Raw genomic sequence first — 56,462 nt, 5'->3', positions numbered from 1 at the left:
GAGCCGAACTCGGCACCACCGGTGGAGAACTGGATGATGCCGTCGGACTCGGCGTCCGCGAAACCCTTGAGGGCGGCGTTGACGGTCTCTGACGAGGTGCAGTTGATGGCCGGGAAGGCGAAACCGCTTTCCTTGGCCTTGTCGAGCATGTCCCGGTAGACGGCGGGGGTGGCGATAGGCATGGAGGTCCTCCCTAGGTGTCCTCTATTTGACGCATGGCTGCACCCCAGTATGCCCGTTTCGGCGTCAGCGGGTGGTGTCGGGTGTGTCTCCGCTGACCTTCGCGGCCGCCTCCATGAGCATCCAGCCTGACAGCTGCACCGACAGGTCCCGCTCCGGCACCCCCAGATCGGCCCCGGCACCGGTGGCGATGGTGGAGCCGATCCGGTTGCCCGACTGCGGCAGGGCGGCGTCGTCCATCCAGGAGGATCCGAACAGCGGCAGGCCGTCGACCTCCAGACGGTGGTGCCACACTGAGTCGGCGGACTGCATCACCAGCCGCTTCGCCAGCTGACGGGTCGCCCGGCTAAGCCGGTCGTCACTGGGCAGGTCGGTGACGACCAGGGCGAGGTATCGGGCGAGGATGCCCTTGAACAGGCCTCCGTCTCCACCACCGTTGCCGTTGCCGCCCCGGCCCGTCCCCAGGCCGATGACGCCGTCCGGCGACGCCAGGTGTGAGGCCACGGCCTGCACCAACTGGTGGACGCGGGTGATGTGCTCGGTGCCGACCTCACTCACCGCGTGCTGTGGAATCCCCGCCTCGCGGCGCTGCGTCCGGGCGAGTTCGACAAGTGCCCCGAGAACGACGCCCTGGTTGTAGGTGTGGACCTGGGTGACAGGGTCCTCACCGTGCACACGCAGCCGCACCCCGTCCATGACCAGACCGTCGGTGTTGATCAGGCGAGGGTAGATCCACTCCACCAGCTGTGCGGCAAGGTCGGTCCGCCCGGTACGGGCGGCGAGGATCGCGACGGGTCCGTTGGTCGGGACATTGAAGAAGTTCTCGTCAACCTTCCACGGCAGGGCGCCCGTCAGCGGGTCGACGCCCTCGATGATCGACGCCTCGAGCCCCGGCAGGTACCGCACGGTCCCGTACTTCGGCAGGTCCTGGGCCCGGTGCATGGCCAGGGCGAGCCAGGTGCGGTCATCGTAGAACTCGTTGTAGGGCAGCGGCCGACGGTTGCGGATCCGCATTCCCCGGATGGTGCGGCGGATGGCTCGCAGGCGGAGCCCGGTGTCGCGGCGGGTCGCGGCGTCCACCTGGCAGTCGATGAAGTGGGCCTGCCACCAGTAGTGCCAGTGGTAGAAGAACTTGTCGCGGGTCGACGGCGGCCACGCGATGACGCCGAGGGTGGTCTTCGGGATCCCCCAGAGCCGGGACCCGTGCCGCTCGAAGACGGCCTGCTCGGCCAGATCTGCGCGGTGGTCCCAGAGTTCGTCCATGAGTCCGTTTCTACCAGGCATTTTCCAGGCTCGCGTGCTGCCTGATCCAGGCGTGCATCGCGATGCCCGCGGCCACGCCCGCGTTGATCGACCGGGTCGAGCCGAACTGGGCGATGCTCACCGTCATCGAGGCCCCTGCCTGCGCTTCGGCCGTGACACCCGGACCTTCCTGCCCGAACAGCAGCAGGCAACGCTCCGGGAGCTCCGCGGTCTCCAGGGGCACCGATCCGGGGGTGTTGTCCACGGCCACGACAACGAGGTCGTGCGCGGCCGCGTAATCCATGACCGAGTCCGTGTCCGGATGGTGCTCGAGGTGCTGGTAGCGGTCGGTGACCATCGCTCCTCGCCGGTTCCACCGCTTCCGGCCGACGATGTGGACGGTGTCCACGGCGAAGGCGTTGGCGGTGCGCACGACAGTGCCGATGTTCGAGTCGTTCTCGAAGTTCTCGATGGCGATGTGCAGGGCATGCCGACGCGCGTCGATGTCGGCGATGATCGCCTCGGTGCGCCACCAGCGGTAGGCGTCCACGACATTGCGGCGGTCACCGTCATCGAGCAGGTCCGGGTCGTACTCCTCACCGGTGGGGCGTGGGACGCCCGGATTCTCGGCCTCCCAGGGGCCCACCCCGACCGGGTGCGGGAACCACTCGGTGGGGCCGTTGCCCTCAGTCACGGGTGAGACCCTCGACGATCAGCAGCTGTGCGGCGACATAGGTCGCCATGACCAGACTGTCGACCAGCCCGTCGAGCACGCGGACCAGAGGCTTCTCCCCGGTGAGGAAAGCCTGTCGGGCGAGGATCAGTCCGTCGGAGAGGACGAAGAGGTTGCCGCCGAGCCCCAGTGGGGTGGTCTCTCCCTCATCCGCGGCGAGCACCGAAGTTCCCGCGAGCAGGGAACCGTAGCCGACGGCGGCGGGCAGGGCGGCCGGGGCGCCGGTCGCCGCAGTGACGACGCCGGACGCCAGCACCGGTGCACGCAGGGCGACCGTGTTCTTCCTCGGCCGGTGTCCGGCGTGCCACAGCTCGGCGATGTAGGACACCTGGTTGAGCGCGAAGGCCGCCGAGCCGCGGTTGAGGTTGCGGGCGCGGACCCGGGAATCGTCGCTGCGACCGTCCGCACCCATGAGGATGATGTCGCCGACCCAGCCCCCGGTCAGGCCTGCGACCACGGTCGTGGTCGCCTTCCGCTGACCTCGCGCCAGCACGGTGCCGGCGAGCAACGGCATCAGGGTGGGCTTGACGATGCGGGTGAGCCGGTCACCACGGCGTCCTGCCGCAGCGGCGACGACGGACACTGCCCCGGCGGCGAGATACGCGGTGCGCAGAGCACGGGCGGTGGACATAGGTGGTCTCCTCGGCAGACTCAGGCCAGGCCGAGATCGGACAGGCCGAGCAGGCTGCGGTACTCCACACCCTCGGCCTCGATGACGTCCCTGGCGCCGGTGGCCCGGTCGACGACAGTGGCCACACCGACGACGGTCGCGCCGGCCGCCCGCACCGCGGCGACGGCGGTGAGCGGCGAGTTGCCGGTGGTGGTCGTGTCCTCGACGACGAGGACGCGGCGGCCCTCGATGTCCGGCCCCTCGATACGGCGTTGCATGCCGTGCTTCTTGGCCTCCTTGCGCACCACGAAGGCGTCCACCCCGTCACCGGAGTGCATGACCGAGGTGGCCACCGGGTCCGCACCCAGGGTCAGGCCACCGACGGCGACGTAGTCCCAGTCGGCGGTGAGCTCGCGGAGCAGTTCGCCGATGAGCTTCGCGGACTCGCGGTGCAGCGTCGCGCGACGCAGGTCCACGTAGTAGTCGGCCTCCTTGCCGGAGGAGAGAGTGACCTTCCCGCGGACGACGGAGAGTTCGGTGACCAGCTCAGCGAGCCGCTTCAGCTTCTCGGGGTTGACGGTGGGTGCGCTCATGGCAGGCTCCTTACGGTGACGTGTTCGACCACCGATAGTACGGGCCCCGACGGGCGCTCAGTTGTCGGGGTCCGTGACGTCCGGATCAACGACTTCAGGGTCGACGACGTCGTAATCGTCGGTGGAGTCGGCGGAATCACGGTCGGCACCGGCATGCCGCGCGTCCGGGCCGCGGTGGCGTCCCCGGGAGACAGTGCCGGTGGGACCGGTGGAGCTGGTGGAGGTGGAGCTGGTGGAGTCGGAGAAGATCGTCGCGGACGTCCCGGCCCGCACGATCCGGGGCCCGTCGTCGTCGGAGACATCGGCCGTGGGCTCCTCGCCCAGTGCCGGGATACTGGTCAGACCGTCTTCGGTGACGTCCTCAGGCCATGATCCGTCGAGGTCTGCCTCGCCGTAGACCTGCCCGCGGGACCGGGTCGGGAACTCCACCGGATCGGAGGGACGCTCTACCTTCGGGTGCGCGGGCTCTCCGGTCTCCTCCGGCTCAACGGCGTCCCCGGTCCCCGCCTCGGGTTCAGGCTCCGGAACAGCGGGGGCGTCGGGCACGGCACGCAGGTGCCCGGGGCGCGCGGTGGCGGTGTCTCCGTCAGCGTCGTCCGCGGCATCTGCGGCGGACGGATCGACCGGGATGAGTACCCCGGACGCCGGACGGGGACGCGTCGGATCGGCGACGGAGATATCGAGGGTGGCGGTGGTCACCAGGGGCGGGAGTACCCGGGCAGCGGAGCCCAGCGCCGCCAGGTGCGGCAGAAGTGCGTCCCAGCGGTCCGCGTCGGTACGACGGGCACACCGGGCCACCACCCACGCCCCGGAGAAGGCGACGTCGGAGACCACTCCGGACAGCGCGGCGAGTGCCTCGTCGACACGGCTGTCGAGCATCCGTCCGACTGCCCGCGTGTCCGAGGCGTAGACGGTGAAGGGCATCCGGTCGAGGTCGGCGTCATGCCGCATCCCGGCCGGCATCGCGGCAGCGGTGGTGACGTGGACATCGACCGGGGAGTACGCACCCCGGCGCAACGCCAGGAGGGTTGACCCGGCAACATCGGCGATGTGTACCTGGTGACCGTCGAGGAACCCGGAAACCAGGTCCCGGGCCGCAGGCCCCTGGTCGGTCGCGGAGATCTCGCGGATCAGGCTGACCGGCCATTCCGCGGTGAGGAAGGCATCCTCCCGGGTGTACTCGAAGCCGTGGGCGGTGGCCCAGTGCCGCCGCCCCCGACGACCGGTGAAGCCGGACGACCCCGGGGCAGGAACCGCTTCCGGCTCAGGTGTCCCGCCCGTGGCTGCGTCCTCCCCGGACTGTTCTTCCTGGTCGGACGCCGGTTCCCGGTCACTCCCCTGCTTCGACCCGGAGGCAGTGGCATTGACAGGGGCAGCGGCCGACGGCCAGGCGGACGGGCGTGCCCGGTCAGCTGACGGCGTCCCGGCCTCGTGACGGCCCTGTTCCCGATGTTCCCCCGGTGCCGCCGGTCGCGAGGCACGCAGGAACAGGCCCGCGGCCACGAGAAGCAGCACGAGCCCGAGAACGAGGGCGACAACAGCGAAAGACATCAGGGCACAGTGTATGAGACCTAGACGTTGTCTGCGGCGTAGGCCTCATGGTCGAGGAGGTCGTCGGCTGCGGGAACCACAGTGACGGTGACCTCGTAGAGCCAGCCGGCACCGTAGGGGTCCTCGTTGATGATGCCGGCGTTGTCGGCGATCTCCTCGTTGACGGCGGTGATCTCGCCGGAGACCGGGGCGTAGATGTCGGAGACCGACTTGGTGGACTCGACCTCGCCGAAGGGCTCGCCGGCCTCGATCTCGGTGCCGACCTCGGGCAGCTCGGCGAAGACGATCTCACCCAGGGCGTCGGCCGCGATGTGGGTGATGCCGACGCGCACGGTGTCACCGGCGTTGATGTCGGTCGAGTTCACCCACTCGTGCTCCTCGGAGTACAGGCGGTCGGTGGGAAGTGCAGTCATGGTTCTCTCCTCAGTGTGGTTGGGTGCAGTTTACTTTTCGCGGCTGTAGAACGGCAGCGCGACGACGGTGTACGGGAAGTCCTTGCCGCGGATGTCGACGATGACGGTCGACCCTTCGGCCGCTGATCCGCCCTCGGCTGCGGCTTCGGTGGTGACGTAGCCCATCGCGACCGGGTGGCCGAGCGTCGGCGAGAGCGCACCGGAGGTCACCTCACCGATCCGGTTGCCCTCGGCATCCCGGATCTCGTAACCGCCACGCGCGGCACGCTTACCCTCACCGGCCAGGCCGATGCGGATCTGCTTCGTGCCCTGCTCCTTGGCGGCGATGATGGCCTCACGCCCGACGAACTCGTCCTTGGACTTCGTCGCGGCGAGGATACCGAGACCGGCATCCACCGGGGTCAGGTCCAGGGACAGCTCGTTGCCGTAGAGCGGCATGCCGGCCTCCAGGCGCAGCGTGTCGCGGGCGGCGAGACCGCACGGCAGGACACCGTACCGCTCACCGGCGGCGAGGGCGGCACCCCAGATCTTCGCGGGTGCTTCACCGGGGACGCCGGTGGCGTCGTTGTCGACGAAGATCTCGAAGCCGTCCTCGCCGGTGTAGCCGGTGCGGGCGATGATCGCGGGGACGCCGGCGACGGTGCCCTGGAAAGCGGCGTAGTAGCCGAGACCGGCGACCGCGGCGGCCACGGAGTTGTCCTCGGACGATGCACCGGATGCCTCGGGAGCGTCGGTGACCTCCTCGACGATCTGCAGCATGACATCGGCGGCCTTCGGGCCCTGCACGGCGATGAGCGAGATGTCGGTGGTCTGGTCGACGAGGGTGACATTGAAGTCCCCGACCCGCTCGGTGAGTGCGGCGAAGACCGCCGGGGCGTTGCCGGCGTTGGGGATGACCAGGTACTCCTCGGGAGCGAGGACATAGGTGATGAGGTCGTCGATGATACCGCCGTCGTCGGTGCAGATCATCGAGTACTTCGCCTTGCCGACCTTCACCGCGGAGATGCGGGAGACCAGGGCGTGGTCCAGGAATGCGGCGGCGTCCGGACCGGTGACCCGGACCTCGCCCATGTGGGAGAGGTCGAAGAGGCCGACGGCCTCGCGCACGGCGCGGTGCTCCTCGAGCTCCTTGCCGTACTTCAGGGGCATGTCCCAGCCACCGAAGTCGGTGAACTTCGCACCGAGTTCGGCGTGGACGGGGTGGAGTGCGGTCTCGTTACTCATTGTTCTCGCTCTCTGAATCGGAGTCGGTGTCGGACTCGGTGTCGGACTCGGTGTCGGACTCGATGTCGAAGGCGTCCAGCGGCGGGCAGGAGCAGACCAGGTTGCGGTCGCCGTAGGCGTCGTCGATGCGGCGGGTCGCCGGGAAGTACTTGTCCCGGCGCAGCGTAGCGACCGGGAAGGCGGCCTTGGTACGGGAGAAGTGACCACCGGAGACGGCGTCCTCGAAATCGTCGCGGACGACGGACTCCACGGTGAACGGCGCGTGGCGCAGGACCGAGTCCTCCACGGCGACGTCACCGGCGATGATCTCGTCGATTTCGGCGCGGATGGTCTTCATCGCGGTGATGAAGCGGTCCAGTTCGCCCTTGTCCTCGGACTCGGTCGGCTCGACCATGAGCGTCCCGGTGACCGGGAAGGCCAGGGTCGGGGCGTGGAAGCCGAAGTCCATGAGGCGCTTGGAGACGTCCGCGGCGGTCACGCCCGACTGCTTGGTCAGCTCCCGCAGGTCGAGGATGCACTCGTGGCCGACAAGACCGTTCTCACCGGTGTAGAGCGTGGGGACGGTGTCCGCGAGCTGCGCGGAGATGTAGTTCGCATTGACCAGCGCCATGCGGGACGCCTCAGTCAGCCCCTCGTCACCCATCATCGCGATGTAGGTCCAGGAGATCGGCAGGACGCCGGCGGAACCGTAGGTCGCCGCGGAGACCGGGCGTCCCTCCTGGACGCCGGGGGCGACCGTCGGGTCGTTCCACGGGTCGGTCGGCAGGAACGGGATGAGGTGCTCGGCGACACACACCGGGCCGACACCCGGGCCACCGCCACCGTGGGGGATGGTGAAGGTCTTGTGCAGGTTGAGGTGGCTGACGTCGCCGCCGAAGACACCCGGCTGTGCGAGACCGACCAGGGCGTTGAGGTTCGCACCGTCGATGTAGACCTGGCCGCCGGTGGCGTGGACCTTCTCGCAGACCTGGCCGACGTGCTCCTCGAAGACACCGTGGGTGGACGGGTAGGTGATCATGATGCCGGCGATCCGGTCGCTGTACTTCGCGATCTTCGCGTCGAGGTCGTCCAGGTCGATGGACCCGTCCCCGGCGTTCTTCACGGCGACCACACCCAGACCGGCGAGTGCGGCGGAGGCGGCGTTGGTGCCGTGGGCGGACGCCGGGATGAGCACCAGGGTGCGCTGGTCGTCGCCGTTGGCGAGGTGGTAGCGGCGGATCGCCAGCAGACCGGCGAACTCACCCTGCGAACCGGCGTTCGGCTGGACGGAGACCGCGGCGTAGCCGGTGATCTTCGCGAGCCGCTCCTCCAGGTCCTCGATGAGCTCGAGCCAGCCGGTGGCCTGCTCGGCGGGGACCAGCGGGTGGATGCCGGCGAACTCCGGCCAGGTGATCGGCTCCATGGAGATCGCGGCGTTGAGCTTCATGGTGCAGGAGCCCAGCGGGATCATCGTGCGGTCCAGAGCCAGGTCACGGTCGGCCAGGCGACGCATGTAGCGCATCATCTGGGTCTCGGAGGAGACCGAGTGGAAGACCGGGTGGGTGAGGATCTCATCGGTGCGCAGGATGCTGTCCTCACCACCGAGCGGTCCGTTCTCCGGCTCGAAAGCGGAGGTGTCGACCGTGGTATGGGCACCGGCGATGACGCGGACCAGGGCGGCGACGTCCTCGTCGGTGGTGGACTCACCCACGGAGACACCGACGTGGGTCTCGTCGACGAGGCGCAGGTTGAAGCCCTCGTCGCAGGCGGCGGCGACGACCGAGGCGGCATCGGTGACCTCGACGGTGACGGTGTCGAAGAAGAGGTCGGAGGCCAGGGTCAGGCCCTCACCGGTGAGACCGACGGCCAGGGCGACGGCGCGGCCGTGGAGCTCGGAAGCGATGGCGCGCAGGCCGGCCGGACCGTGCCAGACGGCGTAGAAGCTGGCGACGACGGCGAGCAGTGCCTGGGCGGTGCAGATGTTCGAGGTCGCCTTGTCACGGCGGATGTGCTGCTCACGGGTCTGCAGGGCGAGACGGTATGCCGGGGTGCCGTCGGCGTCGACGGAGACACCGACGATGCGGCCGGGCATCTTGCGCTGGTACTCGGCGCGGCAGGCCAGGAAGGCGGCGTGCGGGCCACCGAAGAACAGCGGGACGCCGAAGCGCTGGGCGGAGCCCACGGCGATGTCGGCACCGGCCTCGCCCGGAGACTGGACGAGGACCTGGGCCAGCAGGTCGGCGGCGACGGTGACGAGTCCGCCACGGTCGTGGACTGCGGCGATAACCTCGGGGAGGTCGGCGCGGAGTTCACCGGTGGTGGCCGGGTTGGAGATCACGGCGCCGACGATCACGGTGCCCTCTGCGTCCAGAGCCGCCACGGAGGCGGCGTCCACGGTGGTGATGACCACGGGGATGTCGGCGGCGGCGGCGCGGGCGAGGGTGATGTTGAGGCTGGAATCGTGCAGGGCCTCGTCCAGCAGGACGACGCCGCCCTTCTTCGCGGCCTTCGCGTTCTGGCGGGCCATCATCTGGGTGGCCTCGGCGACGGCGGTGGCCTCGTCGAGCAGGGATGCACCGGCGATCGGCAGGCCGGTGAGGTCCTCGACCATGGTCTGGAAGTTCAGCAGGGCCTCGAGACGGCCCTGGGAGATCTCCGGCTGGTACGGGGTGTAGGCGGTGTACCAGGCGGGGTTCTCGACGATGTTGCGGCGGATGACCGCCGGGGTGACCGTGTCGTAGTAGCCGGCGCCGATGAGCTGCTTCTTCAGCGTGTTCTTGCCGGCGAAGCCCTTGAGGGTCGCCAGGGCGTCCTGCTCGTCGAGGGCGGGGGCGAGGCCGATCGGGGCGGTCTGGGCGATGGACGCCGGGACCGCGGCGGCGGCGAGCGCTTCAGTGCTCTCGTAGCCGAGGGTGTCGAGGATGGCCTGGGTGTCGGTGGCGTTCGGGCCGATGTGCCGACGGAAATGGGGGGCTGCCATGTCTTCTTCTTCCTGCGCAGGGCTGAGCCCCGACGCACGGAGGGTGCTGTGGATGGTAGTCCTCCCCACTCTGTCGATGGTGCCTGAGAGCTTCAGCATGACCACGCTGGTGTGCTTTCGAGGGTGCCTTTCTCCTTCGGCGGCGGGTCACGGACGACGGTGACCTGCTCTTTCCAGAGTTGCCTCACCATGGCGGTACGGGTGCCTGAGAGTGTCTGACGGGGAGGTGTTTGCTCCTACGGCGGCCGGTTGGTGCCAGGTTTCCCTGACGCCAGAGCCGATCTCTCCCACCACGGTTACGAGCGGCGCATTCAGTTGTGGATCGCGCTTGAGTTCGTGCGGAGGTCAGTATAACCGGTGCGGTGACGTGGAACACGTCGAACGGCGGGACCTCCCCCCCGACCGGCTCCCTTTCTGACTCCCGTCCGCCCCTGTCCCGGAAAAGTGTTACCAGGAGACAGCACCTCATTTCGGCATTTCCCCAGGTCGCCAAAAGCAGGTCGCCAAAAGTACTACCGATGAAAACCGGTAACACTTTCTGACGCTCCACCGCAGTGACCGTCTGTCAGCCTCCGACCGCCACCACCGTCGCAACCACGGCTTCACCCCACCGGAGCCCGCGTGCAGGTAACAATGTAAGTATGACGAAACGACGCCTCCGCAACCCCTTCTCCCGCTTCAGCACTCCGGAGCTGCCCACCGTCGGCCCCGGAGACACCGCCCTTGTCACCGGAGCCACCTCCGGCATCGGCCGGGCCACGGCGACAGCTCTGGTGAAAGCCGGTTTCCGCGTCATCGGCACCTCGCGCAATCCGGGGTCCCTCCACTCGGTGGCGAACACCCCGGAGGAGGTCACCCTCGTCCCCCTCGACCTCTCCGACCCGGCGAGCATCGACCGGCTCCCGGGTGAGCTTGAGAAGATCAGGGCAGGCACAGTCTCTGTACTGGTCAACAATGCCGGCGAGTCCCAGAACGGCCCACTGGAGGAACTGCCGCATGACGCGATGACGCGTCTGTTCCAGATCAACGTCATCGGCCAGGTCGAGGTCACCCAGAAGCTCCTGCCCGCCATGCGTGACCAGGGCAGCGGCCGGATCGTCTTCGTCGGCTCGATGCTCGGCAGCTTCCCCCTGGCCCACCGCGGTTCCTACGGGGCCTCGAAGGCCGCGGTGAAGGCCTTCGGATTCTCCGCCCGACGGGAACTCCGCCCCTTCGGCATCGGAGTCTCCGTCATGGAACCCGGTGCGATCGACACCGGCATTTCCCAGCGCCGCACCGTCTACATCGACAAACAGGGCCCCTACTCCGACGAATTCGGCACCATGCTGAAGAACCTCAACGCCAACGAGGCCAAGGGCATCTCCGCCGACGAGGTCGCCGACGAGATCATGGAGGCGGTCACCGACCCCCGGCCGAAGCCGCTGTACGCCGCCGGTTCAAGCGCCGGTATCGCTTTTCCGGCGTCCCGCCTGCTCCCGCGGGACGCCATGCACGGGATCATCGCGAAGCGGCACGGCATCTGATTCCGTGTCGGCATCCGGACGGTCCCCGTTGAAGCGCCGGGAGTACAGCAGGTCGCGCCACGGAGAGCCGGACACGGCCAGCACCGCCGCCGCCATACCACCGGTGAACATGGATGCCCCGCTGATGACTGCGATCCACAACGGATTTCCCCCACCCGGCCCCTGTACCACCATGGTGACCAGCGCGCCGATGACACCGACCCAGCTGAAGGCGATGAACATCCGGTTGACGGGATGGCGCCGCGGACCGAAGTAGCCACGCTCGGTGCCCACCACACCGACCATGAACAGGAGCAGCTCGATGACGAAGAAGCCGTAGAACACGGCCGAGACATAGTCGGCGTCGAGTCGCTCGGCGACCCTGGTCATGGCGATGAGCATGAGGAAGGCCGCTGCAGTGGAGGTGAATCGGCGCAGCATGTCCCCAGTGTGCCACGTCTACAACTCGAAAAGAACGTCCCCCGGTTCGCAGGGCTCACCCGGCAGAAGACCGGTAGCCACGACGTTCTGCTGCATGGCGACGACCGGCACCAGCGGGTCGAAGCCGAGGCGCCCGAGCTGACGGGGCGCGTAGGTCGTGATCCGCTCCCCCACGGTCACCTGCTGCCCCTCGGTGGCGTGCGGGGAGAAGCCGGTGCCGTCGAGCATGTCGGTGTCGATGCCGAGCTGGGTGTACACCGCGGTGCCAGCCTCGGTGACGATGAGGAAGAAGTGCGGCATGAGGCGCCGCAGCTCCCCACTCACCGGGGCGACCACGGTGACATGTTCCACGTCGTAGTCCGGGATCACGGCCACGCCCGCCCCGAACGCACCGGAGGCGAACCGGGGGTCCGGGACCGACTCCAGTGGTGCCACGGTCCCGGACATCGGGGTGACGACCTGGAGTACGGGGCCGTCGGGGACGACTGCGGGGGTGTCTGCAGCGTCGTCTGCAACGGAGGTGGCGAAGGGTTCCATGGGGGACAGCATATGGTCTCCCCGATCAGTTCACCTGACAAACGGTCGGATTAACGGGTTTCACACACCGAGTGCCACCGGCAGATGCCGGTTGCCGGCCCACTGAGACCAGCCGCCGACGAAGTGGCGCGCCCCGGGCAGCCCGGCGTGCTCCATGAGAGCCAGGAACAGCGCCGAATCCACACCGGACCCCGAGTAGACGGCGACCTTCGACGGATCGACACCGTCCGGTCCACCGATCCCCCGGCGTGCCAGTCGCTCCGCCACGACCTCCGGATCAGCGACACCACCGGTCTCCAGGAGCAGCTCGACGGGGAAGTTCACCGCACCCGGGACGTGCCCGGCGCGACGGTCGTGGGGTTCGCGGCGTCCGATGAAACGTCCCTCGCCGCGGACGTCGACAAGCAGGTTGCCGGACGTGACCCAGTCGTCGAGTTCCTCGAGCTCGATGGTCGGCATTCCGCCGGTGGAGATCTCGAAGGTGCCGCGTCCGCGCAGGCATCCGATTCCGCCGGCGACGTCACCGCCGGCCGCCTCCCACGCGGGTGTTCCACCGGCGATGATCTTCACGTCGTCGACCCCCGCCCAGCGCAGCACCCACCAGGCACGTGCGGCCCAGAACATCCGGCCGGAATCGTAGATCCGCACCGGCACACCAGCTGAAATCCCCCAGTCGGTGACGAAGTGCTGGAGCATCGTCGGGTTGGGCAGAGGGTTGCGTCCGGTCTCCGGGGACGGAGTGCCGGCGAGCATGCGCAGGGGGTCACACCAGAAGGCACCGGGGATATGCTGCGAGACGTAGGCGTCCCAGGAAGCGTTGTCCTGCGGCGCCCAGTGTGAGTCGAGGATGATCATCCGGTCGCCGCGGGTGGTGGCGGCGAGAAGGTCGTCCGCCGAAAAGAAGGGGCTCATGCCCGCCATCTTAGGAGGACGGGGAAAGTTCTGCCGTCCGGGGACCGCAGGGGACTACTGAGGATGCCGAAACTCTCCGATACTCTGACGCCATGGACTTCGTCGATCCGTCAGTGAGGACGGTCTACTCGGTACTGGACCTGACCGGTGTGGTGCTTTACGGGATGATCGGCGCGACGATCGCACGCTCCCGCAACTTCGACTTCGTCGGCATCATCTTCCTGGCGATCATCACCGCCCTGGGCGGCGGTATGATCCGCGACCTGCTCATCGACAACGGACCACCGGCTGCAATGCAGGACATGAGGTATTTCGGCCTCGCACTCGTCGGCGCGGTGCTGGCGACGGCGATCCACATGAACTCGCGGGGATGGGAGATCTTCCGCGTCCACGGGGACGCCGTGGTCCTGGGCGTCTGGGCGGCGACCGGATCCTCGAAGGCGCTGGCCAACGGACTCCCGTGGTCCTCGGCACTGTTCCTCGGGGTGCTCACCGTCGTCGGCGGCGGCATGATCCGGGATGTGATGACCGGGTCGGTGCCGGAGATCTTCGGCGGGGCGACGCTCTACGCCACCCCGGCGGCACTGACCGCCACACTGATGGTGGGGATCTGGTCGGTCAACGAGTCCGGGGTGTCCGGGGAAGTCCCTGTGCTGTTCATCGGTATGATCGTCGCCCCGGCACTCGGCGCCGGGATGATGATCCTGTCCTACTGGCGGGGCTGGAAACTCCCCGGCACGCAGGACCTGTCCTGGGCCGCACAGCGCAAACTGCAGCGTCCGATGACGCTCGCCCGGGACATGGCGCGACGCCGCGGCCGGATGCGCCGGAAGAAGTAGTCCGGGGTCAGCCTCAGAGCCAGTCGCGCTCGCGGGCGATCCGCCACGCCTCAAAGCGGGTGGACGCCCCGGTCTTCCCCATCGCCGCGGAGAGGTAGTTCCGCGTCGTTCCGGACGCCAGGTGCACCTCCGCGGCGATCCGTTCGACCGATCCGCCGCGTCCCGCAGCTTCGAGGACCTCGGCCTCCCGCTCGGTCAGCGGGGATTCCCCGGCACCGATCGCCGCGGCCGCGAGGTCCGGGTCGAGGTAGCGGCGTCCGGCGTGGACGGTACGCACCCCGGCCGCGAACTCTGCGGCGGTGGAGGTCTTGCGGACGAACCCGGGCACTCCGGCGGCGAGCGCCTGCTTGAGCTGACGGGGACGGCCGTGACTGGTGACGATGAGCACGGCGGCACCTGCAGTACCGGCGGGCTTCTCCCCCAACCGCCGTGCGGTCTCCACCCCGTCGATCCCGCCGAGCTGCAGGTCCATGACCACCACATCGGCGGTGTGGCCCGCATCCCACCAGTCCAGCAGCTCCTCGCCGGATCCGAGCGTGGCGAGGACCTCCAGATCCTCCTCCAGCCCGAGGAGGGTGGACAGGGAACTGGCGACGAGCGCCTCGTCATCTACGACGACAACCGTGATGGTGTTCATTGGTCCGCTCCTCTCAGCGTGACAGTGAAGAGGCTACCGTCACGTTCAGCGACCAGTGACGCCCCCGACGGCTCCGCCCGGCGTCGGATCCCGGCCAGTCCTGAGAGCCGGTCGATGTCCACCGCTACCCCGTCGTTGGTGACCGTCACCGTGTCCGGGGCAAGGGTCAGCCGCACCCACGTGGCGTCCGAGTGCTTGACCACGTTAGTCGTCGCCTCGCGCACCAGCCAGGCGGCGATCTCACGCAGCGGGCCAGGAAGCGCTGTCGGATCCCCCTCGACCGTCAGGGTGATGCCCGCGGACTCCAGCAGTTCCCGGGAACCGGTGATCTCGGTGGAGAGGTTCACGGTGCGGTAGCCCTCGACCACGTCATGCATCTCGGTGACCGACGCACTCGCCAGCGACTGCAGTTCGGCGAGCTCGGCGTCCAACCGGTCATCCCCGCGGACGGCGAGTGCCCGGGCGAGTTCGGTCTTCACGGAGATCGCGGCGAGGCGCTGGCCGAGGGTGTCGTGGAGTTCCTGGGCGAAGCGGAGGCGTTCCTCGCTGACCTGCAGTGCACTCTCGGTGATCCGGGCACGGTCGAGCTGCTTGGCGATGTTCACTGTCCACACGGAGAGCAGTGTCGTCATGAGGAAGAACGGGATGAACAGGGCCATCCACCAGAGCTCGCCGAGAACGACCGCAGTCACCACAGTGGCGGCCACGGTGACGGGCCAGTGGTACGGCAGCCACGGCATCACCGCGAGCGGCATGATCAGCAGCGACACGACGATGAGCGGCAGACCACCGTCGGAGGTCCCGTCGGACCCCAGCAGCGTCAGCAGAAGCCCCGCCGACCAGCAGGACGCCCCGAGCACCGTCGCGGAGGGCAGCAGCCAGGGCACGTCGCGGCGAGGGGCGGTGGTGAACTCGGTGCGGAGTTCGAGGACGGCGACACCCGCGGTGATGAGCAGCAGGGACGCGACGCTGTCGACGGTGGTGAGCCAGGCAGGCGGGGTGACGTCACCGACGTCACTGTTGACCTCGCCGGGCACGAAGGCGACGACGACCACCATGTACAGGCCGAAGAACACGACCATCGCCTCGAGCGACAGCCGTGTGTAGACGGCGAGTTTCGCGCCGCCGTCGAGGTCACGCCACATCCGGAAGGGATTCACGGCACCCATTGTGTCAGTTCCTGTCAGCTCCGGACGTCCCACTTCACCCACTTCGCGCCTGCCCACAGGCAGATGACCGCCCAGGCGGCCAGCAGGATCATCATCGGCCAGGTCTCACCGAGGACGCCGGTGAAGTCCAGCGGGGCAGCACCGTCATCGGCGATGCGCTGGGTCATGGTGTTGCCGGCCCAGCCGTACTGGGAAAGGTCGAAGACCAGGGCGAACGGGGTGCGTTCGATGACGCTGTTGACGCTGTCGGGGAACATCTGGCGGATGCTGCCCATCGAGGCGAACATGAGGATCATCACGGGCAATGAGGTGATCTGCGCGGCCTCCGCGTTCTTCGTCATACCACTGGTGACCAGTGCCAGGCCGGTGCAGACGGCGAGTCCGAGCAGGACGGCGACGATGACCGGGAGCACATTCACCGGCCCCGGTGCACCGAGGAGGACGAGGGCCACGGCCATGACGACGGTGAACACGACCGTGAGGACAGCACCGGGGAAGGAGAAGGCTCCGAGGATCTCGGCGTCCCGGGCCTCTCCGGTACGCAGCCGTTTCATCACACCCTCATCGCGACGGGTCGTGGCCATCGACAGCACCGTGTAGAACTGCACGAACATCAGGGCGAAAACCAGGAAGTACTCCAGGGCGATGGCTGCGGCGTCCGCGATACCGGCATCATCGGTCGCCCTGGTGACGAAGAACATCACGAGACCGAAGCCGAGAGGGAAGACAGCGGCGTTGATGAGCAGGGTGCGGTTGCGCGCGAACTGGAGGGTCTCGGCGCGGGCGAGAGCCGTGGTCCGGGTTGCGGTGGTCATGATTGATTCCTTTTCGTGTGTCTGTCTACGCAGCCTGTGCATCCGCACCGGCGATACGGCGGAAGACGCGTTCGAGGCTGGCGGGGCGGGCGGTGAAGTGGTCGAAGGCGATGCCCTGGCCGGCGGCCCAGGCGAGGAGCCGGTGGGTGTCCTCCTGCAACCGGGTGGTCTGGATCTGCAGCCGGTTGCCGTCGCGGGTGACGAGCGCGCCGGGGAAGTCGGGGAGACTCTTCACCCCGTTGCCTGGCAGCGTGGCGGTGATCTCCGCACCTTCGGCGGCGACGAGTTCGTCCAGGCTGCCTTCGACGGCGATGCGTCCGGCGTGCATGATCGCGATGCGGTCGGCGAGCCGTTCGGCTTCCTCGAGGTAGTGGGTGGTGAGGACCATGGTGACACCGCGGGCCTTGAGTCCGGCGAGCAGATCCCAGGTCCGGGCGCGGGACTCGGGGTCCAGGCCGGTGGTGGGCTCGTCGAGGAAGATGACGCGGGGGTCGTTGAGCAGTGCGCAGGCCAGGTCGAGGCGGCGCTGCTCGCCGCCGGAGAGGGAGCCGACGCGGGTGGTGAGGCGGTGGTTCAGGTCAACCTCGGCGAGGACTTCGTCGGTCGGACGGGGGGTCGAGCAGGTGCCGGCCCACATGCGCATGGTCTCTGCGACGGTGAGTTCCTTGGGGAGTCCACCGTTCTGCAGCATGATGCCGAGGTCGGGACGGACGAGGTCACGGTCGTCCTGCGGATCGTGGCCGAAGATGGCGACGGTGCCGTCGGTCGCGGCCGCCAGCCCCTCGATGACTTCGAGCGAGGACGTCTTACCGGCGCCGTTGGTGCCGAGGAGACCGTAGACCTCACCACGGTGGACATCGAAGCTGATGCCGTCGACGGCGGTGTAGGCGTCCTTCTTCTTTCCGGCGGGGCGGTAGGTACGGGTCAGGTCGCGCACCCGGATGACGGGGGCGGTGGTGGTTGCTGTGCTCATGCCTCCGATCGTGCCGGGGACGCGTCGTCGCTGGTAGAGGCGTTTGTCACGGGTTGTCGCGCATCTGTCACCGGGTTCGTGTGACAGGTGTCATGTCGTTCCGGCGCCGGACGGGCGTGAGGCACAGCCTCCGAAACCGGACCGCCCATACGTCACGGCAGGACCTTGACCACCCCGGCGTCCTCCCAGGCGTCGCAGAGGGTGCCGATGTCCCCGGAGTCCACGTCCGGGCCGACGCCGACCGCGAGGACGTGGTTGCCGATCCGCTCGACCACGCAGCCGGAGACGATGAGCTGCCCGGCCAGACGCTCCCGCAGGCCCGGTTCCTCCCCCGGATGCTCGTCGTCGACCAGCAGGCGGATCGTGGTGCTGCCGCCGTGCAGGACCAGCTCGTCGACGATCAATCCGCCGCGGGATTCCGAGCAGGAGACGATGTCCCCGTGGGTGAGGTGCGTGGCGACGACCGGGACGGAGCGGATGACATAGTTCCCGCCGCCGATGTCCCAGGTCACCAGGCTTTCACTGGTGACGCCCGCGGGACGCCCGGGGGCGGCGTCCAGACAGGCGGTGACGGTACGGACAGAGTTGGTGTTGTGTGGTGGGAGTGGTGTCGACCGGAGGTGGTGCTTCGGCTGAGTCATGACGCACCAGCATAGGCTCCCCTTACCTGCGCCGACAGGGTCACCACCGGATCGTGACGTATCTCACTACCGGAGGCCCCTCCACAGACGGAAGTCCTCACCACCAGGGGAACGCCCGGAGAGCCCGGAGCGCACCTCAGGAGGTGAGGACTTCAGGACGAGGAGTGTCACTCCTCGTGGGCGACGGCCTCGATGACCAGGGAATCCACCCCGTCGGCGATGTGCGGGTCAACGTCGACCTGCACCGTGTCGCCGTCGCGGACCTCACCGGCGAGCAGCTTCTTCGCCAGTGCGTCCCCGATCGCCTTCTGGATCAGACGACGCAGCGGACGGGCACCGTAGGCCGGCTCGTAACCACGCTCGGCGAGCCATCCCTTCGCAGCCTCCGTGACCTGCAGGTCCAGACGACGGGCGGCCAGCCGCTCCGCGAGCTGCCGGACCTGGATCTCCACGATGGACTTCAGCTGTTCGGCAGACAGGGACTCGAAGATCACCACGTCGTCGAGACGGTTGATGAACTCCGGCTTGAAGGCGTGCTTCACCGCGTCCATCACCTGTTCGTCCGTGCCACCGGCACCCAGGTTCGAGGTCAGGATCAGGATCGTGTTGCGGAAATCCACGGTCCGGCCCTGGCCGTCGGTCAGGCGTCCTTCATCGAGAACCTGCAGCAGCACGTCGAAGACATCCGGGTGCGCCTTCTCGACCTCGTCGAACAGCACCACGGTGTACGGGCGACGCCGTACGGCCTCGGTGAGCTGTCCACCGGCGTCGTAGCCGACGTATCCGGGGGGAGCACCGACAAGTCGGGCCACGGAGTGCTTCTCGCCGTACTCGGACATGTCGATCCGGACCATGGCATGGTCGTCGTCGAAGAGGAACTCCGCCAGCGACTTCGCCAGCTCGGTCTTACCGACACCGGTCGGACCGAGGAAGAGGAAGGAACCGGTCGGACGGTCCGGGTCGGCGACACCCGCCCGGGAACGACGCACCGCGTCAGAGACAGCGGTGACGGCGTCCGTCTGACCGACGACACGACCACCGAGCACCTGCTCCATGGCGAGCAGCTTCTCGGTCTCACCCTGCAGCATCTTGCCGGCAGGGATGCCGGTCCAGGCGGCGACGACCTCGGCGATGGTGTCCGGGGTGACCTCCTCGGTGAGCATGCGCTCCTCCTCGGCCTTGGCGGCGGACGCCTCAGCCTCGGCGAGCTCCTTCTCCAGCTCCGGGATACGGCCGTAGCGCAGTTCGGCGACCCGGGCGTAGTCCCCGTCGCGCTCGGCGATCTCGGACTCGGTCTTCAGCGAGTCCAGTTCCTCCTTGAGGGAGCGGACCGCGTCGATGGAACCCTTCTCGTTCTCCCAGCGTGCGGTGAGTCCGGACAGCTTCTCACGCTCGTCCTCGAGTTCGGCGCGCAGCTTGACCAGACGGTCCTTGGACGCGTCATCGGTCTCCTGGCTCAGCGCCATCTCCTCGATCTCGAGGCGACGGACGATGCGCTCGGCGTCGTCGATCTCCTCGGGACGCGAGTCGATCTCCATGCGCAGCCGGGACCCGGCCTCGTCGACGAGGTCGATGGCCTTGTCCGGCAGGAAACGGCTGGTGATGTACCGGTCAGACAGCGATGCTGCAGCGACCAACGCGGAATCCTGGATCCGGACGCCGTGGTGGACCTCGTAGCGCTCCTTGAGGCCACGGAGGATGCCGACGGTGTCCTCCACCGTCGGCTCACCGACGTAGACCTGCTGGAAACGACGCTCCAGGGCGGCGTCCTTCTCGATGTACTTCCGGTACTCGTCGAGCGTGGTCGCACCGACCAGACGCAGCTCACCACGGGCGAGCAGCGGCTTGATCATGTTGCCGGCGTCCATCGCGGAATCACCGGTCGCACCGGCACCGACGATGGTGTGCAGCTCGTCGATGAAGGTGATGACCTCGCCCTCAGCCTCCTTGATCTCGTCGAGGACAGCCTTGAGGCGTTCCTCGAACTCGCCGCGGTACTTCGCACCGGCGACCATGGAGCCGAGGTCGAGGGAAATGAGCTTCTTGCCACGCAGCGACTCGGGCACGTCACCGGCGACGATGCGGCGGGCGAGGCCTTCGACGATGGCGGTCTTGCCGACGCCGGGCTCACCGATGAGGACCGGATTGTTCTTCGTGCGGCGGCTCAGCACCTGGACGACACGACGGATCTCCTGGTCACGACCGATGACCGGGTCGATCTTGCCCTCGCGCGCACGGGCGGTGAGGTCGGTGGAGTACTTCTCCAGGGCCTGGAACTGGCCTTCGGGCTCCTCGGTGGTGACCTTGCGGTTGCCGCGGACGGACTCGAAGGCGCCACGGACGGCCTCGAAGGTGGCGCCACGGTTCTGCAGTGCCTCGGCGGCGTCACCGGCGCCCTTGGCGATGCCGGCGAGCAGGACCTCGGTGGAGACATAGGTGTCACCGAGTTCAGCGGCGAGCTCCTGGGCCGCGGTCAAGGCGTTGAGTGCGTCCCGGTTGAAGTTCGGGTTGGCCAGGCCGTCACCGGCGGCGGTGGCGTAACCGGCGACGAGGTCGCGGGCGTCCTCGAGGACTCCGTCAGCGTCCACACCCGCGGCCTGGAGGACCGGGCGGGCGATGGAATCCTCCTGCTCGAGGATCGCGACCAGCAGGTGGGCCGGACGGATGTCCGGATTGCCCTTCGCCGAGGCAGACTGCAGTGCGGCCTGCATGGCCTCCTGGGTACGGGTGGTGGGGGTGAAACCGCTCATGTGACTCCCTCTCTGTCTCGACTGGACTCTGCTGCGCTAGTTTAGCGCCGCGCTGTCAACTCTGCGTTTCTGACTGTTCCAACGCGTCTTAGGTTGAGCCTGTTCCACTCAAGTGAGGGATATTGTGTGAAGTGTGTCACTTGTCCAGGTCGGGGAACGTCAGCGCCAGTGACGATGATCCACCGCCACCACCCCGCCATGTCGAATACCGCACCTCCCCCTTCACCGCCTGCCGGAAAGTGACCAGGTGATTTTCCTGAACCGGATGGACGGGGTGCGGTATCCCACATCCACCTCCCACATCCACCTCCCACATCCTCCAGACCCCGACTGACCGTCGGCGTCGGACTGCTGGTCATGGCGAAGCAGGACTGAGCTTCTGCGGCCGCTCCGCGAGAGCGTCCACCACCGCCTCGGCGACCCGCCGGTTCGCCGGGAAGACCCGGGTCCGCTGTCCGGGACGTCCGAATCCCTCCCGCACCGGGTCGGAGGTCGACGGCCCCACCAGGAACAACCTGCCCCGCACCACACCGTCCGCCCCGACTGCACGGTTGTCCCTGTCAACGACGAACACCGAATCCGCTGCACCGGACGCCCCGGTCCCGGCGACGAGTTCCCCGTCCGCCAACAGGCCACGCAGCACCGGATCCGTCACCGACGACACCGTGACCTGTGCCAACCGGGCATCCACCAGATGGTCGGTGGTGACCGGGGCGCCGCCGACCACGGGACTGTCGGCATGGAAACGCCCGTCGACACGCCGGAACCGGGTGTCCGGACCGAGGAACCGGACCAGCCCGGCGCGGTGCAACGCCAGCAGGTTGCCGAGCCGCTCCGGCGGCGGCCCGGAGCACACGTAGGAGAACGATCCCTCGACCTGCGCGACGAGTGACCGGTCCCCGTCTCCGAGCAGTCCCCCGGCGAGCAGCGAGTGCAGGACGACGTAGGACGCCACCAGCGTGCTGTACAGCACACCGTCCTGCGGATGCCGCCGGTCGGTCGCCCGACCGAGGTTCGTCGACACGACGTTCTCCACTTCGCGCTCCACGGCCTGGCGGCCAGGGAAGGCGAGGCCGTCGAGCGGGCGGTCGATGCGGTGAAGGTCCAGCGGCTCGTCGGTGACGGCCGCCCACTGGCTGCGCAGTTCGGCGTCCAGCAGTCGCTGCAGGTGACCGGGCACCAGTTGTCCGTCGGCTGTCCGCGGTACCCGGTCGAGGGTCTCCGGGACCAGGTGACGCAGTTCCACGGCCGGAGGTCCGTCGACGGGCTTCGACCGGTAGGGCACCCCGCGCCGCGACCCGACCCACAGCACCGGTTCCCGCCCGGAGGGGACGTAGGTCGGGACGGGTTCGCCGGCACGGCGGTCGAACCGGCCGCCGCGTCCTTCGGTGAGGATCTCCATGAGGTCGATGAAGGCGAGACCGAACCCGCGCACGAGCACGTCCTCCCCCGCCGGGATCGCGGAGAAGTCCTGGTCGACGGTGTAGCCGGGTGGGATGTGCCCCTCCCCGACCGTGCCTGCATCGCCAGGGTCGACGTCGAGGTGCCCCTGGGCCAGCAGCACCACGTCTGCCCGGAGTTCCGTGCCGTCCGCCAGGCGCACCTGCCGGATACCACCGTCCGACGGAGTGACGTACTCCGCCCGGGTGCGGTGTCCGGTGACAGTGACGCCGGGGTGTGCCGCAGGGTCGGTGAGTGCTGCGACAGCGCGGTCGAAGGCGTCACTCAGGTAGCCCGCGGCGTCCCTGCGGGGGACGAAGCGCCGTCCACCCGCCCACTCCGCGAGCCCGGGACCACCCACCGCCGCCGGGACACCGGGATCGCCGTCGGCGTAGACGGTGATCTCGTCGGAGGTGTTGTTCATCCACACCTCGGCCGGCTGGTCGGCGCGCCAGATGCGGCCGGGACCGGCCGGGTACGGGTCGATGACGTGGATGTCGGTCGGCGGAACGGTCGGGAGAGCAGCCGTCGCCAGAAGAATGCCTGTGGTACGCGGCCCGGCACCGACGATCACCAGTGTCCGGCTCATGCACTGACCTGGGCCGCGAGAGCGAGGAGACCGATGACGTCCGTGATGTGGCGGACCTCCCCTGCCACCCCGTCCGAGGTGTGGAAGCGGTCGCCGACGACGGTGACCGTCGGCAGTTCCCCCTGCGGGGGACGCGGCACGATGGACGGACCCTTGACCGACCACGGCTGCCCGACCGAGTCGGTGCCGGTGGCGTCAACGTAGTGGACCTTGTCCCGGTCGATGAAACGGTGGGTGACCTCGTCGCGGATCTCGGCGTCGGGTTCCCAGGAGGTCCACAGGGCACGGACGGCGGCGACGACATCGGGGACCTCACCCCACGCTGCGTCGACGGGGGCTGCGGGTCTGCGTCCGATGGCGTCGGCGGCGGCGTCCGAGGTCTGGGCGACGGGCGACCATCCGGCGCGCCCGGTGGCAGCGTAATCGAGGGTGGCGGTGGAGGTGGCGACGTGGAACGGTTCCGTGTGCGTCACCGGTACCTCGGGCACGATGCGCAGCCGGGTGGTCTGCGGGGCGAGCCAGGCGGCGAGGGTGACGGCGTTCTGTCCGGAGGTGTAGTCGTCGCCGAGAACGAGAAGGTAATCGTCGGCACCCCTGCCGGACGCCAGGTCAAGCGCGCGGGCGGTGGCGGACAGCGCGTCAAGGTCGAGCGCTGCAGTCGGGGAGACGTGGATGGCGGTGGTCATGCGGAAACCTCCTGGCTGGTGGGAACGGCGGTCGGGAAAGCACCCGGGACGTACGCGGGCAGATCGAGGTTGTCGCGCAATGTGGTGCGTCCGTGGCTGCCGGGATAGCCGGTCCGGTACACACCACGGTCCTGCAGTTCGGGGACGACCCGGTCGACGATCTCGTCGAGACCGCCGGGGGTGATGTGCGGGACGACGATGAAGCCGTCGGCGGCACGCTGCTGCGTCAGCTCGTCGAACCGAGCGGCGACCTGGGCCGGTGTGCCGATGAGGGTGCCGCCGCGGCCGGAGACCTCGGTGACGAGTTCACGGATGGAGAGGTTCTTCTCCTCCGCCAGCGCCCGCCAGCGCCGGGCGACCGCACCGTAGTCCTTCTCGTGGCGGACGCGGCCGCGGGTGATGTCGGCGTTGTCGAGGTCGGGACCGACCTCCGGCAGCGGGCCGTCGGGATCGTAGTCGGAGAGGTCCCGGCCCCACACCTGTTCGAGGAAGGCGATCGCGCCAGGCCCGTGGACCTGGGCGTGCCGGACCTCCCGGTACCGTTCCTGTGCCTCGGCCTCGGTGTCCCCCAGGACGACGGAGATGCCGGGGTAGATCCTCAGGGAATCGGGATGCCGCCCCACGGCCGCGAGTCGCCGGTCGATGTCGGTGCGGAAGGCCTTCCCGTCCTCCGCCTCGGAGTGGGCGGAGAAGATGACCTCGGCGTGACGGGCCGCGAAGTCGCGACCCTCCTCGGAGTCCCCGGCCTGGAAGATGACCGGCGAAATCTGCGGAGACTCCGGCACAGGGAAGATGCCGTGGACGTCGACAAAGTCGCTGTGCCAGTCGAAGGAACCGTCGCCGGTATGCCCTTCACTGCCGCTGTGGGACTCCCACAAGGTGCGGGCGAGGGAGACGACGTCGGCGGCGCGCCGGTAGCGGTCGGCACCGTCGAGGTAGCCACCGCGCCGGAAGTTCGCCCCGGTGAAGGCGTTGTGACTGGTGACGACATTCCACGCGGCACGGCCGGCGGAGACGCGGTCGAGCGTGGCGAGGGTGCGGGCGAGATCGTAGGGCTCGTTGAAGGTCGAGTTGAAGGTACCGGTCAGTCCGATGTGGGTGGTGACGGCGGCGAGGGCGGAGAGGACGGTGGCGGTCTCGGGGCGTCCGACGACGTCCTGGTCGAAGATCTGTCCCTTGTGTTCGCGCAGCCGCAGGCCCTCGGCGAGGAAGAGGAAGTCGAACAGCCCGCGTTCGGCGGTCCGGGCGAAGTGCTCGAAACCGGCGAACTCGATATGGGAGCCGGAGTCGGGGTCGGCCCACACGGTGGTGTTGTTGACGCCCGGGAAGTGGGCGGCGAGGTGGACCTGTCGTTTGTCGTTACTCATGGTGTGCTCCGATCAGGGAAGAGACGGTAGGGAGGGTGGGGACGGCGGCGAGGAGGCCGGTGGTGACATCGCTGCCGGGCCGGATGAACAGTTCCTCGGCAGGCCCGTGGTCGACGACCTGTCCGGACGCCATGACCGCGACCTCATCGGCGATGTCGCGCACCACGGCGAGGTCATGGCTGATGAAGAGGTAGGTCAGGCCGAGCTCGTCCTGCAGGTCGGTCAGCAGGTCGAGGATCCGGGCCTGCACCGAGACATCGAGGGCGGAGACGGGTTCGTCGAGGACGAGCAGCTCCGGTTCGACGGCCAGTGCCCGGGCGATGGCGACGCGCTGGCGTTGCCCGCCGGACAGTTCGGCGGGGCGGCGGTCGGCGGCATCCGACGGCAGGGCGACCTGGTCGAGGAGGTCGGCGACGCGTGCTGCACGGGAGGAGCGGTCGCCGATACCGAAGCCGACGAGGGGTTCGGCGACCGTCTCGGCGACGGTGAACCGGGGGTCGAGGGAGCCGGTGGGGTCCTGGTGGATCAGTCGGGCACGACGGGACAGGGCGACGGCGTCCCCGCCCCGTCGGCCACGGATACCCCGACCGTCGAGTCGACGGCCGAGGACCGTGGCCTCGCCGGCGTCGAAGGGTTCAATGCCCAGCAGGATGCGGGCGGTGGTGGACTTGCCGGAGCCGGACTCGCCGACGATGCCGAGGGTGCGGCCGGGGGCGAGGGTGAGGTCGACGCGATCGACGGCGGGCGCGGTGCCCCGCCGGAAGACCCGGGTCAGTCCACGGGCGGCGATGACCGGCTCCGCGCCCTCCACCGCCCGGATCGCCCGCTGCGCCGCCCGGCCGGGGACGGCGGCGACGAGGTCGCGGGTGTAGCCCTCCTGCGGATCGGTGAGCACGGCCTGCGCCGTGCCCTGTTCCACGATCCGACCGTCCTTGAGCACCACGATGCGGTCGGCACGGGCGTAGGCAACGCCGAGGTCGTGGGTGATCAGCAACAGTGCTGCCCCGGTCTCCCTGACGCGCTGTTCAAGCAGGTCGAGCACCTGTTTCTGCACGGTGACGTCGAGGGACGAGGTCGGTTCGTCGGCGATGACGAGCTCCGGTTCTCCGATGAGAGCCAGGGCGATGAGGACGCGCTGGCGTTGGCCGCCGGAGAGTTCACGGGGATGCCGACCGGCATGGAGGGCGGCGTCCAGTCCGACGGCGGTGAGTGCGTCGGCGACGCCGCGGTGTACCGCGGCACGACCGGTGGCACCGTTCTGCCGCACGGCCTCGGCGAGCTGACTGCCGATGGTGCGCACCGGGTTGAGGCCATCGCCGGTGTCCTGCGGGATGTAGCCGACACCGCCGCGGTACAGGCGGCGCCAGGTCGCGGGACCGGCTGCTGTCGTGTCCGTCCCGAGAATCCGGTGCTCCCCGGCGGTGACGGTGGGGCCTGCGCCGCAGAGTCCGACGGCCGCGCGGGCAGTGGTGGACTTGCCGGAGCCGGATTCGCCCACCAGGGCGACGATCTCCCCGGCCGCCAGGGAGAGGCCGAGGCCGTGGACGACGGTCCGGTCGCCGTAGGCGACAGTCAGGCCGACGAGATCGAGGACGCTGCCGCCGTGCGCCGGGTAGGGCGGGCGCGGACTGGCCGCGTCCGCACGGGTCGTGGTTGCTGTGGTGGTCATGATGTGCTCCTGGTGGTTGTGGTGGTGAGGGTGCGGGAGAGGTGGTTGACGGAGATGACGGTCGCGGCGATGACGAGGCCCGGGAGGGTGGTCAGCCACCAGGCGCTGGCGAGGTAGCTGCGCCCGTCGGCGACGAGCAGACCCCATTCGGGTGTCGGCGGGGGTGCGCCGAGGCCGAGGAAGCTCAGGGCGGAGACCGACAGGAGAGCGGTGCCGAACTCCAGTACCGCCAGTCCGGCGAGCGGGCTCACGGCGTGCGGCAGGATATGGCGGGCGAGGATGCGTCCGGTGCCGACACCTGAGAGCCGGGCAGCCTCGACGAAGGCGCTGGTGCGCCAGCGCAGCACCTCGGTGCGCGCCACCCGGACGAAGGTCGGCACGGAGGCGACACCGACGGCGACGGCGACCTTGCCGGGGCCGAAACCGAGTCCGGCGACGACGGCGATGGACAGCAGCAGACTGGGCACGGACTGCAGGACGTCGGTGAGGCGGGAGAGGAACGGGTCGAGGGCGCCACCGACATAGCCGGCGACGGTGCCGATGAGGCTGCCGGCGACGACGGCGACCGCGACGGCCAGCGCGGCGGTGACGACGGATTCACGGGTACCGTGGATGACCCGGGTCCACACGTCCCGACCCAGGTGGTCGGTGCCGAAGAGGTGGCTGAAACCCGGAGACTGCAACCGGTCCAGTGGCTTTCCGACGAGGGGGTCCGCGGAGGTGAACAGGCCGGGCGCCACGGCCCAGGCCAGGACGACGACGAGGACGAGTACGGCGAGGACAGTGCCGGGTCCGATGCGGCTGGGGCGGGTGCGGGTGGCGGGTGCGGGCCGGGTTCCGGCGGTCGCGGTGATGACAGTCATGCGGACACCGTCTCCTTCGTTTCGTCGGGGGCCCCGGGCTCAGCGGCGGCAGGGCGGGTGGTCCGGGTGCGGTCGTCCACCACCGGCAGCAGCAGGTCGGTGATGATGTTGACGACCACGAAGATCACCGCGGAAACGGTCACCACGCCCAGCACCACCGGGATGTCCTGCGAGGTCACGGACGTGACGAGGAGGCGGCCCAGTCCGTTGCGGGTGAAGACGGTCTCCACGACGACCGCGCCGCCGAGGAGTTGGCCGGTGAGGACACCGCCCACCGCGAGCAGCGGACCCAGGGACGCCCGTAGTGCGTGTGTGGTGAGCAGGCGTGGGGTTGTGTAACCGGCGGCGCGGAAAGTGGTGGTGAACTGCTGCCGCCAGCTGGAGGCGAGACTGCGCTGGAGGACCTGGCCGACGGTCGCGGCGACCGGAACGGCGAGTGTCACGGTGGGCAGAACGAGTCCGGCGGGCCCGGTGCCGCCCAGCGCCGGTACCCAGCCGAGGCGGAAGGAGAAGATCTGCAGCAGGAGCAGCCCGACCCAGAAAGTGGGGAGGGAGACGCCCAGCACCGGGAGCCCGGAGAGCGCGTCACCGACCCGGCGCAACCACGGTGACCGTGCGGTGGTCGCGGCGACGGCGACGAGGGCGGTCACCGTGCCGACGACCCCACCGAGGACGAGTGCGGCGACCGCCAGTCCGAGGGTGGTGGACAGGGTTTCCGCGAGAGAGGTGGCGACGGCGTCCCCGGTGAGGTACGAGGAGCCGAGGTCACCGGTGAGCAGGCCACCGAGGGCGGCGAGGTACTGGCCGGGCAGGGACCGGTCGAGGCCGTACTGTCGGCGCAGCTCATCGATCTGTTCCGGGGTGGCGTCCGACTGTCCGGAGCCGGAGAGCATGGTGGCGACCGGGTCACCGGGCAGGGCGTAGAGGATGAGGAAGGTGAGGGTCCAGGCGGCCCACACTATGATCACCCCGTAGAGGACGCGTTGCAGGATGTACATCTATGCTCCTTCGCTCAGCCAGGTGTCGACCAGCTGGAGGCGGCTGGAGGCCTCGTAGCGGTATCCGTGCACGTCGGGGGCGGTCGCGGAGATTCCGGAGAGTTCGACGAGGGGGATGACGTTGCCGTCGGTGACGAGTCGGGTGGTGATGTCGGAGACGGTGGCTGCCCGGGCAGCGGTGTCGGTGGTGGCGAGACTGTCGCGCAACAGGTCATCGACGGGGCCGGCGGGGCGGTTGTTGACGTTGCGTCCGTCCGCGTCGAAGACGGTGCGCAGCACGTCGGGGTCGGAACGGGTGAGATTGTAGAACTCCACGTCGTTGGTGCGGGCCTGCTGGGCAGCGGAGGTCTCGGCCATGGTCTGCTTCTTCAGTTGCAGGTCCACGCCGACGGCACGGAGCTGCTGCTGGACGAGTTCGAGGAACGGGGCGGTCTGCCAGTAGCCGACCGGGATCACCAGACGTGTCCCGTCCTTCGTGCGGAAGCCGTCATCGTCACGGCCGGTCCACCCGGCCTCGTCAAGCAGCCGGTTCGCCGTGTCCGGGTCGTACCGGAGAAGATCAGACTGGTCGGCGTAGCCGGGAGTGGTGGATCCGAGAACGGAGGTCGCAGCCTTCTGCCGTGTGGAGAGGACCGCGGTGAGTTCCTCCCGGTTGATCGCGGCATTCACCGCCTGCCGGACGCGGGTGTGGGCGAACGGGCCCTTCTTCCAGTTGGGGAACAGGGAGTAGTTCACGCCGGGGTTGGGCCGGTCGATGACCGGGAAGCCGGACTGGTCGAGGAGTTCCTCGTCCTGGGGTTGGACGGCGGTGTCCACGTCGATCTGGCCGGAGGCGAGGCTGCCGTTGCGGACGCCGGACTCGGGGACCACGGTGAAGTCGATGCCGTCGAGGTAGGCGGGGCCCTCGTGCTCTGCGAGGGAGGACGCCCACCGGTAGTTCTCATTGCGGACCAGCGAGGCACCGCCGGAGGAACTGAAGTCGGTGAGCCGGAACGGGCCGGTGCCGACGAGGTCACCGGTGCAGCGTTGTTCCGGGGTCTCCGCCAGCGTCGACGGGGCGTAGAAGCCGAGGGTCATCGTGGAGCTGGCCTGGAGGAACTGCGCGTTGGGATCTGTGAACCGGACGGTGACGGTACGGGGGTCAGGGGTGTCGATGCCCGCCAGCCCGGCGAGGTAGGTGGAGCCGAGCGAGGATTTCGCACCGAGGTCGACGATGCCCTCGAAGTTGTCCTTGACCGACTGTGCGGTGAACGGGGTGCCGTCGGTGAAGGTGACGCCGTCACGCAGGTGGAAGGTGAAGGTGGTCGAGTCGTCGCTGATATCCCAGCTCTCGGCGAGCCAGGGGACGATCTCCCCGGTCTCCGGGTCCTGGTCGGTCAGTGAGTCGGTGATCTGCCGGGAGACGTTGAGGGCGGTGTTGTTGCCGACCTGTTGGCCGTCGGCGCAGGTGATGTCCGCGTCGAAGGCGACGCGCAGCGTCCCTCCGGTCACCGGCGGGCCGGTGTAGTCGTCGTCACCCTGACCGACGGCGGTGCCGCAGGAGGTGAGGACGCCGAGGCCGAGTGAGACCGTGAGGCCGGCCGCCGCCGTCACTGCAATAGACCGAGCTGTCTGCATGGAGGGCAACGCTAGTCCGGGCCTGCCCCGGCCCACACCCTTATGATCACCACGAACAGAAAACGTGCTGTGACAGAATGAACCCATGAGTCACGAGCCGTCCCACCCCGGGTCCCGACATTTCCGTGCCGTCAGCGCACCGGACCTGTCCACCCTCTCCGGCGCCGTGAACGCGACCTATGACCGGCTCGACGACCTCGTCGCCACCGCGCACGGGCACTACCGGCGCCTCGCGCCTCCGCTCGGCGATGTGCCGCAGCCGACCACCGTCGACGGCACCTCCCTCCCACCCCATGTCCCGGACGTGGCCTGGGTCCGCCGCGCCGCGCTCACCGCCGCCGACGGCCTGACCGCCACCGCCTCCGGATTCGCGAACTTCGACGACAACAGCACCGCGTTCCTCGCCGACCTCGGGCGCGACCTGCGCAAGAACGGCATCACCATCGAGCATGTCGCCGCCGCCGCAGAATCCCTCGGCCGCGCCCTGTGCGGCCTCTACAACTTCCCCTACCCCGGCACCGACCTCACCTACCAGGCCGCCGAAGAAGCGGGCATCCCCGTCGGCCTCACCGAACTACTGCAGACCGTGGATCTCGGCGTCCGCATCGCCGCTCTCGGCGCGGTCGAAGACGAGGACGCCGGCATCCCCGCCGCCTCCGACGCCGAGGTCCTCGAGATCCAGCAGCGTTCCCCGCGCATCACGGTGGTCCGACTGACCGCCACCCCGCCGCAGACCGGCTGGGCCGGACAGTTCCTCGAGGCCCGCTCCCCGGGCGACCCCGACCGGTGGCAGGTGGTGGCGTCCTCCATCCCGCCGAACCACGGTGGCCTGCTGGAGTTCCCGTTCTTCCACCCGGCCGACACTCCCCCGGAGGTCAGCGTCGGCGAGCACTGGGTGGTCGCCAACCCGACCGGCGGACTGGAACTGTCCGCGGACACCCCGACGCTGATGATCGCCCTCGGCGCCGGCCTCGCCCCGCTGCGTGCCCTCATCCTGGACGCCTCGACCCGCGACACGGTCCCGCCGGTGCACCTCTACTGGCAGGTCGACAACCCCGATGACCTGCACGAGTACACCGGCATGCTGGGGTTGGCAGGGGTTTCCGGCTGGCTGACCTTCACCCCGGTCGTCACCGACGCCACTGCCACCGGGGACGCCGCCTGGTTCGACACCCCGGAGCGCGAACGCTTCACCATCTACTCCCGCCCCGGCCCCGAGCAGCTGGTCAACGGCGAGGAACTGCGCCACGGCACCGCTGCCGATGTTGCGGTCGCCGACAATGCCGGCAACACCTGGGCAGGACGCCGCGTCCTTGTCGCCGGTGGACCGGAGGACGCCACGGCAGTCAACGAGGCGGTCAGCGTCCTCACCGCTGCCGGCGTCGACCCCGCGATGATCACCGCGGAGTCGATGTGACCGACCTGGCCCTCGAACCGGCGGAGATCACCGCCCCCTTCGTCATCCTCTCCGAGGGACAGTGGCCGGACGTGCCGACCGACTGGCCGTGGCACAGCCACTCCGTCCACGAGCTGGTGTGGGTCCGCCACGGCACCATGACCTCCCGGGTCCGCACCGACGACGGGGAGCAGCTGTTCACCGTCCAGGAGGGACGCGCCGTCTGGTTGCCCGCGGGTACCCCACACTCCGGGCAGGTCACGGCGAATGTCATCCTGTGCGACGCCTTCTTCTCCCCCGAGCGCACCCCGGTCGCCTTCCTCCGTCCGACCGTCGTGGAGATGACGCCTGTCCTGGAATCACTGCTCACCCACCTGGCCCGCCCCGATCTGGCGGACGCCGCCCGAGCCCGTGCCGAGGCGGTGGTCTTCGATGTCCTGGAGCCGGCAGCGGACCAGTTCTCCCTGCCGGTCCCCGACGACCCGCGGATCACCCGGATCGTCGACACCCTGCTTGCCGATCCCGCCTGTCCGCGGGCCCTCGACGGGTGGGCCCGGGACCTCGGTATCAGTGAGCGGACCGTGACGCGTGCCTTCCGCGAGTCCACCGGCCTGACCTACGGTCAGTGGCGGCAGTCGCTACGGATCCGTCATGCGGTGACGCTGCTGTCAGCGGGCCACCGCGTCCACGAGGTCTCCGACCAGCTCGGATACACCCAGCCCAGCACCTTCATCGCCGCCTTCCACAAGGTGACAGGGCAGACCCCCGGTGCCGTCGCCTAGTCGGGGCGTGTCCGGATTTCCATGTCCGGTGTCCGAAACTCATGATTGCGGACATCATTCACCCGTCCATATACTTTCCGGGTTAGGTAACGCGTACCTGACAGGAAGGAAGAGGACATGACCGGTGGCGGAGAGCCCCTGCAGGGCACCGACCTGATGCTCGGCTACGGCAGCGGCAACGCCACCAGCACCGTCATCGACGGCGTGTCCGTCTCCTTCTCCCCCGGTACCGTCACCGCCCTCGTCGGCCCCAACGGTTCCGGCAAGTCCACCCTGCTGCGGTCCCTGGCCCGACTGCACCCGGTCACCGCCGGCGCCGTCACCCTCGACGGTCACGACACGACCCTGCTCTCACCGAAGGCCTTCGCCCGCCGCGTCACCCTGTTCGCCCAGTCCCGGCCGACCCCCGACGGGCTCACTGTCACCGAGGTCGTCGCCTTCGGACGTCACCCGCACCGGAAGCGGTTCGCCGGTCTCACCGACGCCGACCAGGCCGCGATCGACCACGCCCTGGAGATCACCGGGTTGACCGGCAGGCGGGAACGCCCGGCGTCCGCCCTGTCCGGCGGTGAGATGCAACGGGTCTGGCTGGCCGCCTGCCTGGCGCAGGACACCGGCGTCCTCCTCCTCGACGAGCCCACCAACCACCTGGACCTGCGGTTCCAGACCGAGATCCTCGACCTGCTGCGCGACCTCGCCGAGGACCGGCAGACCACCGTCGGCGTGGTCCTCCACGACCTCGATCACGCGGTGCGCGTCGCCGATGAGGTGCTGCTGCTCCACGAGGGCCGCGTCCACGCCGCCGGCACCCCGGTCGAGGTCTTCACCGCGGAGAACATCAGTCTCGCCTACGGCGTCCCCGTCGATGTCGGCGTGGATCCCCGCACCGGGCGTCTGCGCATCGACCCTGTCGGACGCCGTCCCTACCCTTCCCTGGAACTGAAAGAGAACTCATGAAGCTCACCCGAGTCCTCGCCGCCACCGGCGTCATGACCCTTGCCCTGACTGCCGCGTCCTGCGGCACCACCGATTCCGACGACGAGGCGTCCTCCTCCGACGTCCCCACCTCGAATGCCGAGGGCTGCGACGGCGACATCGCCACCTCCACCGACCCGGTCTCCCTGACCGACGGTCTCGGCCGCACGGTCGAGCTCGACCAGCCGGCGAAGCGCGTCGCCGTGCTGGAGTGGCAGGAGATGGAGGACGCCATCAGCCTGTGCGTCGACCCGGTGGCCGTCGCCTCCCCGGACTCCTACTCCCGGTACGTCTCCGCCGAGAAACTGCCGGAGGACGCGGTCAACGCCGGCGAGCGCGGCGAGCCGGACTTCGACGCCCTCTACGGTGCCGACCCGGACCTCATCATCCTCGAGACCTTCGACCCGGACGACGAGACCCTCAAGAAGCTCGAGGAGCGTGACGTGCCCGTGCTCGTCACCACGGGCGCGGACACCGACGACCAGATCGGCAACGTCAAGGACGTCATGTCCATGATCGGTGAGGCCACCGGCCGCTCCGAGCGTGCCGATGAGCTCAACCAGGAGTTCGACGACGCCATCGCCGCGACGAAGGAGAAGGTCGCCGACACCGTCGCCGCCCTGCCGACGAACAAGTTCCTGTACATGGACGGCTGGGTGGAGTCCGGCAACCTCACCATCCGTCCGTATACCTCCGGCGCGCTGATGACCCAGATGGGCGAGCAGCTCGGCCTGACCTCCGCCTGGACCGACGAGGTCAACGAGTCCTACGGTTCCGGCGGTGTCGACGAGCAGTACGGTCTCGCGCAGACCGACATCGAGGGCCTCACCGCCGTCGGGGACGCCAACCTCTTCTTCTCCGGCGCGACGCAGGCCGCCGATGACCCGGAGAACTACGTCACCGCCATGGAGAAGAACCCGATCTGGAACAACCTGCCCGCCGTGAAGGACGGCCGGACCGCCCAGTTCTCCTCCAGCCTGTGGACCGCCGGTGGCCCGCGCTCCTGCATCGCCCTGCTCGACGCCTACGTCGAGGCCCTGGACCAGATCAGCAAGTGATCCGTCCCCGTACCGCCCTGAGTGCCGCCGGCCTGATCAGCGGTCTCGCCGCCGCGCTCGTCCTCGTCGGCGCGTGGCACATCACCCAGGGCACCTCGGGGCTCAGCCTGACCGACCTGCTCAGCGGGGACCACGGTGACATCATCACCGGCTCCCGACTGCCACGACTGTTCGCCGGTGTCGCCGTGGGTGCGGCCCTCGGTGTCGCCGGCATGCTGCTGCAGTCGGTGACCCGCAACCCGATGGCCTCCCCCGATACCCTCGCGGTGACCGCCGGGTCCTATGTGGCCCTGTGCGCGGTCGCCGCTTTCGGCCTCTCGGTGCCGCTGTGGGCGTCCTCGCTCGTCGCCTTCGCCGGTGGGCTCGTCGCCGCCGCCGTGGTCCTCGGCCTGGCCGGGGCCTGGGGCGGTAACTCGTCGACGGCCACGACCCGGCTGATCCTCGCCGGCTCGGCCATCGCCATGGCGCTCGACGCCGTCTCCGGCATGCTGCTCATCCTGTTCAAGGAGGGCACCACCGGCCTGTTCGCGTGGGGTTCCGGTTCACTGGCGCAGCTGAGTATCGATGCCTCTCAGCGTGCCGTCCCTGCGATCGTCGCAGTGATCGTGCTCATGCTGCTGATGTCCCGTCGACTGGACGCCCTGGCCCTGTCCGACGATGACACGGCCACCACCCTGGGCGTCCCGGTGCGCTCGACCCGTCTGTTCGCCCTGCTCGGCGCGGTACTGCTGACCTCGACCGCGGTGACGCTGGCCGGGCCGCTCGCCTTCGTCGGACTGGGTGCCCCGGTGCTCACCCGGCTCCTCGCCTCCAAGGTTCCGGCACTGCACAACCACCTGGTCTCCCTGCCGGTCTCCGGACTCATCGGTGCCCTGCTGGTGCTGCTGTCGGACGCCGGCCTGCGGGCACTGCTCGGCGCGGCCGGTGCTACCGCGGTACCGACCGGGATCCCCACCGGGATACTGGGCGGCATCCTCATCGTGGTGCTCGCGCTGCGGCTACGGGACGCCGGGTCGTCACGCGGTGCGACCTCCGGTTCCGGACGCACCGGCGCGCAGGTACGGTCGCGGCGCAGGTACCTCGTCGTCGTGGTGGCCTCGGTGGTGCTGCTGGTCGCAACGGTGATTGTCGGCATGCTCGCCGGCTCCCTGTGGCTGAAGACCGGCGACATCATGCTCTGGCTGCAGGGCGCCGCCCCGCGACTGGTCGACGGTGCCCTCGATGACCGGGTGCCACGGGTGCTGGCCGCCGTGACCGCGGGTGCCGCCCTCGGCCTGTCCGGCTGCGCGGTACAGGGAACGGTCCGTAATCCGCTGGCTGATCCTGGCCTGCTGGGCATCACCGCCGGAGCCGGACTCGGTGCGGTGGCCGTGGTGACACTGGCCCCGGACCAGGGGCGTCCCGCACTGGTCATCGCCGCGGTGGCCACCGGGCTGCTGACTTTCGCGGTCATCGCCGCCCTGTCCGGTCGGGGCGGTCTCTCCCCGGACCGGTTCGTTCTGGTGGGCATCGGTACCGGGTACGCACTGTCGTCGTTGACCACGTATCTTCTGCTGCGCTCGGACCCGTGGAACACCCCGCGGATCTTCACCTGGCTGTCCGGCACGACCTACGGGCGTGGTTTCTCCGACGTACTGCCGGTGGTCGTGGTGCTGGTCGTGGCACTGCCGGTGCTGTGGTCGATGCACCGTGACCTGGATCTCATGTCAGTCGACGACGACACCCCACGCATCCTCGGGCTGCGTCCCGGTCGCACCCGCCTTGTGCTGCTGTCGGTCGCCGCGCTCCTCGCCGCGATGGCGGTCGTGGCGGTGGGCACCGTCGGCTTCGTCGGGCTCGTCGCCCCGCACCTGGCGCGCTCACTGGTCGGGGCCCGGCATGTCCGCGTCATCCCGGTGTCCATGCTGCTCGGTGCGGTGCTGGTCGGAGTCGCCGACATCCTCGGCCGTACCCTCATCGCCCCGTCGCAGATCCCGGTGGGGCTGATGACCGCCCTGATCGGCGCGCCGTACTTCGTGTGGCTGCTGCGGAAGAGTTAGTCCTCCTGCTCGCCGAGGGCCCGCACACCCTTGGCGTGGATGTCGACGCCGCTGACCTTCAGGTCGCGGTCGTGCCCGGCGAGGACCGGCAGGCCCTTACGGACCTTGTCCACCCGGTTCGGGTCGATGTCGACGAGGAGCACCTGGGAGACATACCCGGTCTCGGCGAGCCGCGCCCCGTCCGGTCCGATGACCATCGAGTGGCCGATACCCGTCGGCCCGTCATTGACCCCGTAGCGGTCCGGGGATCCGGGGCGCGACTGGCCGGCGGCGACGAGGTAACTGGTGGTGTCCAGGGCCCGGGCCGAGGTCAGGGTGCGCCACTGGCCGAGCTTGCCCGGCCCGTCAGTCCAGGACGTCGGCACGACCATCACCGTCGCGCCCGCCTTCGCCAGCGCGTAGAAGTGCGCCGGGAAACGGATGTCGTAGCAGGTCGCCAGACCGATGGTGACACCGTCGATCTCGTAGACCACTCTCCGGTCGCCGGGCTTGACCGTGTCGGACTCGCGGTAGCCGAAGGCGTCGAAGGTGTGGATCTTGTTGTAGTGGTCGGTGCCGTGCGGGCCGGTGACCAGCAGCGTGTTGTAGACCCGGCGGAACCGGTTGGTCTCCCCCGCCCCGGCGATCGGCTCGGTGGTGCGTCGTCCGTCCGGATACCGGTAGACGGTGTCGGCCGGGGTGAACATGCCGACCACCACGGTCACGTCGTGCTCGACGGCGGCCTTCGTCACCGCGGTGGCGAAGGGTCCCGACAGCGGCTGCGCGACGATGTCGAGGCGTCCCGCATCGAAGGGGAACATCGCCGCCTCGGGGAAGACCACGAGGTCAGCGCCCAGGCGCGCGGCCTCGGTGATGTAAGTGCGGATGGTCGTCAGGTTCGTCGCCACATCCGGTTCGGAACTCATCTGGATCGCTGCGATGCGCATGGGTCCGAGGGTACGTGAGGACGGCGGGGGTCACAGGCTGCCGACGAGAGAGCCTGCCGGCGAGCCCGGGACGTCAGAGGTGACGACACCCGGTGCATCCTGTCCCGGCTCGACCTTGACGACCGCGCCGGTGGAGTCGACGGTGACCTTCGAGCTCAGCGCGGCGGGAAGGTTGATCCGCGCCCAGCCGTCGGAGGAGGCGTCCAGCGGATAGCCGGAGTCGATCTCTGTGGCGGCGAGCACCTCGCGTCGCTGTTCATCGGTGAGATCGGGGAAGGCGGTGACCAGCAGCTTCTCGGCGTTCTCGGGGACGCGGGGCGCCCGGCCACCGTCGCTGGTCCGCTCGAAACCGTAGGTCATCCGTGCTTCGTAGGCGGTCAGGGCGGACGCACGGTCGGTCACCGGCGAGGTGGAGACCGGATCGGTGAAGGCGTTGACGTAGCCGCCGGCGTCGTTGGCGTCCGTGTCCTCGATGCAGTCGGTCAGGGGCGCGCCGTGGCCGTCGGCGTCGCAGCGCTGCTCCAGGTAGGCGACGAGTTCCTCGCGGGCGGGTGTGAGAGTGGAGTCGATGTAGTCACCGTCGGCGAGCTGGGTGGCCGTGTTGACGTGACCCTCGATGCGTCCACCGATGATGTCCAGCGGGTAGTGGACGCCGAGGACGATACGGTTGTTGCCCGCCTCGGAACCACGGGTGATGATCTCGGGGGCGAGTTCGGGCAGCAGCTCGGCGAGCTGCAGGCTGATGCCGTAGGCGTAGGTCGTGTGGCCGGAGGGGAAGGCCTGGTTGAGACCGCTCACGCCGTCCTCACCGACACCGGCGAAGCCGTCGTAGCCGGCAGAGTGCGGCTCCCCGTTGTCCGGACGGGTGCCCTGGTCCGGGATACGCTCGATGTCGAGCTGCGGATCGAGACCCTTGAGGTCGTTCTCCCCGTTGCGGGACCGGTCCCCGAACCCGCCCCGGTCCTTGTCCGCGGTCTGCAGGAACGGGCGAGGGAAGTTGACGTCCGTCTTGGCGGTGCCGGTGGTGGCGTTGTCCTCTCCGGACTCGATGACTGAGGTGGTGAGCGGGAGGTCGCCCTGTTCCACGCCGTCGAGAAGGTACCCGGAGAGCACGGGGCCGAGGGAGTCTCCGAGGGTCTCGGTCCAGACCTCGTCGGCGTCCTCCAGGGCACGCAGTGCCTGGTCGGGGTCGACGGCGCCGGCGTGGTTGATCGCCTGCACCCCCTCGTCGTTGCGGGCGAGAACAGCGGCGCCGGCCTCGGTGACATCGCCGGTGAAGGCGGTGGCGAGCATGGTGGCCTCATCGGTGTCGTCGTAGGCACCGGGAGTCCACCAGTCGTAGAACTCGCTGACGAGACCGGTGCGGTCCGGGCCGGGCGGGGTGTCATCAGCGACAGCGGGAGCGGCGGCGAGCACGATGGCACTCACGGTGACGGAGGCGAGCAGGGAGAGAGTGAGGGGGCGGGTGCGCATGCACCGCATGGTGCACCCCAGGGGTGAACACCCGGTGACCGCCGCAGCGGCGAAGAACCGAACTGACCGTGAACAGTGGGTGGCGCAAAGCGACGACGCAGTCCCCCACGTCCGCACGGGATACCATCACGCTGTGCCCGAACCGTCAGATCCGCAAGCCCAGCCGAAGCCCGCGACCGTCCTCGCCGCACTCAAGAGCCCGAAACTGCTCACCGTGGAGATCCTCGGCGGGCTGGTCACCGCGTTCGCCCTGATCCCCGAGTCCCTCAGCTTCGCCATCGTCGCCGGCCTCGACCCGAAGATGGGCCTCTACGCCGCCTTCACCATGGCATGCGTCACCGCTCTCCTGGGTGGACGCCCCGGCATGGTCTCCGGCGCCGCCGGCTCGATCGCCCTGGTCATCTTCCCTGTGGCCCGCGACCACGGGGTGGAGTACCTCGTCGCCACCGTCATCCTCGGCGGCGTCCTCCAGGTCATCATGGGCGGACTGGGCGTGGCGAAACTGATGCGTTTCATCCCACGGTCGGTGATGACCGGCTTCGTGGACGCCCTGGCGATCCTCATCTTCACCGCCCAGCTCGACAACCTCATCGACGTCCCCCGGGCCGTCTACCCGCTGGTCGTCGCCGGACTGCTGGTCATGGTGGTCTTCCCGAAGGTCACCACCCGCATCCCCGCACCACTGGCGTCCATCCTGCTGATCACCCTCGCCGTCGTCACCCTGTCGATCGACGTCCCGACCGTCGGCGACCAGGGTGAACTGCCCGACTCCTTCCCCGGTCCCGGGATCCCCGACATCCCCTGGAACCTCGACACCCTCGGCATCATCGCCCCCTACGCCGTGGCACTGGCACTCGTCGGCCTGATGGAGTCCCTGCTCACCGCGAAGCTCGTCGACGACCTCACCGACACCCACTCCGACAAGACGCGTGAGACCTTCGGCCAGGGCATCGCCAACATCGTCACCGGCTTCTTCGGCGGCATGGGCGGCTGCGCGATGATCGGCCAGACGATGATCAATGTCAAACAGGCCGGAGCGCGCACCCGGATCAGTTCCTTCCTCGCCGGGGCGTTCCTCATCATCCTGTCGGTGACCCTCTCGGACATCGTCGGGAAGATCCCGATGGCCGCCCTGGTCGCGGTGATGATCGTGGTCGCCTTCACCACCTTCGACTGGAACTCGGTGCGCACGCTGCGGGTCATGCCACTGTCGGAGACCTGTGTCCTGCTGGTCACCGTCATCGCCACGGTCGTCACCGACAACCTGGCGGTGGGTGTCATCCTCGGCGTCCTCACCGCGATGGTCGGCTTCGCCCGGCGCGTCGCCCATCTCACCCACGTCCAGCGCACCGGTGAGGGCACCTACCGGGTGGAAGGACAGCTGTTCTTCGCGTCCTCGAATGACCTGGTGTACCAGTTCGACTACGCCGGCGACCCGGATGAGGTCACCGTCGACTTCTCGGCGACCACCGTGTGGGACTCCTCCACCGTCGCCGCACTGCAGGGAGTGCGCGAACAGTACGCCCGACGCGGCAAACAGGTCACGTTCATCGGGCTGGACGCCACGAGCCAGGGCTACATCGACCGGCTGGAGGGACGCCTGGGGTAGCCACAGGGGTGGTGCAGACGCGCAGGGTCAGGTGCCACGGACACCATGTCCGTCCTGTCCGGAGTCACCGTCGGCTGGACCTCGTGCCTCATCACCGGCCTCCTGACCGGTGTGGACAACTGCCCCTCCGGACCGCGTTGTCCACAGAGGGTGGCACGAACCGGAGGAGAATTGTCCACAGGTTCGGTGGCGAACATTGACGCTTTTCCGGGGACGCCGATACTGTCCTGACCCACCGGAGCCGCCGACGGGGCGGACCGGACGGACAACCGGACACCGGGAGGGGTCATGACGCACGGGGCAGGGCAGGCAGGATCAGGGGTCTTCGGCATCGAGCCGCAGGCTGTGGAGCAGGCGGCAGGAGAACTGGCGGCACTCGGGGAACGGCTGAACGAAACTGCACGGCGCCTGCCGCACACGGGGAACCCACCGGTGGCCGCGCTCCCCGGGGGAAGAGTGGTGCAGGCGTTGTCCCTCGCCACTCACGCGATCGCCCGGGACGTGTCGACACAGGGTACGACGACCGGGTCGGCCGCCGAGAGGGTACGTGCTTTCGTCGCCGCCGTCCGTACCGCGGAAACCGAGGCCGCCGCGGATCTGGAAGGGTCGGGTTCATGAACATCAGGGAGATCGCCGATGCCCCCGTCGCTGCGGCTTCGCTCGCCACGGGCAGTTGGTCGGATACTCGCACCGAGCTGGAAGAAGTGGCATCCGGTATCGACCTGGTATCGGCTTTTCCGGAGTGGGAGGGCACCGCCGCGGACAACAGGTCGGAACAACTGACGTCGGTCTCCGGACAGATCCGTACCGCTGGCGAAGCGGCAGCTCAGGTAGCTGAGCTGCTGGACAGTCACTGTCATCTGCTCACCGGCATCCGGGACGAGGTGGCCACCACCATCATCGCCGCTGAGTCCGCAGGCATGACCGTCCACGACAGCGGGCTGGTGACCTCCGGGGCCCCGGGATTCCACGGACTCGGGACAGCGGTTCTCGGGCAGATGGCCGCGGCAGGTGCCGACCCCGCGGCAGCCGCATTCACTCTGGTCCTCCGGGACGCGATGGAATCGGTGACCGAGGCCGACCGTGCAGCGGCCGACGCCATCACCTCGGCCGCCGGGGTCGATGCGACCTGCCGGGTGCAGGAGAATTCCCTCTCCCCTGGCGCACGTGGAGCGGCGGCGGGATCCCCTGACTGCATCCCACCCGGGGTACGCATCGACGGACTGTATGATCCGTCGGTCACTCCGGAGCTCCGGGAGGAGATGCTCAGGGCCGCTGACGCGGCAGTGGCGATGCTGCAGGAGCAGGGGCATGACCCGGCGGACATCGGTGTCGAGGTCATCACGGACGGTGGGAACCCGGCCACGATCATCGGCAACATCGATACCGCGGACAAGGTCACCACACTTGTATCCGGTACCGGCTCCGGAAGTCTGTCGGCCCTCCGGGGCGCCTCGGAGTTCGCCGGCCGGTTCACCGGTCCCGGACAGGCGACCGTCGTATGGCGCGAGTGGTCCCCTCCGGGGAATCTGGTGGGTGCGATGTTCAACGGTCGTGCTGAAGCTGCCGGGCCGACACTGCGCAAGCATCAGGCGATGCTGCGCGAACGGAACCCGGACGCCCGACTCAGCATCGTGGGGCACAGTTACGGCACCCGGGTCATCGACGAAGCAGCCCGGGACGACACCGCCACTCTGGACGCTGACGAGATCCACCTCCTGGGCAGTCCCGGCATGAAGGCCGACTCCACCTCCGACCTCAACCTCCGGGCCCTGGACGGGGATGCCGAGGTCCACGTGTACAAGGACTCCCGGGACTTCATCGGCGGGGTCGCTGACATTCCGTGGATCCACGGCAACGATCCCGGAGACTGGAGTTGGGGAGCAGACGACATCAACGGCAGGGCCCCCGAAGACCGAGGTCTGTGGGACCGCGCAATGGATCTGCTCGGCCCGGTCGGTGATTCCGTCGATGCCCGCAAGGACGCACTCGGCAGCCTCTGGGGTCTGCTTGACCGGGATCTCGGCGACGAGCACAGCAGCTACAAGACCGACGGGAAAGTGCTGGAAGCGCTGAGGAAGAAGCCGGACGACTAGCCTCGGCGCCATGACCGCATCCACCGGCATTCCCGATCGCATCCCGGCCGTCATCATCGGCGCCGGCCAGGCCGGGCTCGCCGCCGCCCATGAACTCGTCCACCGTGGCCTCGTCCCGGGCACGGACTTCCTGGCCCTCGACGCCGACGACGGCCCCGGCGGGGCATGGCGCCACCGGTGGGACTCGCTGACGCTCGGCAGAGCCCACGGAATCGCCGACCTGCCGGGGCTGCCGATGGACCGCCCGGACCCGTCCGTCCCGGCGTCCCGGCTGGTCGCCGACTACTACCGTCGCTACGAGGAGACTTTCGGGCTGCAGGTCGTCCGCCCGGTGAAGGTCGTCGCCGTCCACAGCACCGGCGAGGAACAGGACACCGACCTTGAACTCACCGTCCTGCATGGTGACACCTGCACCACCCTGCGCACCGGACTGCTGCTCAACGCCACCGGGACCTGGACCCATCCGTACATCCCGTACACACCGGGCATCGCCGACTTCACCGGACGCCAGCTCCACACCGTCGACTACGTGAGCAAGGAGGATTTCGCGGGCGATCGCGTCCTCGTCATCGGTGGCGGACTCTCCGCCGTCCAGTTTCTCCTGGAGCTCAACCAGCCGGGATCTGCGGCACAGACTCTCTGGGCGACACGGCGTCCGCCGAACTTCTCCCCGGATCAGTTCGACCAGCGCTGGGGCTACAAGGCCGAGGAACGCGTCCGTGAGGCGACGACGCAGGGGCGGCGTCCGGACTCGGTGGTGCGCAACACCGGCATCCCGCCGTGGCCGGAGTACCTCGACGCCGTGGCGTCCGGCGTGCTGGTCTCCCGCGGAATGATCGGACACATCACGCCCCACGGCGTGGTGTGGGGCGAACCCTCCGCCCGGGCGTTGCAGGACGCCGCCCCCGGCCCCGACGGCACCAGCCCGCTGGAACAGCCCGCCAGCTGGTCCCCCTTCGAACCCGGCCACACCGAGGACGTCGACGTGCTCTTCTGGAACACCGGCTTCCGGCCTGCCCTGACCCACCTGGCCCCGCTGCACCTGCGCGGGCCGGACGGTGGCATCCGGATGGCCGACGAGGTGACCGTGGCGGAGGATCCGCGCGTCCTGCTCGTCGGCTACGGTTCCACCGCCTCGACGGTCGGGGCGAACCGTGCGGGACGCCTGGCCGGGAGGGCTGCGGCGCGGGTGCTGGTGGGGAAGCCACCACGTCATCCCCCGGTATGACCCCGCCTGGCCTGCAGGTTCAGACCACGGGTTGATCCGTGACCCACTACCCGGACCGTAGCGTGAGCTCCCATGAGAACAACCCACATCCTCGCCCTGTCCGCCTCTGTCGTCCTTATCGGCGGACTTGCCGTCGCCGGTGTCTCCGCCGAGTTCAGCGCCCAGCACGAGGCGGAGAGCACTGTCCGGTCCATCGTCGCCCGAGTAGCCCCGGACGCCACCGCCTCCGCCATCGACATCCACGGCCGCCCGCTGTTCCTCGCCGACAAGGGAACCGTCTCCACCGCTTACGTCGATGTCACCAGCGGGCAGGAGAAGGCCCAGTGGATCGTCCAGGACTACCGGGACAACACCGTCGGCCTGCTCGACATCTACGTCCCCGTCACCCTCCCCGGTGGCCCGACCGCCCAGCCGGATCCGCTGCCCGCCGCCGACGGCAGCTTCACCGACCACGGCAGCGTCGACGGCGCGGAGATCACCTACGCCGCCACCCTGGAGGACGGCGTCCTCACCGTCACTGCCGACGGTACCCCGGTCGCCACCGTCCCCCTGCCCGGCGTGACCACGGCAGAGACCGTCCGCCCCTTTGTCGGCGAGGACGGGCTGTCGGTCAACATCCAGGCACGTAACCTGGCAGTCTGACTCCGCCCCACCGTGCGCCCGGTCCCCGACCGGCCACCTCCTGACGAAAGGAACACCCGTGACCGCAACCTGGATCCTCGGCGGCGTCACCGCACTGCTCGCCGTCTGGACCGTCTGGTCGATCATCCGGGAACCCCGGCACTCCCGCAACGGGCTGCTCATCGTCGCCACCGTCTTCCTCGTCTGGGTCACCGCTGTCGTCAGTGAACTGCAGAGTGACCCCGACGGAGAGACCGCCACACTGCTCGTCGCCGGCGTCCTGGTCCTCGGTGTGCTCGCGGTCCTGGCGACCGGCATCTACCTGCTCATCAACGGTGCGGTGGTGGTCCGGCGGGAGGGCTTCGGGACGGCGACCCTCGTCCCCGCGGTCTTCGGCCTCGCCCTGCTGGGCACCATCGTCGGACTGTTCTTCGGCCTGTACCTGCTCGGCCGCGGACCGGCCGAGAACCGGGCGGCCGCCGAAATCCTCCTGTTCGTCGTCACACCGCTGGGTGCGCTGACCGTCGGTATGATCCTCGTGCAGCTCGTCGCGTTCACCGTCTACGCCGTGCTCTACGGGCGGATCACCCGCCCCCGTCACGCGGACGCCGTGGTCGTCCTCGGCGCCGGGCTCAACGGCACTGAGCCGACGCCGCTGCTCGCCGCCCGGGTGGACCGCGGTATCGCGATGCTGCGGGAACTGCAGGACGCCGGGGAGGAGGTGACGCTCGTACTCTCCGGTGGGCAGGGCGCGGACGAGGAGATCGCCGAGGCCGAGGCGATGGCCCGCTACGCGGAGAAGGCGGGTGTGCCGCGGGAACAGATGGTGCTGGAGGATCGCTCGACCACCACGGAGGAGAATCTGAGGAACACGCGCGACCTGCTCGGGAAGGATGCCCGCCTCGTCGTGGTGACCAGCAACTACCATGCCCTGCGTGCCGCGGAGCTGACCGAGCATCTGGGACTGGACGCCCGGGTGGTGGGTGCGAGGACGGCGTCCTACTTCGTGCCGGCAGGCTTCCTCCGCGAGTTCGTCGCCGTGATCGCCATGCGCCGGCGGTGGAATCTCCGGGTGTGGGTGGTCCTCGCGGCGCTCTGGCTGGTGTTCATCGGCGTGCTGTTCATCCTCTCGAACATGCAGCAGGAGGTCGTGGACGCGGCGACCTCGGCCCGGCACACCGGGCTTGACCTTCACCCTGCCTGAAGGCCCACGCTGACACCATGACCTACGACAACGACAGGCAACTCCTGCCCATCGGCGAATTCGCCCGGGCCACCGGGCTCACCACCAGCGCACTGCGGTTCTACGCCGACACCGGTGTCCTCGACCCCGCCGACACCGACCCCTTCTCCGGCTACCGGCTCTACGCTCCGTCCCAGATTTCTGCAGGGATCCGCATCCGGCGGCTGCGTGCCGCAAGCATGTCGTTGTCGGGTGTCCGCGACGTCCTCAGTTCATCTCCGGAGGACGCCGCGGAGGTCATCCGACGGCACATCACGGATCTCCGCGCATCCACCGGAGACGCGATCGCCGCCGCGGAACAAATCACCGACGAACTCACCGGCGATCGTCAACCCGCTGCTCCGCCCGCGGCATCATCCCCCCCCTTCACACTGGCCGGCCCGGTTCTCGCAGCCGGGCTGGACTCTGTGCTGCCCACCACCGTGAATGAACCGGAACTTCCGGTTCTCGGCACTGTGCTCGTGGAGGTCACGGACGGTGAGATGCGGCTGGTCGCCACTGACCGGTACCGGCTGGCCGTCCGGACGTTCACGCTCCCCGGCGTCACCGGTGGAGACTGGTCCGGGGCGGTATCGGCTGGTGCCCTGACCGCCGCGCTGCCGGTGTGGCGCCGTGCCGACCAGGTGACGCTCCACTGCGCCCCGGAGCATCTGCACGCGGTGGTCGCGGGTGATACCACCGCGCTTCCTCTTCTCCCCGGGGATTTCCCCGACTACCGGCTCATGCTCGATGCCCTCACCGAGCCGGTCTCCCGCATCTCCGTCGACTCCACCGCTTTCCAACGGGCAGTGGAGGACGCCGGACCCCGCGTCGCCGTCTCCGCGAGTGAGGGTGAGGTGCAGGTTGGGCACGCCGTACCGGATGCAGGCGTCACCGACTCCCCGACCCGTGCGATCTTCTCCCTGACCACGCTGTATCCGGCACTGACCGGTGCGCTCGGGCCCGATATCCTACTGGAACTCCGCGGCCCGGACCTGCCGCTGACAGTCCGGTCGGCGCAGTGCGGCGATCTCACGTCCGTGCTCATGCCGGTCCAGATGGAGGAGAACTGATGCGCGCCCCAGATACAGCGTTCATGGAAGCTCTCACCGGCGAGGTGGAATCGGCGAGTACACAGCTGTTCGCACTGTGGCCGACCGTCCGTGGCTTCGCCACATCCCTGCACCTCAATCTCGCGGACGCTTTCCACCGACCGGGTGCCGTGGACGTTGCACAGGGGTACCTCCGGGATGCGGTCAATTCCGCAGGCACGCTCCCTGACAATGACTTCGGTGTGAAGACTTCGGTGTGAAAATCACTCCTGGACACACTCACGTACAGGATCAGCGTCACCCTCGACCACCGCGAGGGCATCGCCGACGAGGAGACGCACGTCTGGTACACCCGCCTGCTGGAGGGATCCGAGGGCATACTGTGAGGACGCGTCGTCTACGGGATGATGGAGAACTACTGGGCGTGGGTAACTCGCGGGGGAGGTCGACGCCTCCCCGGCGGAGGTCGGCTGGGCGCGCACCCTGGAGACGGTGCCGAAGCTCGTCGTCTCCTCGACCCCGACCGGGTCCCTCTGGACCGGCAGTCACCTGCTCACCTCACCGGTGACCTCGCCGCCGGTCTCGACCGGCTCTCCTCACGCACGCCAACCAACGGCGCAGTGGCGCTCAGGTATGCGTCCCGACGTTGATGACCGTCCCCGCGGAGTCCCGGTAGAAGAACCGGGTCACACCCCAGGGTTCCTCACTCAGCAGGTGCACCACCTCAAGACCCTGCTCCACCACGCGGCCCAGCACCGTCTGCACCTCGTCCACCGTGGTGAGGAAGCAGGAGACGGCGGGGTTCACGGACGCTGTGGCGTCCTGCGTCATGATGCTGAGCTGGTGGCCGTCCCGGTCACCGAGAGTGACGATCCAACCGTGGTCCATGAGGACCTCCACCCCGAGGACGGCCGCATGCTCCCGCACGCTGGTTTCGAGCGCCGCCCGGTCCGGGACGGTGATGTTCGGGATGGTGCGGTCGATACCCATGGCCCCGACCGTACCGGCGTGGAGTGTCCGCATCACGCGACCTGAGGCTGTTCGGACGCCCTCCCGAGCGACCTCCGGCGGCGTGATGCGGACATCCCGCCACGAATGCCCCCGGACCCCTTGCATCTGCCCTCCGCACAACATATAGTTGACACATCAACTACTTGACTGTGAAAAGGAGTACCCGTGAAGGCCTTCGGCTTCCTCAGCTTCGGACACTACGACCTCAGCACGTCCGGCCGCATGCCCGGTGCGAAGGAGAACCTGAAGAACGCACTGGAGATCGCCGTCGGTGCCGACGAACTCGGCGTCAACGGCGCGTATTTCCGCGTCCACCACTTCGCACCCCAGCACTCTGCACCGATGCCGCTGCTCTCCGCCATCGCGGCGCGGACCAGCAATATCGAGGTCGGCACCGGCGTCATCGACATCCGCTACGAGAACCCGCTGCAGCTCGCCGAGGAGGCCGCACAACTCGACCTGCTGTCCGACGGCAGGGTCGCCCTCGGCGTCTCCCGGGGATCGCCCGAGCCTGTCGACCGCGGCTACGAGGCCTTCGGCTACCACCCCGCCGCTGACGACCCCAAGGGTGCGGCGATGGCCCGTGAGAAGTTCGAGCGCTTCATGGCCGCCGTCGACGGTGAAGGCATGGCGACCTCCCTGCCGCTCGAGGAGCAGTACCCGCGGATGTACCACCCGAACGTCCCGGTGCCGGTGATGCCGCACTCGATGTCCCTACGCAAGCACGTCTGGTGGGGCGCCGGCTCCCGCGACACCGCCGTCCGCGCCGCCCACGACGGTGTGAACCTCATGAGCTCCACCCTGCTCACGGAGGCCAACGGCGACCGCTTCGAGGACCTCCAGGCCGAGCAGATCCGCGCCTACCGCGCCGCCTGGAAGGAGGCCGGCCACCAGTGGACGCCGCGCGTCTCCGTCTCCCGCTCCATCATCCCGGTGACCTCCGAGGAGGACATGCGGATGTTCGGTATCGGCGGTGACGAGGGCGGCATCGGCTACATCGACGACGGCCAGGCCACCTTCGGACGCACCTACACCGACGAGCCGGACAAGCTCGTCGAACAGCTGAAGAAGGACGCCGCCCTGACGGAGGCAGACACCCTCATGATCACCATCCCCAGCCAGCTGGGCGTGGACGCTAACCTGCGCATCCTGCAGAACTTCGCCGAGCATGTCGCCCCGGAACTCGGCTGGGAACCGAACACCGCCGGCACAGTCACCGGTTACCCGTTGGTGTAGCGCCGTATCTCCTTCTCCAACAGGTCAGTGGTGGCCTCCGGCGCCGCGAGCATCGGCCAGTGGCCTGCCTCAGGCAGCTCCACGGATGTCGACGACTGATCACTGACCGGCACCGACAGTCGAGCGTGGTCAGTGACGGTACGTCCCGGATGGGGTGTGAAACGCGCGGTCAGAAAGCCCCGGTCCCCAGGATTCAGTCCGGGCTCATGGTCGAGCATCTCCCGGGTCGGCGCCGCCCACAGTCCACCGGCGGCGTCGATGTCCGCACGCTCCTGAGCCCTCTCGGCATCCGACCCACCCCACCCGTCCAGCAGGCTGCGCCCGTCCTCCGGCAGAAAAGCACCGACATGGACCAACCCCGCCACCGCGCCACCGAGCCGGTCGGCGGCACACGCGGTGACCGTCCCTGAATAGGAGTGGGAGACGAAGACCACCGGTCCCGGCAGCTCCCGGACATGGTCGACAAGCTGCTGCACATGGTCCTCGAGTGTGACGGCGGCGATCGCCGCGTCATCAAGACCAGGTTCCAGCCCCCTCAGGGTGAGCGTCCCGGCGTCTATCCCGCGGGCCCGCAACCGTTCCACGGTCGGCTCCCAGATCCAGGCGCCCATCCAGGCGCCGGGGACGAGGACGGGGTGCACATCCGGGTTCGGCATGATCACTCCAGGTCGTAGTCGACGATCACCGGCGAGTGATCCGAGAGTCTCACACCGCGGAAGTCCCGGTCCACCCCCGCTGCGACTGCGCTCCGCGCCAGACCGGGTGTGGCGAGGTGGTAGTCGATGCGCCACCCTGCATCCTTCACGAAAGACTGCCCAGCCCACGACCACCACGAATAGGGCCCGTCCTCGTCCGGATGCAGGGACCGGACGACATCGACGAGCGTGCGCGGCGAGAGCTGCCGGTCGAACCACTCGCGTTCCTCGGGAAGGAAGCCGTCGTGGTTCTGGTTGCGCCGCCAATGGGTGAGGTCGTGGCGGGTGTGGGCGATGTTCATGTCACCCATGAGCAGGAACTCCCGACCGTCGGCGGCGGCCGCCCGGCGCGTGGCCGTGAGATAGCGCCCGAAGCCGGCGAGGAACCCCATCTTCCGCTCGTACCGTGCGCCGCCGTCGGGTGCCTCACGCATCCGTTCCGGACGCTGCATCTCGATGGGCAGCCCGCCTTTGGGCAGGTAGAGGCAGGCGATGGTCACGGGAGCATCCGCGAGGTCGACCTCGATATAGCGTCCCTGCGGGATGAACGGACGTAGCTTCCGGGGCAGCGGGACGCGGTCTGATCCGTCGCTCCAGGTGCGTACCTCGACCGGAGGCGTCCTCGTGAGCACAGCGACCCCGTTGCGTCCCGGGATATTCCCGGTCTCCAGGGCGACGTGGTAGTTCCCGAAGGCGTCCTCGGGAATCTTGTCGGCCTGTGCCCGGACCTCCTGGACCGCGATGACGTCGCAGTCGCGCATCTCCAGCCAGTCACCGAACCCTCGACGTTGTGCGGCGCGGATCCCGTTGACATTGACGGTGGCGATGCGGAGCATGCCGGTGAGGTTACCGGGTGGCCTTCACGACGCCTTCATCCGCTGCCACCACCGCTTCTTCGGCATGATCTGCAGCTCGTCGGTGGCGTTGGGCGGGAACCCTTTTCCCAGTTCCTCGCGGACCCACCGGGGCAGGATGTCGTTGGTGTGCTTGTCCGCGTTGTACGCGGCCTGTGCCTTCAGGTGGAGGATGCGCGCTTCCTGCGCTTCACACAGTCCAGTGCCAGTGCCCTCACCAGCGGCACCTCGGTATGCGTGACCAGTGCACTGTCCCCAGGTTCCGGGAGATTGAGCCACCCGATCGTCTTCGCTTCAAACTCCTGCCACAACGACCACTCTGTCGCCTGCGCGTGCCGCCGGTACCATTCATCCGCGGTCACACTTCCCCTCCGTTCTTTCCCAGCCCCCTCGGCGAGATGTCAGAACGGTACGTCACCTGCGAGCACGCAAGCGGTCGGCCACAGACAAAACCCCAGGATCCTGTGGACAACGTTCAGGGACTACTGCCCCGAAGCGTCCACCGCCGTCACGGCGAAAGCCAGGGACCGGATCCAATCCGACATGACCTCAACTCCGGTCTCATTGGCCATGAACGCCAACGAGGCCGGCACATTGTGGTCCATGGTCTCGTCGGGGTCGGTGTCACCTGCAGCATCAACGGGGAATCCGGAGTACTCCAGACGTGACACGAGGCCGTCAGTGAGTTCTTGACGGCTGCGATCCACCGTGAGGCTCGATCCAGAGAACGCATCGGCCATCACTGCAGAAGGAACGTGAGTTGTGCATGTTCCAGCTGGCGCACCGGGCGCAACGAAATCTGCGAGCACAGATCCGCCGAACTGCCGGGTTCGCGGGATTCCTGCTCGGATATTTCGAGCCAGGCAGCCACCACCCCTTGCCAGAGCACTCTCCTGCCACTAACATACAACCATATGGTTTCGCATACTTCCGACGGTACCACCGCCGCGCTCACCGACGATGACGCCGACCGGATCTTCCGGGCACTCGCGGACCGGACCCGTCGGGACATCATGCGTCGCACGCTCACCGAGGAGGCCTCACTGACGACCCTCGCCCACGACTACGACATGTCCTTCGCTGCCGTCCAGAAACACGTCCGCGTCCTGGAGACCGCCGACCTCGTCGAACGTATCCCTCGCGGACGCGAACGCATCATCCGGGGCAACCCGGTCACGATCCGACGGGCACAGGAACTCCTCGCCCGGTTCGAACACCTCTGGCGCGCACGCATCGACCGCCTCGACGCCTTCCTCGCCGAAGACGCCGAGGACACCACCACCTGAAAGGCAGACATCATGCCTGTCACCTCTGTCACCACCGACGAACAAGCCCTCACCCTCACCATCGTCGCCGACTTCCCCGTCCCCGCCCGACGTCTCTGGGACGCCTACACCGACCCCCGTCAGATCGAGCGCTTCTGGGGTCCGCCTGAGTACCCGGCCACCTTCACCAGGCACGACGCCTACCCCGGTGGACGCAGCCACTACTTCATGACCGGCCCGGACGGTGACCACAGCCCGGGGTTCTGGGAGTGGGTCTCCGTCGAGGCCCCGCACCGATTCACCGTCCGCGACGGCTTCGCCGAGGACGACAACGGCACCGCGAGCGCCATCATGCCGACCATGACCATGGACTTCGAGTTCACGGACACCGGCACGGAGGACGCCCCGGGTTCCCGCGTCACCACCGTCACCTCGTTCAACTCCCTCGAAGAGCTCGAGAAACTCACCGCCATGGGCATGATCGAGGGCACCCGCGCCGCCATGGGCCAGATCGAGGCGGTCCTCGCCGATCCGGCGTCCTTCGCGGCGGGCAACGGCACCGGACTGCAGCGCATCGGTGAGACGCAGGCCCGCGTCTCCCGGGTCATCTGCGGCAGCGTCGACCAGGTCTGGCGGGCGCACACCGAGGCCGAACTCCTGCAGCGCTGGCAGCTCGGCCCCGACGGCTGGAGCATGCCGGTCTGCCAGGCCGGCACCTCCGTCGGCGACATCTACCGCTCCGAGTGGCGCAACGACGCCACCGGCGAACAGTTCGGCTTCACCGGCGAGGTCGTGGACATCGCCGCTCCGCTCCGGCTGGTCACCACCGAGACCATGATCTCTCCGGACGACCCCACCGGCGCGAAAAGTCCCCGGACCCTCAACGAGATGACGCTCACCCCTGTCGGGGACGGGACGCTCCTCAGCTACCTCATCACCTATCCGGACGCCGACATCCGTGAGCAGGTCCTCGCCACCGGCATGGTCGACGGCATGGAGTCCAGCTACGCGCGGCTGGAGCAGGAGGTCCTGGCATGACAAAAGCCCCGCACCGCTGTATCAGCGTCTGCGAGGCTCCCTCTTTCCACCTTCATAATTGCAGCCCGTCCGCACGCAGTCAAATCGACAGGCGGTGAGGTAGAACCGAGGTCATGAACCTCACCTCGACCTCGACCCGCCGCCACGGCCACACCGTGACAGAACACGTGCTCACCGCACCACTCGTCCACGGCGACACGGCCGACGACCGCACCATCGACGTCTTCGCCCGCGAGTACGTCCCCCTCGGCGGCGAGGACCTGCCCGCCCTCCTCTTCCTCCAGGGCGGGCCCGGTCACGGCGCACTGCGTCCCACCTCCCCCACCCGCGAGATCGGCGGCTGGCTCGGCGAGGCCCTGAAGAACTACCGGGTCATCCTGCTCGACCAGCGAGGCACCGGCCGGTCCACCCCGGTGGATGCCGCCGTCCCCCTCCCTGCCGAGTACCTCACCCACCTGCGCGCCGACAGCATAGTGGCGGACACCGAGCTGCTCCGCGAGGCCCTCGAGGAGAAGCCGTGGTCGTTGCTCGGCCAGTCCTTCGGCGGCTTCTGCATCACCACCTACCTCTCGCAGCACCCCGAGGGTGTGGCCGAGGCCTTCTTCACCGGTGGTCTGCCCGGTCTGGTCCCGATCGACGACGTCTACCGCGCCACCTACGCGAAGACCGCGGTGCGCAATGACCGCTTCCACACGCAGTTCCCCGGGTCCGCTCAACTCATCCGGGACATCTGCCGGCACCTCGACACCCACGAGGAGTTCCTCGCCGACGGCTCCCGGCTCTCCTCCCGCCGCTTCCGCATGGTCGGCATGAACCTCGGCCGGACCGGCGGCTTCGACACCCTGAACTACCTCCTCGAGGACCCGTTCCACACGGTCGGTGGCGAGAAGCGGCTGCGCACCCCCTTCCTCCTCCACGTCGCCGACGAGGTCCGCTTCGCCGACGCCCCGCTCTACGCCATCGTCCACGAGTCGATCTACGGCACGGACACCGCGACCAACTGGGCGGCGTCCCGCATCGGTGAACAGACCCCCGGCTTCACCGAGACCATCGAGGACGCCGACCCCGTGTACCTCACCGGCGAGCACATCCGCCCCTGGCTCTTCGACGAGGATCCGGCCCTGCGCCCCTGGAAGGACGCCGCGTCCGAGCTCGCCGCGAAGGACGACTGGACCCCGCTCTACGACGCGGACGCCCTGGCCTCCACCGCGGACAACGGCATCCGTACCGCCGCCGCGGTCTACCTCGACGACATCTTCGTCCCCTTCGAGCTGTCGATGGAGACGGCGTCCCACATCGGCGGGCTGCGTCCGCACGTCACGAACCGGTGGGAGCACAACGGTCTCGGCGTCGACGGCGCCACCCTCTTCCGGACGCTGCGCGATCTCGCCCTGGACCACTGATATTCTGTCACCCTGTGAATGAAACCCGGGACAGTAAAGACACCGTCCGCCTCCCCGTCCTGATTTCCCTGATCCTCGGCGCCTGCATCGGCTCCGGGATCTTCGCGCTACCCCAGAACGTGGCGAACGTGGCGTCCCCGGGTGCGGCGATGATCGGCTGGGCGATCACAGGTGTGGGCATGCTCTGCATCGCCTTCGTCTTCCAGTCCCTCGCACAACGCAAACCGCATCTCGACTCCGGCGTGTACAGCTATGTCCGCGCCGGTCTCGGCGACTTCGTCGGCTTCACGTCCGGTTGGGGTTACTGGCTGGCGTCCATCATCGCCCAGGTCGGCTACGCGACCCTGTTCTTCAGCTCACTGTCCTACTTCGTGCCCGTCTTCGACGGACGCAATCTGCTGCTCAACGCGGTCTGCGTCTCCGTGATGAACTGGGTGATCTTCGCGGTCCTGGCCCGAGGCATCCGCCAGGCGGCGGTGATGAACCTCATCACCACGGTCGCCAAGCTGCTGCCGATCGCGGCCTTCCTCATCCTCGTGACCTTCCTCGGCTTCCACACCGAGATATTCACCGCTGACTTCTGGGGAGACGCCCTGACCTTCGGCGACGACGGCGACGAGGGCTCAAGCCTCTCAACCCAGGTCAAGGGGATGATGCTCTTCACGGTGTGGGCGTTCATCGGTGTCGAGGGTGCCTCGGCCTACTCCCGCCGGGCGAAGACCCGTCGCGATGTGTCCCTGGCGACTCTGCTCGGGTTCCTCGCCGTCTTCGTCCTGCTGCTGCTGGTGAGTTTCCTGTCCTACGGTGTGGCGTCCCGCGAGGAACTCGCCGGCATGGGCGACAACTCCCTGGCCGAGGTGCTGAAGATCGTCGTCGGCCCGTGGGGTGGCGGTCTGATCTCGGCAGGCCTGTGCATCTCCGTGCTCGGTGCGTACGTCTCCTGGCAGATGCTCTGCGCCGAACCGATCACGATGATGGCGCAGGACAACCTGCTGCCGAAGAAGCTGGGTCACGTCAACCCGTCCGGTGCCCCGGTCGCCGCCCAGCTGCTGTCCGCGATCGTCATCCAGCTGTTCATCGTGGTCTTCTTCGCCGCGGAGTCCGCGTACACGACGATGGTGCAGCTCGCGACCTCCCTGTACCTCATCCCCTACCTCTTCGGCGCGCTCTACCTGGTCTTCCTCTCCACCCGTGGACGCGGCCTGCAGCACCCCGAAGCGGGACGCTCCATCAATCTCGACGGCCCCACGGTGGACACCCGGACGAATCGGATGCACCTGGTCATCTCCGTGGCGGCGTTCATCTACTCTGTCTGGCTCTTCTACGCCGCCGACCCGAAGTACGTACTGCTGGGCATGGTGCTGGTCATCCCGGGCATGATCACCTACGTCATCACCCAACGCAAGGCCGGACGCCGCGTCTTCAACTGCTTCGAGTGGTTCGTCGCCACCGTGGTGACTGTCGCCGCGGTCGTCGCCCTGGTCCTCCTGGCGCAGGGGACGATCGACCTGTCCTAGGGTGGCTGACATGCGCACCCGCCCCTTCACCCAGGTCGATGTCTTCTCTCCGGTCCCATACCTGGGGAATCCCCTGGCCGTTGTCCTCGACGCCTCCGACCTCACCGACGCTGACCTGCAGCGTATCGCCCGCTGGACGAATCTCTCGGAGACGACCTTCGTCCTGCCTCCGACAGTTGAGGACGCCGACTACCGCGTCCGAATCTTCACCCCGGACGGTGAGCTGCCCTTCGCCGGGCATCCCACCCTCGGCACCGCGCACGCCTGGTCGGAGAACGGAGGGACGCCGCGGCGTCCTGACCCCATCGTCCAGGAGTGCGCCGCCGGCCTGGTGCGGATACACCGCTCATCGGCCGGCGAGCTCGCGTTCGAGGCGCCGGAGACCACGCGCTCGGGGCCGGTCTCCGAGGGGGATCTCGGGCGGATCTGCGCGGCGTTGGGGGTGGAACGTTCTGAGATCGTGGATCACCAGTGGGTGGCGAACGGGCCGCAGTGGGTTGCGGTGATGCTGTCGTCGGCGGACAGGGTCCTGGAGTTGCGTCCGAACCTCTCTGCGCTGGGCGAGTTGGAGGTCGGCGTAGTGGGACCGTATCCGGCAGGGTCGGAGTGCTCGTGGGAACTGCGTGCCTTCATCTCGGACATCGGCGAGGATCCGGTCACCGGTTCGCTCAATGCCTCGGTCGGCCAATGGCTGCTGCGTACGGACCGGATGGCGGGGCCGTACACGGCATCCCAGGGAACGGCACTGGGGCGTGCCGGTCGCGTACGGGTGACGCCCACCGGGGACTGTGGGAATGTTCTCGTCGGCGGCGCGGTGACGACGCTGGTCCGGGGAAGTATCGACGCCTGATCTGCGGGCGGGCGACAATACTATTGTTCGAACACTTGTATTGTTTTCGGTCAAGATGTATCATCGGTGACAGACGCCCGACACCTCACCACACCGCTCTCCACCACCCCGCCCACACTCTGCTCATGATCCCCAGGGGGACACCATGACCACCGTCACCACTACT

At 68.6% G+C, this 56,462-nt stretch carries 53 protein-coding genes and 1 riboswitch (1 of these 54 running past the window's edge); of the genes, 21 read left to right on the top strand and 32 right to left on the bottom strand.

The features are described 5' to 3' along the window. The 9 genes from fbaA to gcvP form a co-directional block, all read right to left on the bottom strand. On the bottom strand, positions 1 to 182 hold the 5' end (the start) of the coding sequence (fbaA, locus tag Q0A27_RS12860) for a class II fructose-bisphosphate aldolase (protein WP_291476078.1). The gene continues 853 nt to the left of window position 1, outside the view; the window shows 182 of its 1,035 coding nt (coding positions 1-182); the start codon lies at positions 180 to 182; its stop codon lies beyond the left edge, outside the window. Between the two features lie 64 nt (positions 183 to 246). Beyond that, a complete protein-coding gene (locus tag Q0A27_RS12855; protein ID WP_291476076.1) occupies positions 247 to 1,443 on the bottom strand; it encodes a glycoside hydrolase family 76 protein in 1,197 nt (398 codons plus the stop codon). A 10-nt stretch (positions 1,444 to 1,453) separates the two neighbouring features. Then, the gene (locus tag Q0A27_RS12850) at positions 1,454 to 2,116 is read right to left on the bottom strand and encodes an RNA methyltransferase (protein ID WP_291476074.1); all 663 of its coding nucleotides are present in this window, start codon (positions 2,114 to 2,116) and stop codon (positions 1,454 to 1,456) included. After that, a complete protein-coding gene (locus Q0A27_RS12845; RefSeq protein ID WP_291476073.1) occupies positions 2,109 to 2,786 on the bottom strand; it encodes a lysoplasmalogenase family protein in 678 nt (225 codons plus the stop codon). The genes Q0A27_RS12850 and Q0A27_RS12845 overlap by 8 nt, the downstream gene beginning before the upstream one ends. A 20-nt stretch (positions 2,787 to 2,806) precedes the next feature. Next, positions 2,807 to 3,358, bottom strand: coding sequence for an orotate phosphoribosyltransferase (pyrE, locus tag Q0A27_RS12840; RefSeq protein WP_291476072.1), 552 nt, complete (start codon positions 3,356 to 3,358; stop codon positions 2,807 to 2,809). Between the two features lie 57 nt (positions 3,359 to 3,415). Continuing rightward, positions 3,416 to 4,909: a hypothetical protein gene (locus Q0A27_RS12835; protein ID WP_291476071.1), complete on the bottom strand. Its 1,494-nt coding sequence runs from the start codon at positions 4,907 to 4,909 to the stop codon at positions 3,416 to 3,418. Between the two features lie 20 nt (positions 4,910 to 4,929). Then, positions 4,930 to 5,322 carry a glycine cleavage system protein GcvH gene (gene gcvH / locus Q0A27_RS12830; protein ID WP_291476069.1) on the bottom strand — a complete coding sequence of 131 codons (393 nt, stop codon included), beginning with the start codon at positions 5,320 to 5,322 and terminating at the stop codon, positions 4,930 to 4,932. Between the two features lie 30 nt (positions 5,323 to 5,352). Then, positions 5,353 to 6,546 (bottom strand): glycine cleavage system aminomethyltransferase GcvT, encoded by a 1,194-nt coding sequence (gene gcvT / locus Q0A27_RS12825; protein WP_291476067.1) that lies wholly within the window; start codon positions 6,544 to 6,546, stop codon positions 5,353 to 5,355. After that, positions 6,539 to 9,505, bottom strand: coding sequence for an aminomethyl-transferring glycine dehydrogenase (gene gcvP / locus Q0A27_RS12820; protein WP_291476065.1), 2,967 nt, complete (start codon positions 9,503 to 9,505; stop codon positions 6,539 to 6,541). Before gcvP ends, gcvT begins: the two co-directional genes overlap by 8 nt. Before the next feature lie 60 nt (positions 9,506 to 9,565). Then, positions 9,566 to 9,692: riboswitch (glycine riboswitch) on the bottom strand. A gap of 454 nt (positions 9,693 to 10,146) precedes the next feature. On the opposite strand from gcvP, the gene Q0A27_RS12815 reads away from it, so the two are divergent. Then, complete coding sequence (locus Q0A27_RS12815; RefSeq protein ID WP_291476064.1) at positions 10,147 to 11,028, top strand: SDR family oxidoreductase; 882 nt, start codon at positions 10,147 to 10,149, stop codon at positions 11,026 to 11,028. On the opposite strand, the gene Q0A27_RS12810 is transcribed toward Q0A27_RS12815, so the two are convergent. Genes Q0A27_RS12810 through Q0A27_RS12800 form a run of 3 tightly spaced genes read right to left on the bottom strand, consistent with a single transcriptional unit; the run spans position 10,942 to position 12,897 of the window. Beyond that, a complete protein-coding gene (locus Q0A27_RS12810; RefSeq protein WP_291476062.1) occupies positions 10,942 to 11,448 on the bottom strand; it encodes a hypothetical protein in 507 nt (168 codons plus the stop codon). The two genes, Q0A27_RS12815 and Q0A27_RS12810, sit on opposite strands and share 87 nt — an antisense overlap. An 18-nt stretch (positions 11,449 to 11,466) precedes the next feature. Further along, positions 11,467 to 11,985 carry a PTS glucose transporter subunit IIA gene (locus Q0A27_RS12805; protein WP_291476060.1) on the bottom strand — a complete coding sequence of 173 codons (519 nt, stop codon included), beginning with the start codon at positions 11,983 to 11,985 and terminating at the stop codon, positions 11,467 to 11,469. Between the two features lie 60 nt (positions 11,986 to 12,045). Next, positions 12,046 to 12,897, bottom strand: a complete 852-nt coding sequence (locus tag Q0A27_RS12800) for a sulfurtransferase (RefSeq protein WP_367273328.1) — start codon at positions 12,895 to 12,897, stop codon at positions 12,046 to 12,048. A gap of 92 nt (positions 12,898 to 12,989) precedes the next feature. On the opposite strand from Q0A27_RS12800, the gene Q0A27_RS12795 reads away from it, so the two are divergent. After that, complete coding sequence (locus Q0A27_RS12795; protein ID WP_291476056.1) at positions 12,990 to 13,736, top strand: trimeric intracellular cation channel family protein; 747 nt, start codon at positions 12,990 to 12,992, stop codon at positions 13,734 to 13,736. 13 nt (positions 13,737 to 13,749) lie between these two features. Here the strand turns inward: Q0A27_RS12795 and Q0A27_RS12790 are convergent, their stop codons facing one another. The 13 genes from Q0A27_RS12790 to Q0A27_RS12730 all read right to left on the bottom strand — a co-directional run bounded on the left by Q0A27_RS12790 (position 13,750) and on the right by Q0A27_RS12730 (position 29,950). Next, a complete protein-coding gene (locus Q0A27_RS12790; RefSeq protein WP_291476054.1) occupies positions 13,750 to 14,373 on the bottom strand; it encodes a response regulator transcription factor in 624 nt (207 codons plus the stop codon). Then, positions 14,370 to 15,542, bottom strand: a complete 1,173-nt coding sequence (locus Q0A27_RS12785; protein ID WP_291476052.1) for a histidine kinase — start codon at positions 15,540 to 15,542, stop codon at positions 14,370 to 14,372. The genes Q0A27_RS12790 and Q0A27_RS12785 overlap by 4 nt, the downstream gene beginning before the upstream one ends. Before the next feature lie 14 nt (positions 15,543 to 15,556). Continuing rightward, on the bottom strand, positions 15,557 to 16,357 hold the full coding sequence (locus Q0A27_RS12780) for an ABC transporter permease (RefSeq protein ID WP_291476050.1): 801 nt from the start codon (positions 16,355 to 16,357) through the stop codon (positions 15,557 to 15,559). A gap of 25 nt (positions 16,358 to 16,382) precedes the next feature. Continuing rightward, positions 16,383 to 17,330: an ABC transporter ATP-binding protein gene (locus Q0A27_RS12775; RefSeq protein ID WP_291476048.1), complete on the bottom strand. Its 948-nt coding sequence runs from the start codon at positions 17,328 to 17,330 to the stop codon at positions 16,383 to 16,385. 152 nt (positions 17,331 to 17,482) lie between these two features. Further along, complete coding sequence (locus tag Q0A27_RS12770; RefSeq protein ID WP_291476046.1) at positions 17,483 to 17,971, bottom strand: DUF4265 domain-containing protein; 489 nt, start codon at positions 17,969 to 17,971, stop codon at positions 17,483 to 17,485. A 167-nt stretch (positions 17,972 to 18,138) separates the two neighbouring features. After that, positions 18,139 to 20,721 (bottom strand): ATP-dependent chaperone ClpB, encoded by a 2,583-nt coding sequence (clpB, locus tag Q0A27_RS12765; protein ID WP_291476045.1) that lies wholly within the window; start codon positions 20,719 to 20,721, stop codon positions 18,139 to 18,141. Positions 20,722 to 21,076: 355 nt separating this feature from the next. Next, entirely contained in the window at positions 21,077 to 22,750 is a 1,674-nt protein-coding gene (locus Q0A27_RS12760; RefSeq protein WP_291476041.1) for an FAD/NAD(P)-binding protein, read from the bottom strand. Further along, positions 22,747 to 23,436 carry an LLM class flavin-dependent oxidoreductase gene (locus Q0A27_RS12755; RefSeq protein WP_291476039.1) on the bottom strand — a complete coding sequence of 230 codons (690 nt, stop codon included), beginning with the start codon at positions 23,434 to 23,436 and terminating at the stop codon, positions 22,747 to 22,749. The genes Q0A27_RS12760 and Q0A27_RS12755 overlap by 4 nt, the downstream gene beginning before the upstream one ends. Further along, the gene (locus Q0A27_RS12750; RefSeq protein ID WP_291476037.1) at positions 23,433 to 24,803 is read right to left on the bottom strand and encodes an NtaA/DmoA family FMN-dependent monooxygenase; all 1,371 of its coding nucleotides are present in this window, start codon (positions 24,801 to 24,803) and stop codon (positions 23,433 to 23,435) included. The genes Q0A27_RS12755 and Q0A27_RS12750 overlap by 4 nt, the downstream gene beginning before the upstream one ends. After that, entirely contained in the window at positions 24,796 to 26,472 is a 1,677-nt protein-coding gene (locus Q0A27_RS12745; RefSeq protein WP_291476036.1) for an ABC transporter ATP-binding protein, read from the bottom strand. Before Q0A27_RS12745 ends, Q0A27_RS12750 begins: the two co-directional genes overlap by 8 nt. Continuing rightward, positions 26,469 to 27,335 carry an ABC transporter permease gene (locus Q0A27_RS12740; RefSeq protein WP_291476034.1) on the bottom strand — a complete coding sequence of 289 codons (867 nt, stop codon included), beginning with the start codon at positions 27,333 to 27,335 and terminating at the stop codon, positions 26,469 to 26,471. Before Q0A27_RS12740 ends, Q0A27_RS12745 begins: the two co-directional genes overlap by 4 nt. Then, entirely contained in the window at positions 27,332 to 28,333 is a 1,002-nt protein-coding gene (locus tag Q0A27_RS12735; RefSeq protein ID WP_291476032.1) for an ABC transporter permease, read from the bottom strand. The genes Q0A27_RS12740 and Q0A27_RS12735 overlap by 4 nt, the downstream gene beginning before the upstream one ends. Further along, positions 28,334 to 29,950, bottom strand: coding sequence for an ABC transporter substrate-binding protein (locus Q0A27_RS12730; RefSeq protein ID WP_291476030.1), 1,617 nt, complete (start codon positions 29,948 to 29,950; stop codon positions 28,334 to 28,336). An 85-nt stretch (positions 29,951 to 30,035) separates the two neighbouring features. Here Q0A27_RS12730 and Q0A27_RS12725 point away from each other — a divergent pair, with 85 nt between their 5' ends. The 5 genes from Q0A27_RS12725 (at position 30,036) to Q0A27_RS12705 (ending at position 36,200) form a co-directional block, all read left to right on the top strand. Next, the gene (locus Q0A27_RS12725; RefSeq protein WP_291476028.1) at positions 30,036 to 31,367 is read left to right on the top strand and encodes a hypothetical protein; all 1,332 of its coding nucleotides are present in this window, start codon (positions 30,036 to 30,038) and stop codon (positions 31,365 to 31,367) included. Beyond that, on the top strand, positions 31,364 to 32,128 hold the full coding sequence (locus Q0A27_RS12720; protein ID WP_291476027.1) for an AraC family transcriptional regulator: 765 nt from the start codon (positions 31,364 to 31,366) through the stop codon (positions 32,126 to 32,128). The genes Q0A27_RS12725 and Q0A27_RS12720 overlap by 4 nt, the downstream gene beginning before the upstream one ends. A 117-nt stretch (positions 32,129 to 32,245) precedes the next feature. Further along, on the top strand, positions 32,246 to 33,085 hold the full coding sequence (locus tag Q0A27_RS12715) for an ABC transporter ATP-binding protein (protein WP_291476025.1): 840 nt from the start codon (positions 32,246 to 32,248) through the stop codon (positions 33,083 to 33,085). Then, a complete protein-coding gene (locus tag Q0A27_RS12710; RefSeq protein WP_291476023.1) occupies positions 33,082 to 34,161 on the top strand; it encodes an ABC transporter substrate-binding protein in 1,080 nt (359 codons plus the stop codon). The genes Q0A27_RS12715 and Q0A27_RS12710 overlap by 4 nt, the downstream gene beginning before the upstream one ends. Beyond that, complete coding sequence (locus Q0A27_RS12705) at positions 34,158 to 36,200, top strand: iron ABC transporter permease (protein ID WP_291476021.1); 2,043 nt, start codon at positions 34,158 to 34,160, stop codon at positions 36,198 to 36,200. Before Q0A27_RS12710 ends, Q0A27_RS12705 begins: the two co-directional genes overlap by 4 nt. On the opposite strand, the gene Q0A27_RS12700 is transcribed toward Q0A27_RS12705, so the two are convergent. Together Q0A27_RS12700 and Q0A27_RS12695 are read right to left on the bottom strand one after the other, a co-directional pair. Then, on the bottom strand, positions 36,197 to 37,126 hold the full coding sequence (locus tag Q0A27_RS12700; RefSeq protein WP_291476019.1) for a carbon-nitrogen hydrolase family protein: 930 nt from the start codon (positions 37,124 to 37,126) through the stop codon (positions 36,197 to 36,199). The genes Q0A27_RS12705 and Q0A27_RS12700 overlap by 4 nt on opposite strands. A 30-nt stretch (positions 37,127 to 37,156) precedes the next feature. Then, complete coding sequence (locus Q0A27_RS12695) at positions 37,157 to 38,599, bottom strand: phosphatase PAP2 family protein (protein ID WP_291476017.1); 1,443 nt, start codon at positions 38,597 to 38,599, stop codon at positions 37,157 to 37,159. 133 nt (positions 38,600 to 38,732) lie between these two features. On the opposite strand from Q0A27_RS12695, the gene Q0A27_RS12690 reads away from it, so the two are divergent. The 8 genes from Q0A27_RS12690 to Q0A27_RS12655 all read left to right on the top strand — a co-directional run bounded on the left by Q0A27_RS12690 (position 38,733) and on the right by Q0A27_RS12655 (position 46,687). Further along, positions 38,733 to 40,208, top strand: a complete 1,476-nt coding sequence (locus tag Q0A27_RS12690) for a SulP family inorganic anion transporter (RefSeq protein WP_291476015.1) — start codon at positions 38,733 to 38,735, stop codon at positions 40,206 to 40,208. 288 nt (positions 40,209 to 40,496) lie between these two features. Then, complete coding sequence (locus Q0A27_RS12685; protein ID WP_291476014.1) at positions 40,497 to 40,826, top strand: hypothetical protein; 330 nt, start codon at positions 40,497 to 40,499, stop codon at positions 40,824 to 40,826. Then, the gene (locus Q0A27_RS12680; RefSeq protein WP_291476012.1) at positions 40,823 to 42,304 is read left to right on the top strand and encodes an alpha/beta hydrolase; all 1,482 of its coding nucleotides are present in this window, start codon (positions 40,823 to 40,825) and stop codon (positions 42,302 to 42,304) included. Before Q0A27_RS12685 ends, Q0A27_RS12680 begins: the two co-directional genes overlap by 4 nt. Before the next feature lie 10 nt (positions 42,305 to 42,314). Continuing rightward, positions 42,315 to 43,532, top strand: coding sequence for an NAD(P)-binding domain-containing protein (locus Q0A27_RS12675; protein WP_291476010.1), 1,218 nt, complete (start codon positions 42,315 to 42,317; stop codon positions 43,530 to 43,532). Positions 43,533 to 43,604: 72 nt separating this feature from the next. Continuing rightward, positions 43,605 to 44,174, top strand: a complete 570-nt coding sequence (locus Q0A27_RS12670) for a hypothetical protein (protein WP_291476009.1) — start codon at positions 43,605 to 43,607, stop codon at positions 44,172 to 44,174. Positions 44,175 to 44,232: 58 nt separating this feature from the next. Further along, the gene (locus Q0A27_RS12665; RefSeq protein ID WP_291476008.1) at positions 44,233 to 45,357 is read left to right on the top strand and encodes a YdcF family protein; all 1,125 of its coding nucleotides are present in this window, start codon (positions 44,233 to 44,235) and stop codon (positions 45,355 to 45,357) included. 17 nt (positions 45,358 to 45,374) lie between these two features. Further along, entirely contained in the window at positions 45,375 to 46,448 is a 1,074-nt protein-coding gene (locus Q0A27_RS12660) for a MerR family transcriptional regulator (protein WP_291476006.1), read from the top strand. Beyond that, entirely contained in the window at positions 46,448 to 46,687 is a 240-nt protein-coding gene (locus Q0A27_RS12655) for a hypothetical protein (RefSeq protein WP_291476004.1), read from the top strand. Before Q0A27_RS12660 ends, Q0A27_RS12655 begins: the two co-directional genes overlap by 1 nt. 367 nt (positions 46,688 to 47,054) lie before the next feature. Here the strand turns inward: Q0A27_RS12655 and Q0A27_RS12650 are convergent, their stop codons facing one another. Then, positions 47,055 to 47,417, bottom strand: coding sequence for a glyoxalase (locus Q0A27_RS12650; RefSeq protein WP_291476002.1), 363 nt, complete (start codon positions 47,415 to 47,417; stop codon positions 47,055 to 47,057). A gap of 186 nt (positions 47,418 to 47,603) precedes the next feature. Between Q0A27_RS12650 and Q0A27_RS12645 the strand changes: the two genes are divergently transcribed. Further along, positions 47,604 to 48,674, top strand: a complete 1,071-nt coding sequence (locus Q0A27_RS12645) for an LLM class flavin-dependent oxidoreductase (RefSeq protein WP_291476001.1) — start codon at positions 47,604 to 47,606, stop codon at positions 48,672 to 48,674. Here Q0A27_RS12645 and Q0A27_RS12640 read toward each other — a convergent pair. The 4 genes from Q0A27_RS12640 to Q0A27_RS12625 form a co-directional block, all read right to left on the bottom strand. Continuing rightward, positions 48,659 to 49,330, bottom strand: coding sequence for an alpha/beta fold hydrolase (locus Q0A27_RS12640; RefSeq protein ID WP_291475998.1), 672 nt, complete (start codon positions 49,328 to 49,330; stop codon positions 48,659 to 48,661). The genes Q0A27_RS12645 and Q0A27_RS12640 overlap by 16 nt on opposite strands. Before the next feature lie 2 nt (positions 49,331 to 49,332). Further along, positions 49,333 to 50,205: an exodeoxyribonuclease III gene (locus Q0A27_RS12635; RefSeq protein ID WP_291475997.1), complete on the bottom strand. Its 873-nt coding sequence runs from the start codon at positions 50,203 to 50,205 to the stop codon at positions 49,333 to 49,335. Positions 50,206 to 50,229: 24 nt separating this feature from the next. After that, positions 50,230 to 50,502: a hypothetical protein gene (locus Q0A27_RS12630; protein ID WP_291475995.1), complete on the bottom strand. Its 273-nt coding sequence runs from the start codon at positions 50,500 to 50,502 to the stop codon at positions 50,230 to 50,232. 203 nt (positions 50,503 to 50,705) lie between these two features. Beyond that, positions 50,706 to 50,894, bottom strand: coding sequence for a hypothetical protein (locus Q0A27_RS12625; protein WP_291475994.1), 189 nt, complete (start codon positions 50,892 to 50,894; stop codon positions 50,706 to 50,708). A 243-nt stretch (positions 50,895 to 51,137) separates the two neighbouring features. On the opposite strand from Q0A27_RS12625, the gene Q0A27_RS12620 reads away from it, so the two are divergent. The 5 genes from Q0A27_RS12620 (at position 51,138) to Q0A27_RS12600 (ending at position 56,296) form a co-directional block, all read left to right on the top strand. Continuing rightward, complete coding sequence (locus tag Q0A27_RS12620; RefSeq protein WP_291475993.1) at positions 51,138 to 51,509, top strand: helix-turn-helix domain-containing protein; 372 nt, start codon at positions 51,138 to 51,140, stop codon at positions 51,507 to 51,509. A gap of 12 nt (positions 51,510 to 51,521) precedes the next feature. Continuing rightward, entirely contained in the window at positions 51,522 to 52,526 is a 1,005-nt protein-coding gene (locus tag Q0A27_RS12615) for an SRPBCC family protein (RefSeq protein ID WP_291475992.1), read from the top strand. A gap of 113 nt (positions 52,527 to 52,639) precedes the next feature. Next, positions 52,640 to 53,929 (top strand): alpha/beta fold hydrolase, encoded by a 1,290-nt coding sequence (locus tag Q0A27_RS12610; protein WP_291475991.1) that lies wholly within the window; start codon positions 52,640 to 52,642, stop codon positions 53,927 to 53,929. Between the two features lie 14 nt (positions 53,930 to 53,943). Then, a complete protein-coding gene (locus Q0A27_RS12605; protein WP_291475990.1) occupies positions 53,944 to 55,446 on the top strand; it encodes a basic amino acid/polyamine antiporter in 1,503 nt (500 codons plus the stop codon). 10 nt (positions 55,447 to 55,456) lie between these two features. Beyond that, on the top strand, positions 55,457 to 56,296 hold the full coding sequence (locus Q0A27_RS12600; RefSeq protein ID WP_291475989.1) for a PhzF family phenazine biosynthesis protein: 840 nt from the start codon (positions 55,457 to 55,459) through the stop codon (positions 56,294 to 56,296). Positions 56,297 to 56,462: the final 166 nt, after the last annotated feature.

The organism is Corynebacterium sp., assembly GCF_022712275.1.
Lineage (GTDB): Bacteria > Actinomycetota > Actinomycetes > Mycobacteriales > Mycobacteriaceae > Corynebacterium.
The sequence above is the reverse complement of the archived record's forward strand: the minus strand, read 5'-3'. Positions and strand labels throughout refer to the sequence as shown.

What these genes read in the sequence shown, in the direction of transcription:
- Q0A27_RS12855 (WP_291476076.1), bottom strand. Translation starts at nt 1,443, where the DNA reads ATGGACGAACTCTGGGACCACCGCGCAGATCTGGCCGAGCAGGCCGTC.
- Q0A27_RS12845 (WP_291476073.1), bottom strand. Translation starts at nt 2,786, where the DNA reads ATGTCCACCGCCCGTGCTCTGCGCACCGCGTATCTCGCCGCCGGGGCA.
- pyrE (WP_291476072.1), bottom strand. Translation starts at nt 3,358, where the DNA reads ATGAGCGCACCCACCGTCAACCCCGAGAAGCTGAAGCGGCTCGCTGAG.
- Q0A27_RS12835 (WP_291476071.1), bottom strand. Translation starts at nt 4,909, where the DNA reads ATGTCTTTCGCTGTTGTCGCCCTCGTTCTCGGGCTCGTGCTGCTTCTC.
- gcvH (WP_291476069.1), bottom strand. Translation starts at nt 5,322, where the DNA reads ATGACTGCACTTCCCACCGACCGCCTGTACTCCGAGGAGCACGAGTGG.
- gcvT (WP_291476067.1), bottom strand. Translation starts at nt 6,546, where the DNA reads ATGAGTAACGAGACCGCACTCCACCCCGTCCACGCCGAACTCGGTGCG.
- gcvP (WP_291476065.1), bottom strand. Translation starts at nt 9,505, where the DNA reads ATGGCAGCCCCCCATTTCCGTCGGCACATCGGCCCGAACGCCACCGAC.
- Q0A27_RS12815 (WP_291476064.1), top strand. Translation starts at nt 10,147, where the DNA reads ATGACGAAACGACGCCTCCGCAACCCCTTCTCCCGCTTCAGCACTCCG.
- Q0A27_RS12810 (WP_291476062.1), bottom strand. Translation starts at nt 11,448, where the DNA reads ATGCTGCGCCGATTCACCTCCACTGCAGCGGCCTTCCTCATGCTCATC.
- Q0A27_RS12805 (WP_291476060.1), bottom strand. Translation starts at nt 11,985, where the DNA reads ATGGAACCCTTCGCCACCTCCGTTGCAGACGACGCTGCAGACACCCCC.
- Q0A27_RS12800 (WP_367273328.1), bottom strand. Translation starts at nt 12,897, where the DNA reads ATGAGCCCCTTCTTTTCGGCGGACGACCTTCTCGCCGCCACCACCCGC.
- Q0A27_RS12795 (WP_291476056.1), top strand. Translation starts at nt 12,990, where the DNA reads ATGGACTTCGTCGATCCGTCAGTGAGGACGGTCTACTCGGTACTGGAC.
- Q0A27_RS12790 (WP_291476054.1), bottom strand. Translation starts at nt 14,373, where the DNA reads ATGAACACCATCACGGTTGTCGTCGTAGATGACGAGGCGCTCGTCGCC.
- Q0A27_RS12785 (WP_291476052.1), bottom strand. Translation starts at nt 15,542, where the DNA reads ATGGGTGCCGTGAATCCCTTCCGGATGTGGCGTGACCTCGACGGCGGC.
- Q0A27_RS12780 (WP_291476050.1), bottom strand. Translation starts at nt 16,357, where the DNA reads ATGACCACCGCAACCCGGACCACGGCTCTCGCCCGCGCCGAGACCCTC.
- Q0A27_RS12775 (WP_291476048.1), bottom strand. Translation starts at nt 17,330, where the DNA reads ATGAGCACAGCAACCACCACCGCCCCCGTCATCCGGGTGCGCGACCTG.
- Q0A27_RS12770 (WP_291476046.1), bottom strand. Translation starts at nt 17,971, where the DNA reads ATGACTCAGCCGAAGCACCACCTCCGGTCGACACCACTCCCACCACAC.
- clpB (WP_291476045.1), bottom strand. Translation starts at nt 20,721, where the DNA reads ATGAGCGGTTTCACCCCCACCACCCGTACCCAGGAGGCCATGCAGGCC.
- Q0A27_RS12760 (WP_291476041.1), bottom strand. Translation starts at nt 22,750, where the DNA reads ATGAGCCGGACACTGGTGATCGTCGGTGCCGGGCCGCGTACCACAGGC.
- Q0A27_RS12755 (WP_291476039.1), bottom strand. Translation starts at nt 23,436, where the DNA reads ATGACCACCGCCATCCACGTCTCCCCGACTGCAGCGCTCGACCTTGAC.
- Q0A27_RS12750 (WP_291476037.1), bottom strand. Translation starts at nt 24,803, where the DNA reads ATGAGTAACGACAAACGACAGGTCCACCTCGCCGCCCACTTCCCGGGC.
- Q0A27_RS12745 (WP_291476036.1), bottom strand. Translation starts at nt 26,472, where the DNA reads ATGACCACCACAGCAACCACGACCCGTGCGGACGCGGCCAGTCCGCGC.
- Q0A27_RS12740 (WP_291476034.1), bottom strand. Translation starts at nt 27,335, where the DNA reads ATGACTGTCATCACCGCGACCGCCGGAACCCGGCCCGCACCCGCCACC.
- Q0A27_RS12735 (WP_291476032.1), bottom strand. Translation starts at nt 28,333, where the DNA reads ATGTACATCCTGCAACGCGTCCTCTACGGGGTGATCATAGTGTGGGCC.
- Q0A27_RS12730 (WP_291476030.1), bottom strand. Translation starts at nt 29,950, where the DNA reads ATGCAGACAGCTCGGTCTATTGCAGTGACGGCGGCGGCCGGCCTCACG.
- Q0A27_RS12725 (WP_291476028.1), top strand. Translation starts at nt 30,036, where the DNA reads ATGAGTCACGAGCCGTCCCACCCCGGGTCCCGACATTTCCGTGCCGTC.
- Q0A27_RS12715 (WP_291476025.1), top strand. Translation starts at nt 32,246, where the DNA reads ATGACCGGTGGCGGAGAGCCCCTGCAGGGCACCGACCTGATGCTCGGC.
- Q0A27_RS12710 (WP_291476023.1), top strand. Translation starts at nt 33,082, where the DNA reads ATGAAGCTCACCCGAGTCCTCGCCGCCACCGGCGTCATGACCCTTGCC.
- Q0A27_RS12700 (WP_291476019.1), bottom strand. Translation starts at nt 37,126, where the DNA reads ATGCGCATCGCAGCGATCCAGATGAGTTCCGAACCGGATGTGGCGACG.
- Q0A27_RS12695 (WP_291476017.1), bottom strand. Translation starts at nt 38,599, where the DNA reads ATGCGCACCCGCCCCCTCACTCTCTCCCTGCTCGCCTCCGTCACCGTG.
- Q0A27_RS12685 (WP_291476014.1), top strand. Translation starts at nt 40,497, where the DNA reads ATGACGCACGGGGCAGGGCAGGCAGGATCAGGGGTCTTCGGCATCGAG.
- Q0A27_RS12680 (WP_291476012.1), top strand. Translation starts at nt 40,823, where the DNA reads ATGAACATCAGGGAGATCGCCGATGCCCCCGTCGCTGCGGCTTCGCTC.
- Q0A27_RS12675 (WP_291476010.1), top strand. Translation starts at nt 42,315, where the DNA reads ATGACCGCATCCACCGGCATTCCCGATCGCATCCCGGCCGTCATCATC.
- Q0A27_RS12670 (WP_291476009.1), top strand. Translation starts at nt 43,605, where the DNA reads ATGAGAACAACCCACATCCTCGCCCTGTCCGCCTCTGTCGTCCTTATC.
- Q0A27_RS12660 (WP_291476006.1), top strand. Translation starts at nt 45,375, where the DNA reads ATGACCTACGACAACGACAGGCAACTCCTGCCCATCGGCGAATTCGCC.
- Q0A27_RS12655 (WP_291476004.1), top strand. Translation starts at nt 46,448, where the DNA reads ATGCGCGCCCCAGATACAGCGTTCATGGAAGCTCTCACCGGCGAGGTG.
- Q0A27_RS12650 (WP_291476002.1), bottom strand. Translation starts at nt 47,417, where the DNA reads ATGGGTATCGACCGCACCATCCCGAACATCACCGTCCCGGACCGGGCG.
- Q0A27_RS12640 (WP_291475998.1), bottom strand. Translation starts at nt 49,330, where the DNA reads ATGCCGAACCCGGATGTGCACCCCGTCCTCGTCCCCGGCGCCTGGATG.
- Q0A27_RS12635 (WP_291475997.1), bottom strand. Translation starts at nt 50,205, where the DNA reads ATGCTCCGCATCGCCACCGTCAATGTCAACGGGATCCGCGCCGCACAA.
- Q0A27_RS12620 (WP_291475993.1), top strand. Translation starts at nt 51,138, where the DNA reads ATGGTTTCGCATACTTCCGACGGTACCACCGCCGCGCTCACCGACGAT.
- Q0A27_RS12615 (WP_291475992.1), top strand. Translation starts at nt 51,522, where the DNA reads ATGCCTGTCACCTCTGTCACCACCGACGAACAAGCCCTCACCCTCACC.
- Q0A27_RS12610 (WP_291475991.1), top strand. Translation starts at nt 52,640, where the DNA reads ATGAACCTCACCTCGACCTCGACCCGCCGCCACGGCCACACCGTGACA.
- Q0A27_RS12600 (WP_291475989.1), top strand. Translation starts at nt 55,457, where the DNA reads ATGCGCACCCGCCCCTTCACCCAGGTCGATGTCTTCTCTCCGGTCCCA.